We start from the raw sequence: 44,385 nt of genomic DNA on the forward strand, positions 1-44,385 counted from the left end.
GCTCATATTGATTGTTACTAGCGAATTGACTTCGCAAATGTTTGTTTTGGATTCAACCTAAGTTGAATCGCCCTGCACATTTGATTCGTCGAAACTTTATTCAGTTTTCAAAGGTCTACTTTGCTTTACTCACTCTCGCAAGCAACTTAATTAGTTTAGCATAACGACTTAGAAGCTGTCAAGCATTTATTTATAAAAATGAATTTTTATTCATCGTACTGGACGTCCCGTCGTCTTACTAAACAACGCTATTAAGCTTACCAAGTTAATTAATCTATGTCAACAGTTATTTTATAAAAAATGGCTGAATATTCATGATACTCAAATTGGCAACGAGTATTATAATATCAGCCATCTATGTTTACGTCAACACTATTTTATTGATTCTTCAAATTTCGTAGCGCTTCTTTACGCCACCCTTCTCGACGCTCCGCTATAGGCTGGAACCCGAGGTGCAAAGTATGGTTAGTCCAATAGACTTTACGGTGGTTCTTTTTAACTGGTTTAGCATTCGTCTCCGTTTCACGTAACGAAAGTGAAACCTTGCCGGTGTATTCATCAATGTCCAGGATAACCGCATCTACTTCTTGGTTCACTTTAAGATAATCGTGAATATCCTTCACGTATCCTTCATGACACTCCGAAATATGGATGAGTCCTTGCTTATGAGGTGTGATTTCGACAAAAGCCCCATACGGTTGGATTCCTGTCACTCGACCATGAACCTGCATTCCAATTTTTAAATCCATTCGATTCACCTCTTGTTCTATAGAACAGTAGCGGTCTCGATGACAACTTCTTTCAATGGCTTGTCCATCTCGTCAGTCTTGCTCATCGCAATCTTGTCAACAACGTCCATCCCCTCAACAACTTGTCCAAACACAGTATGTCTGAAATCAAGCCATGGGGTGCCACCCTCTTTATACTTAGCGACGATTTCCTCAGGGAATCCCGCATCGGTCATTTGTTCAAGCATCGTATCTGTCATTGCTTTTGATTGTACAATGAAGAATTGACTGCCATTAGTATTAGGACCGGCATTCGCCATAGAAAGGGCACCACGAATGTTATAGAGCTCTTTTGAAAACTCATCTTCGAATGGTTCCTTCCAAATGCTTTCGCCGCCCATACCCGTACCGGTAGGATCGCCACCTTGGAGCATAAAGTCACTAATGACACGATGGAAAATTGTGCCATCGTAATAGCCTGACTTTGCTAACGTCGTAAAACTCTCAACTGTCTTGGGTGCTTGTTCTGGAAAAAGTTGTAATACAATGTCGCCTGCTGTAGTTGCTAATTTAACTTTTGGTCCCTTTGCTTCATCTAAGCTTAATTGTGGGTACACTTTAAAAACTCCTCTTTACTAGATTAATCACCGTTCATTATTCCATACATTCCCCTGCAAATGCAACGCCTGTGACTTTTTATCGATAAAGAATTACTTAACTTACACTAAATAGTCCTCGGGAATTCTTAAAATCTGATACAATAGGTCATTGAAATTACGTTATTTGAAAGGAACTATTATGGGGACATTAATTGATTTTGTGCTTCACGTTGACGCACACCTCGTAAGTCTAGTAAACGCTTTTGGAGGATGGACTTACTTTATACTATTCGCCATTATCTTAGTCGAAACCGGAGCGGTTATCTTACCGTTTCTGCCTGGCGACTCATTACTATTTGCTGCAGCTGCTTTGTCAGCCAATCCGACTTACCACTTAAACATTACACTCTTCATTGTTCTATTCCTGGTAGCCGCTGCAGTGGGTGATTCGTTAAACTTCTTCCTGGGTTCGAAAGCTTCCATCATCCTACAGAAGTATCCCTGGTTTAAAAAATTCATCAAGGACGAGCAACTTCAACAAGCCGAACAATTCTTTGATAATCATGGCGTGATTGGTATTTTCCTTGCAAGGTTCATGCCAATCATTCGGACGTTTGCCCCATTCATCGCTGGGGGAACCGGTTATACTTACCGTCATTTCATCAAATTCAACTTATCGGCAGTGGTCATCTGGGTTGCCCTATTCTGTGGTGCCGGCTACTTCTTCGGTAATATCGATTTCGTGAAGGAGCATTTTTCCTTAGTCGTTCTCGCTATTATTGTCGTTTCCCTCTTACCTGCCGTTTATACCTTCCTCAAAAGTAAGTTTTCCAAATCAACTGCCGCATAGACCAAAGGCCCTCAAGCAATTAATGCTTAAGGGCCTTTTTTTGTTGCCGTTTGATCATTAGCCAAATCGCTAAAATCTGTAATTCAAATAGTACGAACGCCAACGCAAAACACGCATAAAAAAAATTCTCAGGTAAAACTAAAATAATAGGATCGGTCTGAGGGTCAAACAACCAGTCTTGGTTACGAAAAAACAGCTCATGAAAGCCAATAAAAAACTGATTGAAATTGACGGCCATCATAGCGCTCGCAACGAGTAGCACCATGGCCGTGATGTTAAGTGGTAAATCTAATAGCCAAAGTCGAAATTCACGATACAATTTTCGTAGATAAAGACCGGTTGGCATGATTGTCAGTATTAACACCGTATTATTGAACAAAATTAGCTTTTTAACATCTTCAAAGTGATGCATCCCGCTAAATGAGGTTGGAAAGTTAGTCATATCTAAGGACACCCATGGTAATTGCAAAAAGCTCAAGAGCTGTCCATAGTTTTTCATTAATTGATGAGTAGACAGTCCTAGTGTTTTGACAATTTCGCTATCTCCCACCATCAATCGGAATAGCCATGAACTGTTGACTGTTAGAAAAATAGCCAAACTCAGCATACATAGAATCACCAAGACGACACCGCCCCAGTGTTGCAGCCGTCGCATATTAATCATTGACCAAATTCCAATCATCCAAAGTATCAATCTCATAGGTTGGTTTGATTGGTACTTGTGCAATTTGCTCCCGAGTTGAGAGCCCAGAATATACGAGCAATGTATCCATCCCCACGTTAATACCGGCAGAAATATCCGTTAAATAGTTGTCTCCCACCATGATCACTTCTTCTGCAGACAAACCGATCCGCTCCAATGCGTTTTTCATAATGATGGGCTCCGGCTTACCAATATAGGTCGCTTTTTGCTGAGTCGTGTACTCCACTAGTTTGACGAGTGATCCAGCGCCAGGAAGCATTCCTCTCTCGTTGGGGATATTAGAATCTGAATTAGTTCCAATAAATTTAGCACCGTTACGAATCGCCAATGTTGCCACTTCAAATTTATGGTATGTGACGTCGGAATCAAGTCCCACTACCACGTAGTCCGGGTTTTGGTTCTCAAAATGAAATCCTTTGCTTAGCAATGCCTGATTGAGCCCAATTTCACCCACAACATAAATAGCTCGTTCTTCAGGACCCGCTAACTGATCTAAATAATCAGCCGTGGCTAAGCCTGCCGTATAAACGTTATCTTCTGTAACAAAAATATCGTGGTTATCTGCTAGATTCTTCACTACATCTCTTGGTAGTTTCGTGGTGTTGTTAGTCACAAATAAAAACGGAATCTGCGCCGCCTGCAACCGTTCAATGAACCGCTTGGCAGCTGGCATCCGCTTTTTCCCAGCGTAAATGGTGCCATCTAAATCAATAAAATATCCCTTATACTGTTTGCCCAATTATTTCACTCCATCATTCTTTGCTTTCTTTTCTCGAATCACAAAATGGCGGTGACTACTCTTACCAGAAGATTGCACCTTGGTTTCCCGCTCTTGAATAGCTGGTCCCACTTTTGAAACGCGTTCACGAACGTAAGGTTTTTTACGTTTAGCTTTACTACGTGAGCGATTGTTAGTCGATTGATTGCTATTTTTGGTGTTTGAATTCTTTGAACTCGGTGTTTTGGCACTGGGTTTGTTGGTTTGACGTCCTCGACGCTGCGACGAATTATTCCGTCTTTTACTTCGACTCGGCACCTTAGCATCCTTATTGTAAATCACAAAGTAGCCAGCACCATAATTGCCATATTCAAACAAGTAATCCTGTAATCCTGAAATTTGATCGGCTGCTGGTACGTTCTTATCATCAGCAAAAAATCCCTTTAGCCTCAATTGTCCAAAGCCCCAATCACCAACAATATAATCATACTTGCTAAATACCGTCGAAAATCGATCGATAAACTCATGTTCATCAAAACTATTTGCTGGGTCAGAAACTAATTCATAGGTGTGATTGTTAATCAAAAAATGAGTTTCATCTACTCGGCTAATGTTTGCCAAGGGTTCCCGTTTTTCCCGTTGCTCATTGACCAGTTCTTCCATTGTTTTACGGTCCATACTGCTGTCCTCCCTTAAAGGGGATAATGTTTGGCCAGGTAAGTGGCAAACACGTCCCGAATCACTGTATTCACATCAATTTCATTTTGGCCCATAATTTCGATTGTTGGAAAATATGGAACGTACTCATAATGATCAAGCATCCCGATTTGATAAGTTTGAAGTGGCGATAAATCCAGGTTACGAAACTGAACCCGACCACTTTCACGGTCATAGCTGATTCCAGAATAGTCGATAGTCCCAAAAATTTTGCCACGAAAGCCCATCCCCTTAACAGGATAGTGTAGGAGAAAGGCGCGATTTTTCTCCATTTCTTGAATCAGACGCCATAAATCATATCCAGATAAGCTAACTTTCATTGGGTGCATCGAATGTGGCAGCAATTTATGAATATCGTTCCGGGTCACAATCCCGGCATTCAAATTAATCATAAACAAACCACCATTCAAAATAGCAGCATTAGTGCCCATCGCTTCTTCAAGGGCTGCCAACCCTTCACTAGCAACACGCGAATACCCAGTCCAATTCATTTCCATTGGTGCTGCTAACCTGGCAACTGGTTGAGCAGTAAGCATTTGCTCGCCCAGTTCCTTATAATGGTCTGATTCAATTTTATCCTCAGCTTTAGTCACCAGCCCGGCTACCGAAACGACTGTAGCCTCATCCTTGATGAGTTGATGTTCATCATTAAATGACAAAGAAATCTGACCGACATACTGACCATATTTTCCGGCTGCCGCAATGAGAGATTGGCCAATTCGCTGACCATCTAGCAATAAATGGTGCGTATGAGCACCAATAATGAGTCCCACTTGTGGAAACTGTTTGGCAATCATTTGGTCCACATTCAGCCCTAGATGTGACAACAAGACGATAAAATCTGCTTGACCTTCAAATCGTTTCAAGAGTTTCGGTAACATCGTCTGCACCGCAATTGATTGCCAACCAATTCTCTGGTAAGTATCCGCATAAGGTGCGGTGAGTCCTAGTACTAAAACCTTAGTACCACCGTTTGTCGTTAAAATCTTGCCATTTTTTGCCCACTCAGGCTGAGTGCTACTTTCAGCTACCAGTAAATTTCCCAAAACGACATCGAAATTTGCCTCATCATATAGGTGGTTGAGTTGGTCAAATGTATTCCCAATTCCCTCATTATTCCCAATGGTGACGGCATCATAAGCCATTTCGTTCATAATTTTAATGTTGTCTTTGCCGTCCGTGGCCTCCGTCAATGGATGTACGCGATCCATCGCGTCACCAATATCGAACGTAAAGACCGAATCACCAGCCGCACGAAATTGAGCGCGTTGCGCGTTAATATACCGGCGGATCTTAGGCCAATTTTCTAAGTGCGAATGCAAATCATTAGTATGGAAAATTTTTAAATTATCACTCATCTCAGTGCCTCTTATTGTAGTCATCAAATTTACGTTCAACCATGAGTTCAATGTCGGCAGTTGATAATGGTGTCCCAAATGGCACTTTTTCACTCAGATAATCCGTTTCCGGAGAATCAACACCGACGTTGATGTTTTCGCGAACGGGTACGGCATAGTGATGAATATGACCATGTAAATTGATAATTTGTTTAACAATTCCTAGCATCATTGGGTAATGCGTCAAATAGTACTGACGATGGTTAAATTTTACAATCACGCCCACATCATGGAAGGAAAACTTAGGCTTGCCCTCAATCATCTCATTGTGTTTGTCCAGGTACTTAAACAAGTCCCGACTATCATGGTTCCCCTTGATAAAGACAATGTGACCGTTTAAGCGACGTAAAACCGCCAAAACGGCCTCATTCGACAACTTAGCAGGATGCGTAAAATAAAGCGCAATATCGCCCAGATGGTAAACGGTGTCAGTTGGCTTCACTCGATTATTCCAGTTTCGAATAATCTCCTCGTTCATGTCTTCAACTGTCAAAAACGGTCTAGGCGCAAACTCGCTAATTCCTAGTAACTGTTCATGGAAAAAATGTGTATCTGCTGTAAAGAAAATCATCTATTTCATCTCACTGTCAATATATCCAAGTTTAACCTAAATTCTATCATGAGTACCACTGAAAATAGCGAAAAAACTAAAAAAGACCTCTACTTATAGAGATCTTCCAAAATTAAGCTTTTGTCGCCCGTTTATTCAGGAGTTTATCAAATGCCCAAAGCGCAATCAGCCAAACAATCGACCCAATCAAAGCAATCATGGTTTCAAGCTTCATCAGTAGGATTAACCCTACCCCTGCCAGGAACGCTAAGACTAAATAATCAGTAAATGGCGCAAATGGTAATTTGAATTTAGCCGATTTCGCAGCTTTGGTTTTCCGATACTTTAAATGAGCCAGGATAATCGAGCCCCAAATAAAGAGGAAACAGGTTGTTGCAATACTAGAAATGAAAGTGAACACGTGCCCTGGCATAAATAGATTCAAAAACAGTGAGGCAGCAATAATGATGGCAGAAAATCGTAACGCATTTCCCGGCACCTGCGTCCGAGAAAGCTTACTTAACTTGCCACTCAGCTTTGACTTGCCACCGTACGTGAGTGAAAACAGCATTCGTCCTGTGGTAAACAATGAACTATTACATGCCGAAACGGCTGCCGTCAAGACGACGAAATTGATAATCGTTGCTGCCGAGCGGATTCCAATCGCCGAGAACACTTGAACGAACGGACTTTGATTTGGTGAAATATTTTGCCATGGATAGATACACATTAAGGCAAGTAGTGAGCCTAAGTAGAAAATAATAATTCTAAACGGAATGTCATCAATTGCTTTAGGAATAATTTTAGTTGGATTTGCCGTTTCAGAAGCCGTCATCCCCACCATTTCGATTCCCACAAAACTGAACAGAACCATTTGGAAAGAGAGTAAAAATCCGTTGCTACCATTAGCAAACAGCCCTCCCTTAAACAAGTTACCTACCTCTGCGTAACCAACCGGTGTCTTGTAATGAACCGCCACCATATAAATACCAATGGCGATCAGACCCAAAATGGCCACTATTTTGATAATCGCAAACCAAAACTCGGTTTCACCGAAAGCGCGGACCGTCACAGAATTAATCAATAACAAGATGAGCAGGATAGCAATTCCCGTTACCCATTCTGGGAGATTAGGGAACCAGTAGCGTAGGTATAGACCCGACGCAGTTAATTCGGCCATCGCAATGGTGAGCCAGCAAATCCAATAGGTCCAGCCGGCGACAAAGCCCCAGGTTTTTCCGAGATATTTCGAAATAAACGCAATGAATGAGTGCGCATCTAAATCGGAAAGGAGCAACTCTCCCAACGCACGCATCAAAAGAAAACACACAATTCCAGTAATTAAGTATGCAAAGATAATGGATGGACCCGCCAAGTGAATCGATTGTCCTGCCCCTAGGAATAATCCAGTTCCGATAGTGCCTCCAAGTGCAATCAACTGCACGTGACGACCTTGTAATCCTCTTGAAAGCTCTTGGTTGTTTTCTTGATTATTAGTATTAGAACTCAATGTTATTCCCCTTTCTGTTTTGATTATTATAGTCAATCTAAGGACAGTGCCACAAGGCTTGGCTGAATTGCCTCATGACATCGAATGGCGGAACGCCTTTAACATCAATTGATTTCACGTTTAATTTTTTTACTTGAATTCTTTTCAACTTAAAATGAAAACAAAAAGGTATCGCCTTAGCGACACCCTTCTAAATCGTTATTTCTTCAATCTTTCAATATCACGAACAATCATTAATTCTTCGTTAGTTGGAATTAACAAAGTCTTCACAGTCGCATCATCTGCACTTAAATCACGTTGAACGCCACGAATATGGTTCTTTTCAGGGTCCACCTTGATACCGAAGAAGCCCAATTTATCAGCAACTTCCTGACGGATTGTAAAGTCATTTTCACCGACACCAGCGGTAAAGACAATTGCGTCTACGCCATCTAGTTCGGCAATGTATTGACCCACGTAACGAACAATGCGTTCGATGTACATGTCACGTGCAAGTTTAGCACGATCATTCTTGTCTTGAACACCCTCAACATCCCGCATATCAGCAGACACGCCTGATACACCAATCAAACCAGACTTGTGGTTCAAAATATCAATCATTTCATCCATACCAATGTTTAACTTCTCCATGAGATACTTCACAAGAGAAACATCGATATCACCAGTTCTAGTGGCCATCATGACACCAGTTAATGGTGTAAAGCCCATTGAAGTATCGTATGACTTACCATTTTGGATAGCCGTGATTGAAGCACCAGCACCAATATGCAATGTCACCAACTTCAAGTCTTCAAGCGGACGACCTAGCATTTCTGCAGCTTTATGTGCAACATAACGGTGACTTGTTCCATGAGCACCATACTTACGGGCACCAAATTTTTCGTAGTATTCGTAAGGTAGTGGGTACATGTAGTTAACTGCTGGCATACTCGTGTGGAATGACGTATCAAATACCGCAACACTAGGGATATCTGGTAGTAACTTCTTAAATGCACGGATACCCATTGCTTCAGCTGGGTTGTGAAGTGGTGCATATTCAGCTAATGACTCGATTTGTTCGATAACCTTGTCGTCAATCAATGCTGAGTCACTGAACAATTCTCCACCAGCAACAACACGGTGACCCACACCAGTAATTTCGTTGTAGTCTTTGATAATCTTTAAATCGAGTAATTGATCAAGCATAATTTGAATTGCTTGTTCGTGAGACTCAATATCAAGCGTTTCTTCAAACTTTTGACCATCGCCATATTTAATTAAAACTAGTGAATCCTTTAAACCGATTCGTTCAACAACACCACTTGAAATTTCAGTTTCCTCTGGCATTTGGAATAACTTAAATTTAAGTGTTGAGCTACCTGCGTTAACCGCCATTGATTTTCCCATTTTATAAAAATCTCCTTTTTAGCTACTTAATGTGTAGATCTGAATGTTCCCATTCGATAATTTCAGCCATAAAATGCTTGAAATCAGCTTGTTGCTTAAAAGATGGAAATTCTCCCAGCATTACTTTACCAGCCTGCTTAGCATCCTGACCCTGATTTTGTAGAATCAAAATGGATTTGCGAGCATTCTTATTTTGAAAGAGCTCTTGAGGCAAGTTAAGAAAGCCTTGAAAGTAGACCTTTTCTTGAATCCATTTTAGGAATAGCTTAGATTGGTCACTCTCAAATAAGTTTGCTGGAACCAAGAAAATCCCAAAACCGCCAGCTTTAACATGAGCCATCGCTTGTTCAATCAATAAGTGATGCACATAGCTATGCCCTTCGCTAACATCCGTTTGGAAGTCCTTAGCGTTTTCATCAACTGGGTAATAGCCAACTGGTAAATCGCCAATCGCAACATCACTCAATGAAATGTTCAAGTTACTTAGTGCATCTTGATGCACTAAATTCACCTCGAGTGATTGTAAGGCTGCGTTAATCTGTGCAACGGCCAACATTGTGTCATCGTTATCGACTGCATCAGCGCTAACCGCCTTAGACACATCATTTTTGATGTCATTCATCACCGTTGTCAGTAAATTGCCAGTTCCAACACTTAAATCAAGTAATTTCAACTTCTTTTGATTAGTTGTCAGGCTAGACACCAGATAGCCAACAATCATCCCAATCGTATCCGGAGTTAATTGATGATTAGGTTGAATCTTGTCTTGTTGAACGGCCTTCAACATCGCAAATTGAACAGCTCTGCGGATCGATTCGGCATCTAATTGAGCTAAATCAATTGAGTCGTACAATGCCTTGAGCTGCGCAACCGATTCAGAATCTGGCTTACCATCTTCAACCTGGATTTCCCCTTCTAAAAGGTTATCACCAGTTTCGATAAAGGCATCCATATAAGACGTAGATAATTCTCGCTGCAAGATCTCAATGCTTTGATCTATCACTTTAAATAAAGTTTCACTCTCATTCTCAGACAGTACCTTCAGCATCCCTTCATCTTTAGTTTTAACTATTCCTTCAGTAATATATCTTACAGAGATTTAAGGGGATATTCAAGCTAAGTTTGTGAAAGTCTCAGTCGTTGACACAGCTTTTACTTAATCTTATCGATTCGCCCTTCATAGTTTCGCTGAACAAAGTGATAACTAAGTTGTCTTTGATGATAAGCATAGATTTGAAGAAGCAGGATTGTCATGACAACCGTCATAAAGCAAACCGCCATTAGCACCATCGATCCATTCCGTTTATTTTTCATGGTTAGCAACCTCGTTTGATAAAACTGCCGTAAAGGTTCGTCCCCGTTGTACCACGAGTCTCAATTCAACAAATCGCGCTGTGACCTCAGAAAATGAAACATCTGCCACGTGGTCCATTAAGGGAACATAGCCTCCTTCAGGCGTTGATAGAATGAGGGACTGTTTATTTTGCAGGAGCAAATACGGTTTAGTACCTTTACGCCCCTCAAGTTTTAGCCGATTACGCCTTACTTGAGTAATTTTAAACGCTTCATTATTTTGTTCAATTTCCGCTAATGCATAGTGCCAGGCTAAGTCATCTGACTGCTGATGATTTAGTAAGGGCATCACGATTTGAATCGTTAGTAGCATGAGGCCCATCACAACTAAGGCCACCACCACTTCCACAATCGTGAAGCCCTTCCTATTTCTTTTCGCGAATTTTTTGCTCATATACTCGCCTCGTTCGATTCACTTTACTGACATTTTGAATTTCTGTTTGCTGCATGATAGTGTGAATGCTTAAATATGTCATCGCCGTTCCAGCAACTAAAATAAGGCTAAATAAGGCTTCCACTAATAAATAGCCTGATCTAATCTTGCACTTTTCGATCCACACGATAGATCCCCCATCCCATTTGAACAGTCTGCCTGTATTCAGCGGGTCCAACATCTGAGTACCAGATAATTGTCATCGGTCTAACATTACCCTTAGTCGTCATTTTTAGTTCATAATTGCGGGCTAAAGCCAAGGTTGTCGGAACCTTGATTCTTTGATGCCAATCACGGCACTGAAATAGTACAGATTGCTCTTTCCCCATTTTAATCAGGAGCGGTTCATTAGCCTGCCTGGCCTTAAACTGCGCAACTTGCCAGTTTTCTTTCAACTCAGAAAAAAATGCTGCCTCAATCTTCGTCGTCCGTTGGGCAATATGACGAGCACCAAAAGTACCAATACCGAGCAGCAAACAGGTAAGACCCAAAACAACGACCATTTCAATCAACGTAAATCCTGCTCTGTCATTGAAGTGCTTCCTTGCCATGAATTGAAATCCCCTCCCGCTTTGCCTCGTCAACTTGTTTTCGGGTTAAATAGCCCTTCTTTTCTAAAACCGGATAGGTCACCGTATCAGCATCCGTTTCATCAACATACATATCAATCTGTGTTTGAATCACCGTTTTCATAGCATGTGAATGGATTTTCTGGGCATGATCACGTTGTGAGCCAATATTTGGAATGACGATAAGTATCAATAACGAAATAATAAACAAGACAATCGCCATTTCGATTAATGTAAAACCTTCACGTTTTTTCAATAGTTCATTCCTCCTACAGTTTGATACATCGGAATTAATAAGCTTAAGTAAGTCAGTACAATAAAGAAACCAATTACCGCAAACATTATCGGTTGGATGAGCTGAATAAGCTGTTCGATTCTTTCTACTAGTTCTCGATAAATCATCTTCGAAAACACCAGTAAATCTTCATTTAACTTAGCGCCAGTTTCTCCTTTTTGGATGAACACACCCAACTCGTTTGGTACTAAAGGTTCTTGTTGAATAATAGTGAGCAGCGTCTCCCCCGCTTCCAACTGTGAGGTAATCTGTGTACCAAGTTCAAATAAAAAGGACTTTGAGGCGTATTGCTTTGAACTTGCCAACACCTCCTGTAAACGCAAACCACTTTTGAGCATAATAACAACATTAACCAGTAGTTGATACTGATAGTAACGTTCCACAACGTGACCGATTAAGGGAATTCGACAAAGTAAGCGTAATTTTGCCAGATAATCTAGGCGTTTTAGCAATTCAAACATCACCCAAACTAAAACGATAACTGGAACAAGACCAAAAAGCACCCAAACTGTGGGCACACTTTGATTGGATTTGGCAGCACCGTTTGGTGTCAAACCCGCAATTGCCGGAAACACCCAGATTTTTAGCGCCACAAACAATATCAGCAATAGTCCCAATAGCGCCATCGGATATCGCAGTAATGCTTTAATTTTCTTTAATTGTTGCATTTGTAGCCTTAGTAGTTGACTCATCTCCGTTAGCGCTAGTTTCAACTCACCATGAACTTCTGCAACTTTAATCTGACTGGCAATCTGTGTTGAAAAGTAGCCGTGGGTACTTTGCTCAAATGAGGTTCCGTCTGCCAATTTTTGATGAATTACCGAAATGTCTTCGGCCTGTTGAGGCATAATTACCTCACAAAATTTCACCGCTTGTTTGAGTGAGAAGCCGGAATCCATCAGTTGTGCCAGTAATTTGATGAATCTTGCCTGGACAGGAATCTTCCAACTATCCCGCTTTAAATTGTGCTGCTGTCTCTGCACTGATTTCATGGCGCTTCACCCCCATTTCTAAATAGGTCTCCCACTGCTTCGACATTCCCGAAGGCAGATCAGATAAACCATCTTTCGGGCTCCAAAAATCATATAGCGCCTTAACAGTTCCCGATTGACTGGGAATCAATCGTTGGTAGGCCACCCCAGTCAATGCCTGCTCAATAAGATTCGAATCAAGCTTCAGCTGTTTCAAGCGTTGGAAGACACCATAGGCGGTTTGCGCATGAACGGTGCTTAAGACTAAGTGACCACTTAACGCTGCTTGGATAGCAGCCTGAGCCGTTTCTTGATCGCGTATTTCACCAATAATAAAAATATCAGGTCGATGCCTTAACGCGACTTTAATCAGCGCTTGATAGGACATATTGGCTTCTTCATTCACTTGAAGTTGTAAAAAGTTCGGCTCATTAACCTCGACCGGATCTTCAATCGTCAAAACTAATTTTCCTTCTGCCACTTTTCGTACTAAGTGATAAATCGAAGTTGTTTTACCAGAACCCGTTGGACCCGCAAATAAAATTAACCCCCGCTGCTGTTGCCAAGTCATCAACTGATTGATTTGTTCTTCAAACAAAAATTCTTGCTTAATCAATGCAATTGGATAAATGAGCCGAATAACCAAAGATTCCTCATTTAAATAATTACCAACCGTAGATAATCGTAGGTTAAGCGTGGCTTTTTGAAATTGATAATTCATCGCCCCTAACTGCGGCCGACGTTGCTCTGTAATAGCCATATTGGCATGAAACTTAAAATAAGAAATTAGCCGCTGCCCTTCTGAAAATGGTAAATGGCCAATAGTTTCCAATCGTGTTCCCCGTTGCTCCTGAATGACGTAGCGTCCCTTCTGGGGCAAAATAAAGATATCCGAGCTTCGATGAGTAATCGCCAGGTTTAAATAATGATTCGCTTGCCGATAAATTTCCAAATAATTCACGTCCTTTCCGTTCAAACCTAAATACGGAATTGGACACAAAAAAACACGACCTGATTTAACAAGTCGTGTTTAGGTCTAAATTATTCAGCTGTTTCAGGTAACGTAGCTGCTTCGTAAACATCAGCAACATCATCGTTATCTTCAAGTTCATCAATTAAACCTTGGTATTGTGAAACTTTGTCAGCTGGTACTTCAGTCGTGTTCTCAGGGAACAATCTAACCTCGGCAGTATCAAGATCATACTTATCTTGTAAACTGTCTCGTACCGCAGCCATATCAGATGATGCAGTGAAAATTTCAAAGCTATCATCCGTTGTGTTCATATCTTCAGCGCCAGCATCCAGTGCATCCATTAACATTGTATCTTCATCAACGTCTAAGCCGTCACGTAAAATAACAATGTAGCCCTTACGGTTAAACATGTAAGCAACTGAACCATCAGTTCCTAATGCGCCACCGTGATGAGTGAATGCAGAACGAATAGCGGCCGCCGTTCTGTTTTTGTTATCAGTCAATGCAGAAACCATTACTGCGGTTCCGCCTGGTCCATAACCCTCATAGGTAATTTCTTCGAACTTAGCGCCACCAACACCAGAAGCCTTATCAATCGCACGTTGTACGTTATCTTTAGGCATGTTAGCTGCGCGTGCCTTTTCCATTACCAATCTAAGCTGAGGATTGTTCGCTGGATCAGGATCACCTGCTTTTGCAGCTTGGTACAAGTCACGTGAGATTTTTTGGAAGATTTTTCCACGTTTAGCATCTTGGGCGTTTTTACGTCCTTGTATGTTATGCCATTTTGAATGTCCTGACATCTGAACTCCTCTTTTCTTATAATTAGTAATCTATATAAAACAGACATCTAGTAGTTTAGCACGCTCAATCAGTTTTTTCAATAACTGAACCCGCTTTATGTGCTGAACTTAACTTAGTTTTTGCTAAAGACTCTATGTCCCATCGTAATCATGAATCCCAAAAGCAGCATCATTAGTCCGATAAAGCCCGCCATCACAACTGTACTTTGGCCAACTGTGTTAGCTAATTGAACTTGAATGGTGGATAGACCTGATACTAGGTCAGAATATTGGAGCATAATGCCACCAGCCGCGCCAGCAGTTAGAAGACCAGCAATAAGTAAACCAGGTCCAAACGAGCGCCAGAAGTGATGCCTAAAAATCGAAATAACGAACATCAAGATCATTAAAATACCACTCGCAACAATGGCATAAAAATTGTATTGGTTAGCAGCATACAATTCCGATTGAACGGGTGCTACTTTAGAATGAATTTTTTGTTGAAACTGGCTAGTTAATTCTGCAGAAATTGCTTTCAATAGCGTACTTGAAATCTGCGATGAGACACCAGTTACTTCTGCACGTTGGCTAATCAGTGAGCTGATTCTCGCCTGGATTTGTTGTGATAATTGTGCTGACGCCACGTTACCATTAAGTAACAGACGATACTCCGTTTCAAACACAGCGCCCATCATTTTATTCGTCACAATATTTTGCGTAACCCCTGCCGTATTCAAATCAGTATTAACACTGGTTACTAGCTCCTGCGCCGCATCAGTTTGCTCCGCCTTATTTGCCACGTAGGAAGGTGAAAAGATGGTAACTTTCATGACAGCGGTTAAGATTAAGACTGTCATAATCAGTCCCCATAAAATATTAAAAAACGATCGCCGTGGTCGCAGTTTTGCAGCGCTGGGGTTTTGCCTTCTGGAAAGTCTACTATCAAGTTCATCGATATTGATCACCTCAAGGTTTCAAATTAAAAGCTAATATTTCATTTCAACCATTATATAACAAAAAAGAACGCATCTGCGTTCTTTCTTTACTTTGTTGATTGTCGTTTCATCAAGCCGTATGGCAATACCACATTGTTGTCTTCTACGTCTTCATTTTCCATAAGTTTGGTGAGCAAACGCATTGCCACCGCACCAATATCATAGAGTGGTTGTGTGATAGACGATAATTTTGGTCGCACAAGTTCGGTTAACTTGGTATCGTTACTTGTGACAATTTCAAATTGGCCTGGTACGTCAATACCAGCATCCGTTAACCCGTTTAAAACACCAGAAGCTAACTCATCATCTCCAACAAAGGCTGCATCGGCTCCAGCAGCTGTTAACGCTGGTTCAAGCGCTTGCCCTGCTTGATATGAGTAGTCAGTTTCGAAGACAAATCGTTCATCGTAATCGATACCTGCAGCCGCAAGTGCCTGCTTGTATCCCTTAAGACGATAGTCGCTGTTAATTGCCTGGTCCATTGGTCCCGAAACAAACGCAACTTTCTTACTGCCATGATCAATTAAGTTCTTAACAGCTTCTTGAACAGCAGCTACGTAATCGATATTAACGCTTGGGGTTTCACCAGTTTCATCAACAGAACCCGCCAAGACAACTGGTGCCTTTGAACGTTCGAATTCTTTACGCAAGTCATCCGTAATTTCATTACCCATGAAAATAATGCCATCGACTTGCTTGGCCATTAAGGTATTTAAAACTTGAACTTCTTTACGGCCGTTTTCATCTGAATTAGCCAAAATAATGTTGTACTTGTACATCATCGCGATATCATCGATTCCTCGTGCTAATGACGAGAAATAAATATTTGTCACGTCAGGGATAATAACCCCCACCGTTGTCGTTTTTTTACTTGCTAGACCTCGTGCAACAGCATTGGGCCGATAATCTAGTCGATCAATGACTTCCAAAACCTTTTTCCGTGTGGCTGGTTTTACGTTTGGATTCCCATTGACTACACGAGAAACTGTTGCCATTGATACAGCAGCTTCTCGGGCCACGTCATAAATAGTTACAGTTTGTTTGTCCATCGTGATAGCCCTTTCTTAACTTATATCATACGTTTTCATTAATTTTTTCATCAACCAGAATAATATAGCAAACTATGAAAGTAAATGCAAATTGAAAACGCTTTCATGAGAATAATAACCCTTTCGTTGTAAATTTTCAAGCAAACCGACATATCTCACGTGCTATAATGTAAACAATTCTATAGAGGTGATTAGATGTCAAAGTTAGAACAGATTCAAACGTGGGCCGATAGCCAAAAGGCCGACCTCGTTTATGTCAGCGATCCAAAAACGATTCAATATTTAACTGGATTCTACAGTGATCCAATTGAACGGGTTTTAGCCCTGCTTGTGTTCCCAGACCAAGATCCATTTATGTTTGCCCCCGCTCTTGAAGTGGAAGCAATCAAGGATACCGGATTCAAGTACCCTGTTTACGGTTACTTAGATCACGAAAATCCATGGGAAAAAATTGGTGCTCAAGTTAATAAGCGTAACGCCAACGTTAAATCAATTGCATTAGAAAAAACGCAATTATCCGTTGAGCGACTTGAAGCATTGAAAACGACATTTACGAGTGCAACATTTGATCTCAACATTTCGCCATTCTTCGAAAAAATGCGTTTAATTAAGACCCCAGACGAAATTGAAAAATTGAATATCGCTGGTAAGTGGGCCGATTTTGCCTTTGAGCAAGGTTTTGTCGCAGTTAAAGCTGGTCGTAGTGAACAACAGGTGGCCGCAGACCTTGAATATGCCTTAAAACAAAAAGGAATTATGGAAATGAGTTTCGATACGTTGGTTCAAGCTGGTGCACACGCAGCCGAACCACATGGTGCTACTAATGGTACAAAATTTGAAAACAACGAACTCATTTTGTTTGATCTTGGGACGGTTTGGGAAGGTTATATTAGTGATGCTTCTCGAACTGTCGCTTTGGGTAAACCAACCGAGAAACAACTCGATATTTATAATGTCTGTCTAGAAGCACAGTTAACCGCCCAAGACTACGCTAAACCAGGTATTACAGCTGCTTCTCTTGATAAGGTTGCTCGTGATGTCATCACCAAGGCAGGCTACGGCGAATACTTCATTCACCGTTTAGGCCATGGAATGGGAATGAGTGAACACGAATACCCTTCAATTATGGAAGGAAACGATTTACTTCTTGAACCAGGCATGTGCTTCTCGATTGAACCTGGGATTTACATTCCAGGTGTCGCTGGAGTTCGAATTGAAGATTGTGTTCATATTACAGAAACTGGTAATGAACCCTTTACGCATACATCAAAAGATCTTACTTATGTAGGATAAATAAAAAATCAGCCCTCAATGATGGGCTGATTTTTTGATTACTTATCTGAATCTGGTGTAAAGGTTACCGTTGAATTTTCATAATCCGAGTCTTCTGGGGTTTCATTTTGAACGAGATCATCACTGCTCAAAATAATATCATCATCCTCACTGGCATTTTCGTAGCCATCGAAATCTGTATCATCCTGAAGCTTATGGTCATTCCAAGCGTCCTTCAAATCGTCCAATAAATCATTCGCATAAAATGCATAATCCACTGCACGGTCTTTAGCTGCGTCTACCTTGTCCAAAACAACTTCGCGAACTTCACGTTGTTCATCTTCATCCAATGAACGATACTTAGCGTAAGCAACACCTGCGCCTGCTGCAAGTAGTCCGAATACAAGTCCTTTTTTTCCCATTTAGCTCATTCCAATCATTTATTTGATTTGTCGTGCCGATTTAAATAGATTCCCATTGCAGTTGCAACGATTTTTGTTAATGCCGAATTCCCTTTATGATGCTTTCGTGAACTTGTCACGCGACTCGTTAGATTTCTAGTTGCCTCGTTCAAGTCCGAAACACTCTGGCCAAGATCACCGGCTGCCTGGAATACTGGGTCAATTTTGGCAGACTTTTTGTTAACGTCAGTCAAAAGTTGATCTGCGTTGGCCATAAGATTTTCAGCCTGTCGTGAAAGCACATCCGCATCATCAGTCAATGTCTTAACACTGCGATTAACCTCACCCAACGTTTTCGTCATCTTCATTAAGAAAATCCCGATAAATATAACCAAAATCAAAAATGCACTTGCTGCGATTAAGCCAGCAATTTGTCCACCCGTCATTATGACGCCTCCTTTGGTAACTCTTAGTCTATCATTAGCATAGCATTTACCTCTAGGCTTCGCAATAAAAACGAGGTTGCATTTCCAAGTGACTAAAATTTTGCTACACTAGTTTTAATATTCTATAGATTGGAAGTTAAACCATGTATCCCAAAATTATCTTTGCGTCATTTTCTACCTTTTGGTCGCATTTCATCAATCGTTATGATTGGGATAAAATATTCGACTTAATTACCGGTCGCTTGTTTCAATTTTTGCTCCTCAGTCTCCTATTTCTCGTCATTCGTTGGATTGGTCGGCTTATCATTCGCAAAAGCTTTAAAAAATACCAAAGTTCACGTCTTTTAAACGCTAACTCCAATCGAATCGATACGATTAATTCGCTGGTACTCAACAGCTTCTCCTACATTATCCTTTTCTTTTGGCTATATGCACTGCTAACCATGATGGGCGTCCCAGTGGGAACGCTCATTGCCGGTGCCGGAATTTTCAGTTTGGCATTAGGACTTGGTGCGCAAGGATTCGTCTCAGATATTGTGACTGGATTCTTCATTATCCTGGAACAACAACTAGACGTTGGTGATGCCGTGAAGTTAGATGGTATTGAAGGAACGGTAACTGCCATCGGTTTGCGTACTACCCAAGTCACCAGTTACGATGGCACCCTTAATTTCATTCCAAATCGCAATATCCAGATTGTCAGCAACCTATCCCGAAATGAAATGCGAGCATTAATTGAAATCAATATTTACCCAAATGCCCCACTTGAGAAAATTCACAGCATCATTGCTGAAGTTAACGATCAATTAACACCTAAGTATCCTCAAATTACAAAAGGGCCAACGTATCTCGGTACTGCCACAACTACAGCTGGTCATCTTTCTATTCAGGTCAGCGCCTACACGACTCCTGGTGACCAATTGCTTGTCCAGCGAGCATTCTTATCCGCCTACCTTCGAGCAATTCGTGAAGCAGGCATTGATTTACCAACCAGTTATATTAACTAATAAAAGCGTATTTGAGAAAATTTCTCAAATACGCTTTTATTTGGTCTGTACATCAAAATATTCATCTAAATTATGAGCCAGGAAGTTAACCCGTTTCAAAATCTCGCGGCGAGTGATAATGCCAGTGAACGTACCCATTTGGTCAACAACTGGCAGAAACGGTTCATCCACTAGTCGGTTAAGAATCTGTTCTAAATCATCAGGATGGTCAATAACCGCAACATCTTTTTCCATCACATCCCCAACTTGAATATCGCGAAGTCGGTCAGGATTTATTTTTACACTCTCCATCATTTGAGCCGTTATCAAGGCTAATGAAACAAATCCGCGAAACTGACCTCGATTATTGAGAACTGGAATTTTAGAGTAACCCGTTTGGGAAAGCACCAATAAAGCATGATAGCAATCATTGGTCTCAGTGACGTTGGCGACAACATCTGCCGGAATTAAATACCCATCACCTGACATCCGTAATAGTTCCTCTATGGCGCGGTCTAACATTTTCCCACCTCTTTCTAGCGTTTAATGACAGTACTCAAACTTGAAATAAGCTGACTGTTTCGATCAAAATAATCAACCTCATACATCGTCTTGGTTGCGGTAACAATTGCAAAGGTACCACCAATGCTAGCATACTCACCACGTGGCAGTGAAATACTACCCGGGTTAACAAATAAGCAATCATCTTGCCATTCAACGCCCAACTTATGGGTATGACCAAAGAAAACCATATTGGCACGTAACTCTTTGGCTCTTAGTGCTAACCGTGTCAAATCCATATTGACGCCGTAATGATCGCCATGCGTCATATAAATGTTTTGATCTTCAATGGTCTCCAAAACTTCTTCTGGGAATCCATCGTTGAAGTCATTGTTTCCCCGAACAAAATAGGTATCTTCAAAAAATGGATCCGTTACCTGTCCCTCCGAGTCACCACAGTGAAAAATGGCATCTACGTCAGGATTCTTTGCTTTTACCTCATTTAAAATGGCTTGATCGCCATGATTGTCGCTAATCACTAAAATTCTCATTATTCGCCCACCACTCATCAAATTTAGTCATCATCTGCTTCGTTGCCCGACCACGGTGGCTAATGGCGTTTTTTTCAGTCGCACTTAATTCAGCCATCGTTCGATTTAATTCCGGTACATAAAATAGCGGATCATACCCGAACCCGTTCTCTCCACGACCAGCCGTTAGAATTTTACCACGAACCTCGCCCTCACTCACCAATTGATGGCCATTCGGACTCACTAGTACTAGCGTGGTATGAAATTTGGCGGTACGCTCTTCATCTGGTACTTGAGCCAAGTTAGCTAACAATTTAGCATTATTGGCCACATCATCATGATCGCCAGCATACCTTGCTGAGTGAACACCAGGTTCTCCATTCAATGCATCAACCATTAGACCTGAATCATCGGCTAGAACGGACAAATTAGTCAGCTTGGCAATGGTCTCCGCTTTTATTCGTGCATTTTCTAGAAACGTTTGACCATTTTCCTCGATTTCTGGAAGATTGCCAAAATCAGCTAAGGTCAGTAACTTGATCCCCTTTGGCTTTAGAATAGTCCGAAATTCGGCCGCCTTGCCAGCATTTTTAGTGGCAATAACGAGTTTGTCTTTAGTCATGCTTCAATTCCTCATTTCGTTTCGAGATCCGTGATTGGGACATGAATCGCTTGAATATCGTTTTGCGGTAACCAATCATTGGCAATTGCTTCAAATCGCTTTGAATCGCCACTCGTAAAGTATTGATCAGCTAATTCTTTTTTAGACGTAGCATTCGTCAATTCGAAGTAATCCAACATAGTCGTAACCATATTAGCGGTTTCTACAGCAGGATCTACCAGTGTCACATCAGGCCCGACTGCTTCTTGAATGAATGGCTTGAGGAGTGGAAAATGCGTGCACCCTAAGATTAAGGTGTCGATTCCTGTACCGTCAAAATCTTTCAATGACGCTTTAACGATTTCTCTGGCTTTCTCGGTCGTGTACTCATTATCCTCAACTAACGTTACGAAGCTTTGACAGGCTACGCTGAATACTTCGTTACGCCCATCTTTAGCTAGAATCGACTTTTCGTAAGCCTGACTCTTAATGGTGCCATCCGTTGCAATCAAACCAATTTTGTGATTACGGGTTACTTTAGTCGCAGCCCGCGCACCTGGTGAGATAACGCCAATTACTGGAATTGGCAGCATGGCACGTAAGTCATCTAATGCCGCATACGTTGCTGTATTGCAAGCAATCACAAACATTTTAATGTCTTTATCCAATAAATATTGACCAATTTGCCCGGCAAATTGAGAAACTTCTGTCGCTGAGCGAGGGCCATACGGGAGTCGTCCCTGGTCACCAAAAAAATAGACCGTTTCGTAAGGTAGCTGCTTGAGCGTTTCCTTTACAACCGTTAACCCGCCGACTCCTGAGTCCATGTAACCAATAGCTTGTGCCATTTTTGTACCCCTCTTTTTCCGATTTACTCTGAAACTCAATTATCGCTTTTTTCGAACTGAGTTTCAAGTGTTCAAAATTTCATAAATGACTTGATTTTAATGATTCAGAAAGAGTACGCTATTTGTATTATTAATAAAAAGGATGACATCATGCAAAACTCAATTTATTCGCAATACTTAAGTAACGACCGACTTTCAGACTTATTCGGTTTAGCCCTTCTTCGCGACGTTGTGCTTCCCGATCTTATGGGTGATGACGTGAATAATATTTTATACTTCGAAGGAAAAAAGCTTGCTCGTCGATTCCCGTTAGCAAATCAAAGCGATGAGATAACCTTCTTCGAACAAGCTAAATTTGGCCACCTTGAGCAAGTTAAAACAACAACAAAACAAGTGGTTTGGCTGTTATCCGGAATCGAAGTGGAACCCCGCTTGAAGCAACCTGAATCATTCATGCTTGAAGCTGGTTTTTTAGCACAACAGGTCGAACAACAACTTGGCTTCATCGCTGAAGCCGAAGTCAAAAAGGAAAAGCATGGCATCGAAATTACCGTTCACGTTGATCCAAAGGACTTACTAGAGGCTGAAGAAGTCGACCCACAAACGCTCACCATTATTAATCCATCAGAGAACTAAAAAAGATTTCAGCCCTTCGGCTGAAATCTTTTTTTCTTAAACGTATTGTGTCAAAACCTTTTCGAGTTGTTCCTTTGAATGGTAACCAACGATTGAATCAACCACTTGGCCATCCTTCTTAACTAAAAGTGTTGGAATACTCATGATGCCAAACTTTTGTGCAGTTTCTGGGTTTGCATCAACGTCCATCTTATTGAATGTGACTTGATCACCCATTTCTTCGGAAAGCTTCTCCACTACTGGGGATTGCATACGACAAGGTCCACACCATGTTGCCCAAAAATCAGTCAACGTGACACCTTGAGCCGTATCATTTTCAAACGTCTTATCAGTCGTTTCTACTACGCTCATTCTAGTCACTCCTTCTCTTAATTACATTAAGTAAGTATATCAAACTCTGAACTTTTTACAAATCATCTGCTCAATTAAAATTTGACGATGGTCGAACCATCTCCACCCGCATTAGCAGGTGAGAAGCCAAACTCTTTTACCCGTTTATTGCTCTTTAGGTACTCTGTAACCCCTTTTCGAAGGGCACCGGTCCCTTTACCATGGATAATTGTAATCGACGGGTAACCGGCTAGGAGTGCCGAATCAATATAACGATCCACCTCAGCCATCGCTTCTTCGTATCGTTTACCACGTAAATCCAAGGTCGGGCTCATGCCACTAGAACCAGACCGTCGGATTGTTGCCCGGGGTGCTTTCACCTTTGTTGCCTCAGGCTTTATCTTATCAAGATTAACCTCGTCAATCTTCATCTTGATGATTCCCATTTGTACTTCCCACTCAGTATCGGACAACTTCTTCATTAAAGTACCCATTTGTCCGTATGACTTCACAAAGACTTCGTCGCCCTTTTTGAAATCGTGACGCCGTTTTTCGCGCTGAAGAACTTTATTCTTCTTTAATGAAGGATCTTGTTGTAGGGCGTTAATGGCGCCCTTAGCTGCGATTAATTCGTTTTCCTTAACCGATTGATTAGCTGCAATTTGTTTCTTGTGTAAGTCACTAATAATCTCATTTGCCCGGCTCCGAGTGTCATTAACAATCTTGTTAGCCTGATCTTTAGCATCTTCAATTAAGCGATCTTTTTGCGTTTCCAATTTGTTGAACCGTGTTTTCAGTTCATCGTGAATTGCGGTTGCCTCGGCCAATTCAATTTCTAACTGGCTAGCTTCCTCTTCGGCAGCCTTCTTTTGGGCTGTTAAGTCAGCAATCATGTTGTTAATATCCTGATTATCTTGATTGGTTAATTCACGTGCCTCAGCAATAATAGATGGTTTAATTCCTAATCTCGCTGCAATTTCAAACGCGTTACTCCGACCCGGAATCCCAATCAATAGCCGATACGTTGGTTTCAACGTTTCCGTATCAAATTCCATGCTGGCATTAATGGTATCCGCACGATTGTAACCAAATGCCTTCAATTCAGGGTAGTGGGTTGTCGCCACAACATAACTACCGATACTACCGATATCATCTAAAATGGCCATTGCAAGAGCCGCCCCTTCTTGAGGGTCAGTTCCCGCACCAACTTCATCAAGTAGAATTAAACTCCTTTGGTCCGCTTGATTTAAAATCGTCCCAATATTATCCATATGTGACGAGAAAGTACTCAAGTTTTGTTCAATTGATTGTTCATCACCAATATCAGCAAAAACAGCACTGAAAATGCCAATTTGACTATTTTCATTAGCAGAGATAAACAAACCAGACTGACCCATTAATTGAGCGAGCCCTAAAGTTTTCAGTGTGATTGTTTTCCCACCAGTGTTGGGACCAGTGACGATAATCGCCTTATAATCTTCTCCAATCGCAATATCATTCGCTACCACCCGTTTTGGATCAATTAAGGGGTGGCGAGCACCTCTTAATTTAACAATGTTAGCTTCAGAAATAGCGGGCTCCGTAGCCTTTAACTGGTGAGCGTATCTGGCCTTTGCATTGATAAAGTCTAAATGTCCCAGAATCACAGCATTATGTTCAATTTCTGGTTGATAAGGCCGCAGCAAGTCTGACAGATCGGTTAACACCCGACGCTCTTCTTGTTGCTCTGCCATCTGATGTTGTCGTAATTGGTTGTTCAATTCAACGACAGCGCCTGGCTCAATAAACAAAGTTTGCCCAGTAGCGCTTTGGTCATGCACAATGCCACCAAAATGCGATTTATTTTCCGCCTTTACTGGAATGACGAACCGGCCATCTCGAATGGTTACAATCCCCTCACTCAGGTACTTAGCGTCGTTACCACGTGTGTAACCCTCCATTTTACTGCGAATAGTGGCCTCAGTGCGTGAAATTTGATGTCGAATTTGAGCAAGTTCAACAGAAGCCGTATCGAGAATTCGACCATCGTCCTCAACTGACCGTTTCAACCGTTCAACAATTTCTGGCAAAGCACTGATTTGACCAACAAAAGCATAAAGGCGACGAAGCTCAACTTCTTTTTCCTGAAGCCGATCAAAAAAAGTCGTCATTGCTTCAGTCGTTTTCAGCACCCGGGATACGTGGGCTAACTCCGTACCACTCAGCGTTCCTTGAATTTCCAGACGTTTCATTTGTGGCGCAATATCCTCTAGCTTAGGCAGTGAAATCCCGCCTTCTAGCCGGAGAACGTCTGCACCATCCTTTGTTTCATCCAACCATTCTCTGATCTTTTCCCCATCAGCAATTGGCTCTAATGACGCTAATTCTGCACGACCAGCATCAGAGACAAGGTACTGATAAATGGCTTGTTTAATTTCATCGTAAGCCAAGGTTGATAAAATTTTTTTATTCATTTGATATCCTTTGACTCCTTTTTTAGATCAAAATACACTTCAATCGTTTCTCGATTCATTTTAACGCAGAACGGCTGGTTACCAAAGACTTGTACTCGTCCGCGTTAATTCCCTCTTATTAAAAAAGTTGTGACATCAATCTGAGTCACAACTTCAACGTGTCTATCTTGCCAACCACCAGTCATAAATTGAGCCTGTCAAGCCTGGCGTTTTCTCAACAATCCACTGAGCAATTTCCGAAGCTTGATATTGATCCGTTAACCAATCAATTGAAAACAACATCAGAAGTTGAAGTGCCAAAAAGATGACAACATACCAGATCAAGACACCTAATATGCTTCCGGCCAAGGCATTGGCTAAGTGAATCACGGGCAACCGTGTAAAGAATCGACTGGCTCGTTTGATTGCTCTGACGACAATCCAAAATAGTGTCACCGCAATAAAGAACCCTAATCCGTTGAAGAACAGTGTACTGGTGACCGATTCTCCTAGCAAATTATGTCCAGAAAATTCTGGGCTGGGAAGCAGCTGACTTAGAAAGTTGCCCACCGGTTTGGCCAGTAAATTGGCAAAAACAGTCGCCGCTAATAGCGCTACAACATCTAAAATTGTCAGAACAAAGCCGCGACGATAACCGCGGCGAAAACCATGAATCAGTAAGACTAAAATGATGATGGAAAGAACCATAAGCTTCCTATCCTCTTTTTGTTATTGATTTTCGTTATTTGATTTTAATTCATTCAGTTTTTGCGTTGCAATCAGTTGATCTGAAATTGCATTAAATGCCAATAAAATAGCGGCATCCTCTTTTGACATCCGGGGGGCGAGTTCATTTAATTGTGAGAGCTCTCGATTCATTTGTTCAGTAACCGCCTGCATATGCGCCTCTGAACGCGATCCTACGATGGTATAGGTCTTACCCCCGATGACAGCTTTAAATCGGCGTTTATCATCTGCCATAATTTTTATCCACCCTCCTAAAATTAACAAATTCAATTCTATCACGAATTGAGGGTTCAAGGTAGACTCAGCCTTAATTCTTTATTGTTCCAAAAAAAATGGAATCGCATAAATTCGCGATTCCACATTCTTTACTTTTCAGGGTCTCCCCAGTCTTGATCAAATGCATCCGTACCGCCACCATTTAAGAAGGTGTTCAGCATTGATTCGACCATATCCCATTCTTCATCGGATTCGATTGGTAATAAATCGCCTCCTGATGGGTTAGCAGGATCATCTTTGTCTGGAAGTTGGTAAGCTTGAATATCAACTTCCTCATCGTCTGCTTTACCTGCTGGGTACATCAAAATGTATGACTTCCCGTAATCAGGTGATTTAAATGTGAATAAAACTTCGTATAATTCTTCGTTGCCGTCTTCGTCAACCAAAGTAATTTGTTGGTTTTCTTCGCTCATGTGTGGTCCCTCGCTTTTATTGTAATAATTTACCATGTCGATCAAGGTAATTCTGTAGAATCAACCCTGCCGCTAACTTATCGATTACTTGCTTCCGTTTGCGTCTGGAAGTGTCAGCTTGCTCAACTAACATACGCTCCGCTTCAACGGTTGTCAATCGCTCGTCTTCAAAATCAATGGGGAGTCCAAACTTTTCAGTTAAAAGCTCACCATAATAACGCGCAGCTTCTGCCCTAGGTCCTTGAGAGTTATTCATGTTCTTTGGTAACCCCAATACAAAACCACCGACTTCGTACTGCGTGACGAGTTCCGCCACTCGATCTAATCCAAATTGAGATTCATCCTCATTAATTCTAATGATTTCGATTCCCTGGGCTGTCCAGCCCAGCGCATCACTGACTGCTACCCCAACTGTTCGTGAACCAACATCTAATCCCATCAAACGCTTCATTTGTCACTGTCCTTCGTATCGTTTAAATAAACTCGAACGAGTTCTTCAATGATTTCGTCGCGTTCATGTTTGCGAATTAAATTACGTGCGTCGTTCAAACGAGGAATATAGGCTGGGTCACCAGAAAGCAAGTACCCCACAATTTGGTTAATTGGATTATAACCTTTTTCCTCGAGAGCTTGATAGACTGTCTCCAGCGTATCATGAACATCCTTTGGCTTCTTCTCACCAAAATTAAAATACATCGTCTTGTCTAATGCACTCAACCTGATACACCTCCACACTCCTGTTTGTAACAATTCTACAAGATAATCATGCAAACTACAATGAAAGGCGTTCAATGTAATTGATTCGTAATAATGCTAATTAAAGTGCTGAAACCCACTCTGAGGCAGCTTTGATAGCATCTTCTAATCCCTCAGGTTTCTTTCCACCGGCTTGGGCGAGGTTTGGACGACCACCGCCACCACCATTGATTTTAGGCGAGATAGCCTTGATTAAGTCACCGGCTTTGATGCCCTGCTTCGTAACTTCATCTGCAACAGCCACAATTAAGTTTGCCTTATCATCAACCTGAGCACCAAGAACCAAAATATCAGAATAGTTCTTTTGACGCCAAGTATCTGCTAACTGACGAAGTTGATCCATACCAGAAACTTGTACTGTACCGGCAATCAACTTTTTCCCGTTAATCTCTTGGATTTCTTCAAAAATCTTATCAGCTTGCTGACCAGCTAATTTAGCATGCAATGACTTCGTTTCACTTTGCAAGCTCTTGACTTGATCATTCAATTGTTCAATTTTGTGAGGTACATCCTTTAATTGAGGTGCCTTAAGGTCTTGAGCAATCGTTTTAAGCATATCACTTTGGCCATTCAAAAATTCAAACGCTTCTTTTGACGTTACCGCTTCAATTCGACGAGTTCCCGCACCAATCCCTGACTCACTCTTAATCTTGAAGAGACCGATTTCACTTGTGTTTGAAACATGGTCTCCACCACAGAATTCAATTGAGAAATCTCCGATTGAAACTACTCGAACCGTCTTACCATACTTCTCACTAAACAGGGCAATCGCACCCATCTTTTTACCCGTTTCTGGGTCAGTTTCAACCGTCGTAACTGGTAATTCAGCAAAAATTTGTTCGTTAACAATTTGTTCAACCTTCATCAAGTCTTCATCCGTTACTTGACCGAAGTGCGTAAAGTCAAATCGTAAGTAGTCAGGCTCAACAAGTGAACCGGCTTGTTGTGTGTGTTCACCAAAGACATTTCGCAATGCTTGATCCAGTAGGTGGGTTGCACTGTGATTCTTTTCTACCTTGCTGTGGAACATAGGGTCTACGACGAGCTTGAAGTGATCATCAATCGCCATCGGACGTTTGACATCAATGGTGTGCAAGTTTTGACCATTTGGTGCGTGCTGAACATCAATAACCTCTGCCACCAAATTACCGTCTAAATCATAGATATTTCCTTGATCAGCAACCTGACCACCCATTTCCGCGTAGAATGGCGTCTCAGCAAAGATTACTTGTGCATGTCCAGTCGCAGTCTTTTGAACCAGGCGGTTATCCACAATAATTGTCTTAACTTGCGTATCATCAACAGTTAATTGGTTATAGCCGACATATTGACTTGGCACTTTGACATCGACTAACAGATCGTTTTGAAGGCCCATCGCTTTCTTGTTGCCACGAGCTTTTCGAGCACGATCACGTTGTTTCTCCATTTCAACCTTAAAGCCATCTTCATCAACTTTGATGCCTTCATCTTCTGTATATTCTTTGGTCAATTCAACTGGGAATCCGTAAGTATCATAGAGCTTAAATGCATCTTCCCCATTAATTAGGTAGGTTTTATCTTGCTTGGTTTCATCAATTAAATTATTCAGTAATCTAAGACCATCGACCAACGTTTCGTTAAAACGGTCTTCTTCCGACTTCACAATTTTGGCGATATAGTCACTTTGTTCAAGAACTTCAGGGTAGTAAGCCTGCATAACTTTGCCAACAACGGCAACTAGTTTGTATAGGAATGGACCTTGGATGCCTAGTTTTTGTCCATTTACAACCGCACGACGAATCAAGCGACGGATGATGTAGCCTCGGCCTTCATTTGAAGGTAAGGCGCCATCCCCAATAGCAAATGTAATTGCCCGTGAGTGATCCGCAATCACTTTAAATGAGACGTCTAGTTTCGGATCTTGTCCATATTTAACTGTGCCACTTAAGGACTCAGTTTCCTCAATCATTGGCATGAACAAATCTGTTTCGAAGTTAGTTTTTGCATTTTGGAAAACGGAAACGACTCGTTCGAGCCCCATCCCCGTATCAATGTTCTTCCGAGGCAATGGCTTATAGCTACCATCTGGTTCGTGGTTAAACTGTGAAAAGACGATATTCCAAACTTCAAGATAGCGTTGGTTCTCACCACCAGGATAGTTTTCTGGATCATCTTCTGCTAAATCATTGAATGCTTCACCACGATCGTAGAAAATTTCAGAATCGGGTCCTGAGGGGCCTTCACCAATATCCCAGAAGTTGTCTTCAGCTTCGATAATGTGGTCAGGTGCAACCCCAACCTTTTCCCAAGCCTTTTTAGCATCTTGATCCTCTGGATAAACAGTCATGTAAAGCTTTTCTGGGTCCCAGCCAAACCATTCTTCAGACGTGAGTAATTCCCAAGCCCAAGTGATGGCCTCATCCTTAAAGTAATCGCCCACAGAGAAGTTTCCCAGCATTTCAAATAATGTATGGTGTCGAGCGGTTTTACCAACGTTTTCAATATCGTTCGTTCGAATACTCTTTTGGGAACTTGTTAGCCTTGGATTGTCAGGCACAACACTGCCATCAAAGTACTTTTTCATTGTGGCAACACCAGAGTTAATCCATAACAAAGATGGATCGTCCACTGGAATTAGTGATGCACTAGGTTCAATGGTATGACCTTTTGACTTGAAAAAATCTAAATACATTTGTCGAATTTCACTACTGCTTAAGTTTTTCATTTTGACATTCCTTTCCAAAATAAAAGCACCGTTGCTAGTAAAGACGCCTTGGCGCGGTACCACTTTACTTGCAACGATGCTAATCGTATACCTCTTGATGCTCGTTCATGCTGAGCTGCGATTTAATTGTTCATCGCGGGAGCACAAGTCATCCCGTCATCACTTTTCTCACCAACCAAAGTGTCTCTTCAAATGACGGTAATGCTTACATATCCACGACTTATTTCTTTTAAAAGTATAGTGAGTTTCCTCACACTTGTCAATTATTGATAGCGGTTTGAAGATTCCTTTTTCTGCTTCCGTTCGTTACGTCCACGTTGTCGTTGCTCTAAACGACGCTTCTTCAGTTGCTCACGGCTGATTTCTTTTTGGATCTTCTTCTTATAACCCGGCTTAACTTTTTTCTTAGTTTTGTTAATTGAAGCAATCAAAGCACCATCTAACTTTTCATGACCATGGCTCCGAGTTTTACGGCGATTACGATCATAGGAATCAACGATTTCCCCATTTTGAATGGCTTTAGGTTTGAATTCAATGCCCAAAGCCTCAATTTCAGAAATCTTATCTTCCTCATCAGGTGAGTACAAAGTAATTGCAATCCCCTTCATTCCCTTACGACCAGTACGGCCAACTCGGTGAATAAAGAAGTCTAAATCATCAGGAATCCCATCATTGATAACATGTGAAACCCCTTCGATATCAATTCCTCGTGAAGCTAAATCGGTGGCAACCACAAATTGATAATCAAGGTTTTGCACATCCCGCATGACCCGTTTCCGTTCCCGTGGTGGTAAATCTCCTTCAATCATGGCAACTTTTAAGCCGTTTTGCTTCAAGAAACTTGTGATTTCTTTGACTCGATTTTTGGTATTGGCGAATACGAGTGCCAAATAAGGCTCACCCATCGTCAATAAATTATAGATCAAATCATTTTTATTCTTACCCTTAGTCGAAATCAACCAGTTATCAATCGTTGGACTAATCACTGATGTCACTGGAATCTCTTCCATAACGGGATTAGACATGTATTTCCGCAAGAATGGTTGTAGCTTTTGAGGAATGGTTGCAGAGAACACCATCATTTGCAACTTTTCTGGCAAACGACTGGCAATCTGATCAACCTCACTTAAGAAGCCCATATCTAGCGTCATATCCGCTTCATCCACAACAAATGATCTGGCAGTATGAATATCCAACTCACCCGTTTTAACCAAGTCAAGCAGACGTCCAGGCGTCCCAATAATCACTTGTGGTTGCTCATGCTTCAGTTTTGAAATTTGGCGGGCCTTATCCGTGCCACCCACATAGTTCACAACCCGAATTGGTGTATCACTATGACTAGCCAATTGCTTAGCGGCTTCGTAGATTTGATAAGCAAGCTCACGACTTGGCGTTGTAATGACTGACTGGACTTCATCCAATTCTGGATTGATTGCATTAAAAATCGGCAGTAAGAATGTATGTGTTTTACCACTACCAGTTTGAGACTTTCCAATCACACTTTTACCGCTCTTAATTACCGGAATTAAGCGTTGTTGAACTGGTGTTGGTTCCGTAAAACCAAGCTCGTCCAATGCCGCTAATAAAAACGGCTTCAAATTAAATTCTTTAAAACTCATTCATTGTCTCCTTTATTGTTGACGACTAATTCGTTCAATTCATGAATGATTTGTTTGATTTCATCGTCATCCTTGGCAATCGCGCCGCTAGCAAGTTGATGACCGCCGCCACCATGCTGCATTGCGAGTTGATTAATTTCCGGTCCCTTTGACCGAAGTCTAACTCGGAATGTATGATCTTTCGATTCCACAAAAATTGCCCATGCTACTACGCCGACAATTTTACCTGGCAACGGTACAACAGCTGATGTGCTTTCCTTAACCAAGTTAAATGGTTCCAGAATTTCATCCGTCAGTTTGATGTATGCAGCGCCACTCTCGAGAATCGTAAGATTGTCATAGACATAAGCAGATAATTTAGCAAGTGGAACCGTAATTTCGTCTTCCTTTTGGTTAACGGCACTTGCTGAGAAGTTAAGTCGCATTAACTTCGCCGCAACTTCCATTGTGTGTGGTGCCGTGGCTGGGTACATAAAACGCCCAGTATCACCCACAATACCAGCATATAGCAAACGGCCAGCTTCATCAGGAATCATTAACTTTGGTGAAACAGCCTCCGCTAAATCAACAATTAATTCAGATGTACTTGAAGCATCTGGATGTACCCACATGACATCCCCAAATGGATCTTCATTTGGATGGTGATCAATCTTAATGAGCATCTTTCCCTTATCATAACGCTCATCATCCACCCGAGGTTGATTAGCCGTGTCTACGACAATAACCAGTGCCTCTTTATAGTCATCATCAGCGATTTCATCCGTCTTGCCTAACCAATCAAATCCAGGATAAGATTTTCCCGCATTTAGAATGCGCTTTTCAGGAAAGTTAGCTTTCAAGATTTCAGCAAGCCCCAATTGGGACCCAATGGCATCTGGATCAGGTCGTTGATGACGATGAATAATGATGGTTTGGTATTTTTGGATGGCTTCAAGTATTGATTGTTCGGTAGTCATGTTTGATTGTCCTTTCAGTTACGTGGGTTATCCCATAACCGTATAATTATAGTCTTTTCTGCGTGAACATCATAGGTCTTTCCCCTTTATTTCGAATAAAGGTAAGGAAATATTATCAAAATCTAATGGGGCCAACCCGGTAATCGTAATTCCCAGCAAGCGGACACCCCGTTCGATATCAGGCATTTCTTCAAGCAATTGATTGGCATACTGGGCAAATACTTTCGGGTCATTTGGTAAAAAGTCTTTTGAGGTGTACCGCTTGGTAAGTGTCGTGAAATCTTGATAACGAATTTTTAACACTAAAGTCCGACCGTGCTTTTGCTGCTTTTGAACCGTATCTGAAACTAGATCACTCAAAAAATTAATTTGATTAGCAACTGACGTTTCATCGGCTAAAGATTGACCATAAGTCCGTTCTTTTCCAATTGACTTGCGTTCCCGTAAGTACTCGACGGGCCGATCATCAATTCCTCTGACACGACGGTACAACATATAACCAAACTTTCCAAAATCGTGCATCAACTGATTTTCAGAGAGCTGATAGAGGTCTGCACCAGTGAAAACCTTGAGCTCATGCATCTTTGGAACCGTTTTTTTACCAACGCCCCGATATTTTTCTATGGGTAGCTTCATTAAAAAGTCATGGGCATCTTCCTCTTTGATGATTGTCATGCCAACCGGTTTTCGATAATCCGAGGCTTCCTTAGCCAAAAATTTATTATACGAAATGCCGATGGAACTGGTCAAACGGGTCTCTTGCCAAATTTTTTGTTGCAAGAAGAGACCAACTTCGATGGGATTATCAAGGTCTAACTTGTTTTCAGTAATATCTAGGTACGCCTCATCAAGCGCAACCGATTCAATCTTATCCGTTACTTCGTGAAAAATATCGTGAATCTGCTGGGAGACGGCTCGGTATTTTGTGAAATCTGGTTGCTTGAAAACGGCTTCCTTACAACGCTCTAAGGCTTCCTGTGCACTCATTGCAGAATGGATACCAGCAGCTCGAGCCAAATAATTTGCCGTCGCGACAACCCCCCGTCCCCCACTCGTTCTAGGATCCCTGGCAATGACTAAAGGTTGGTGTCGATATTCTGGGTGATCACGCATTTCAATGGAGGCATAAAAAGCATCCATATCCACGTGAATAATGTTTCGCTGCGATTCATCCAAATTAGCCACCTCCCGAGTAGAACTATTTAAACAAAAAAACCAGTCAAAATCAATTGACTGGTTGTAAATTACTTAGTTGTGTCGGCATCTGCTGCTTTATCAGCCTCTGCGTCCGTTGTTTTTTCGACGTCATCGTCAGAGCCTTCAACTGTTTCTTCAGTCTTAGCTTCTTCTGGCTTTTGAACGTCTTCAGCTACAGCTGCACTAGCTGACTTTTGTGTCACTTGCGCAATTGCACGTAAGTCAAACACGAGATAAACGCCATCTGCATCGATTGTAACAGTCTTATCTTCTTCGTTGATTTCATCAACGACACCGTGCAAACGACCGATTGTGATAACGTGATCACCCTTTTGTAACTTGCTTAAGGTGTCTTGGTGTTTTTGTTGTTGCTTTCGTTGCGGTCTAATCATCAAGAAGTACATCACAACGAACATGATGACGATTAGTAAAATACCTGAATATTGACCCATCTTGTTCACCCCTTATTCTGTCTAATTAATACTGTACCAAACTTATTTCTAATCGTCTACTAAATTAGAAATTCTTAGCGTTTGGTAAGTTATAGCCATAACTCTCAAAAACCTCTTCACGTAATTCTAATAATTGATCGTTCATGATGGCTTCACGAACCCGCTTCATCAAATTCAATAAGAAGTATAAGTTATGATAGCTTGCTAAACGCATACCAAAAATTTCGTCAGCTTTGAATAAATGACGTAAGTAAGCGCGTGTGTAGTTCCGACACGTGTAGCAGTTACAGTTATCATCAACTGGTGAAAAGTCGTGTGCATACGCTGCATTCTTCACGACAAGACGACCATGACTCGTCATCAAGGTGCCTTTACGGGCAATTCGAGTTGGTAAGACACAGTCAAACATGTCGACCCCACGAATAACACCGTCAATCAACGAATCTGCTGATCCGACACCCATGAGGTAACGTGGCTTATCTTCGGGCAACATTGGTGTTGTAAACTCGAGTACTCGATTCATTTCTTCCTTTGGCTCTCCAACAGATAACCCACCGATAGAATAACCTGGGAAGTCTAAACTGGTGAGATCTTGCACAGACTGTTTCCGAAGATCTTCGAAACCCGCACCCTGAACAATTCCAAAGAGTCCCTGAGTTTCGGGGTTTTGGTGGGCACGAAGCCCTCGTTCCGCCCATCTTGAGGTCCGTTCAACCGAATTTTTAATGTAGTCATACGTTTCAAAATATGGGGGACACTCATCCAAACTCATCATGATATCTGGACCAAGGTCATTTTCAATCTGAATGGCCTTTTCAGGTGATAAGAACATCTTGTCACCATTTGCTGGGTTTCGAAAATGGACTCCTTCTTCAGTTAACTTGCGATTTTCGGCAAGTGAGAAGACCTGGAATCCACCTGAATCAGTTAGAATCCCCTTATCCCAGTTCATGAATTTGTGAAGTCCACCCGCCTCTTTGACTAAAGATTCACCAGGCTGGAGCCACATATGGTAAGTATTAGCCAAAATGACACCGGCACCCATTTCATCAAGTTCTTCGGGTGCCATAGATTTTACCGTTGCATTTGTTCCGACCGGCATAAACATTGGCGTTGGAAAAGTACCATGAGGGGTAATGAGTTCCCCCAGACGCGCGCCGGTATGCTTATCTTTTTTAATTAGGCGATATTTAATCGCTGGTTCCATTTGCTGGATCCTCCTTTGAAATTAACTCGCTCTACTTTACCATTATCAACCAAAATTAAACAGGCAAAAAAATTAATACGCAGAAATTCGACTGTGTATCAATCCTGGTGTAGATAACTATTTAATGAACATGGCGTCACCAAAACTAAAGAAGCGGTAACGCTCTTCAATCGCGTGTTCGTAGGCATTTAAAATGGTTTCACGACCTGTAAATGCTGCAACAAGCATCACAAGAGTTGATTTAGGTAAATGGAAGTTTGTAATGAAGGCATCCACAACCTGCCATTGGTAACCCGGCTTAATGAAAATATCGGTCCATCCTGAATCAGCTTTAATTTCCCCATTAAACTTAGTTCCAATGGTTTCCAGCGTCCGAATAGAAGTCGTCCCAGTTGCAATAATGCGACCACCATTGGCCCGGACCTCTCGTAATGTTTGCGCTGCTTCTTCAGTGAGTTGATAGAATTCACTGTGCATCTTATGATCTTCAATATTATCCTCGTCCACTGGTCTAAAGGTTCCGAGACCGACATGAAGCGTCAGATAAACCAACTTCACACCCTTATCTTGGGCTTTTTTCAATAAGTCCTTCGTCCAGTGTAACCCCGCAGTCGGCGCGGCAGCTGACCCAACTTGCTTAGCATACACCGTTTGGTAACGCTCTGGATCATCTAATTTTTCTTTGATATATGGTGGTAAAGGCATTTCACCTAACGCTTCAAGAATTTCCATAAAAATCCCGTCATAATGAAATTCAATCATCTTACCACCGTGATCCAGGTCTTCGGTGACCGTTGCGGTTAACTGGCCATCCCCAAAGGTAATGGTTGTACCAACAGGCGCCTTTTTTGCCGGCTTAGCTAGCGTTTCCCACTTATCACCCTCAGTATTATGCAAAAGCAAGAGTTCAATGTGTCCACCCGTTTCAGGCTTGGTCCCATAAATTCGAGCTGGCATCACACGAGAGTCATTCATGACCACTGCGTCACCCGCATTCAATTCATCCAAGATATCGTAAAAATGCTTATCTTGCATTTCACCTGTTTCATGGTCCAAAACCAATAATCGCGAAGCATCTCGCTGTTCAATCGGTGTTTGGGCAATTAATTCATGTGGTAAATCATAATCAAAATCTTCTGTTGTTAATGTCATGTGTTCCACCTAATTTTGTTTTATTTGACAAACGGAATACCCAAATGAGCATATCCCGCTTCGGTGACCATTCTACCTCTAGCCGTTCGTTTGATAAAACCAATTTGTAGCAGATACGGTTCATACATTTCCGCAATCGTATCGGCTTCTTCACCAATATTTGCAGCTAACGTACTCAAGCCAACGGGACCACCATTATAATAATTAATCATCGTCTTTAAGAGCTTAGCATCTGTGCCATCCAAGCCTTTGTTATCCACTCCCAAAATCTCGAGGGAATGGTCGACAATCGGTTTGTCGATTGAATTGTGTTGCTCAGAAACCTGGGCAAAATCGCGCACCCGTTTCAGTAGTCGATTCGCAATTCTCGGTGTCCCCCGTGAACGACTGGCAATGGCATGAGCCCCTTCTTCTTCAATGGGAGTTCGAAAAATATCTGCTGTTCGAGACACAATTTTTTCCAATTCATCAATTCGGTAGTAGTTCATATGCTCCACTATCCCAAAACGATCCCGAAGCGGGGCCGACAACTGACCGGCACGGGTAGTCGCGCCTATCAAAGTAAATGGTGGCAATGGAAAGTGAATGGGATGAGCAGTTGGTCCCTGTCCTACCACAATGTCGACATAGAAATCTTCCATCGCAGAGTACAGCATTTCTTCCACAATTTTCGGTAATCGATGAATTTCATCAATAAATAGAATATCACCCGGCTTCAATTCATTCAGTAAAGCCACCAAATCTCCTGGCTTCTCGATAGCTGGCCCACTCGTCGTTCTGACGTTGACGGCCATCTCATTTCCGATCACCATAGCAAGTGTTGTTTTACCCAATCCAGGTGGACCATAAAGTAAGACGTGGTCTAATGACTCTTCACGTTGCTTGGCTGCTTCAATGTAAACGGAAAGTTCGTGCTTAATTTCCGATTGTCCAACATAGTCAGCTAAAGTCTGTGGTCTAAGTGAACCTTCCAGGGAAGCCTCGTCTTCCTCGATATCTTTTGAAACTAATCGGTTATCTTCATCCATGTCGGCTCCCCCTCCTTTTTATCATCATTTCATCAAGAATTTTAAACCTTCACTTAAGTACTGATCGGTTGTGACACTGCCTAATTTCTCTAGTTCAGGCTTAACCTTTGCCACATCTTTCCCCTTGTAACCTAAGGCAGTCAGGGCATCAAGTGCATCCTGCAATTCTGGTGACGCCGTCTTAGGCATCGAGACAGGTTCTGCAGTCATGCCAGCAAATTCACCAAGCTTTCCTTTTAGGTCCAGAATAATCTGCTGGGCTGTTTTTTTCCCAATACCAGGGAATTTCACTAAAAAGGTCACGTTCTCTTGGTTAATCGCATTCACAATCCCTTGATGATCCTCATTTGCCACAATAGCCAACGCACTTTTTGACCCAATTCCAGAAACGTTCAACAGCTTTTCAAAAAGTTGCTTTTCCTCTGATGAGGCAAAGCCGTATAAACTGTGTGCACTATCAGAGATTGTCTGATGAATATACACTTTATCCGTCTCACCTTCTTGGAAATAATAAGGATTAGCAGCATAGACAAGATAGCCTACGCCGTTGACGTCGACCACAATATGGTCAGGTTTAATGTCAGTAATTTTGCCTGTCAGGTATTCATACATGCTATTTTTCGTCCAATCTAAACATACGTTTGCTTAAAATTGTATCACATTCGGATTCGAACTCGAACCCCTTAGGCAAAATCGGTTAACCCAGTCTGGTGCGCATCTTGAATTCGTTTGAACATTTTTTCCATGTCTTGATTGTCAAAATGGACTAACACTGGGCGTCCATGAGGACAGTTAAACGGATTTTCAGCCGTTTTGAGCTTTTCAATTAATGCCTTTGCCTGTTGGTCATCAAGATGGTGATTAGCCTTAATCGCACGCTTACAGCTCATCATGATGGCTGTTTTTTCACGAAAATCAGCCACTGAAATACGACCGTCCGCAATCACCCAGTCAATCATTTCTTTGATAGTATCTTCCTCTTGTCCGGCTTTAAACCAGGTTGGATGGTGGCGAACAATAAAACTATTTTGACCAAACGCCTCTAATTCAATTCCGGCACTGGCTAATTTCTCTAAATTAGACTGAATTCTTAACACATCGGCCGTTGGATAATCGAGCATAATTGGAACTAACAGATTTTGTTGATCGTCCGAAACCTCACCAATGGCTTTGCGATAATACTCATAGTTCACCCGTTCCTGTGCCGCGTGTTGGTCCAGAATGTATAATCCAGATTCATCCTCGGCCAGTAAATAGGTGCCATGCATTTGACCAATATAGCGCAAATCAGGGAATCGTTCCTCTTTTGATACCGGTTGGCGTAGCATGTCATCACTAAGTGTCGCCTCAGATTCAGCCGTTTGAACAGTTGGCTCAGACGTAGTCTCTGCATATTTAGCTTCAAATTGCTTCATACGATCACTATTAAGATCCGCCTTGGTTTTAATCACTAGTGGCTCGTAAGGCGCATCGCTGGTAATGGCATCAAACAGGGCTCCCTTAGTTTGGGGTTCGCTAGTCTCTTTGGTCACCTCTGGCGTTGGAACGTCCGCTTGAAAATCATATTTTTCTGAAACTTCATTCAAATTAATTGAGAGTTGATCCGTGTTGACCTTCTCATTAACCCGTTTATTCAAATTCTCCGCTGCATCCGGAATCAAATTCTCACTAGCCAAACGATTAAAAATAGTTTGTGAAATCAGCTCGGTCAATTCGTCTTCCTTAGTAATTCTAACTTCTTGTTTAGTTGGGTGGACGTTCACATCCACTAGCAAGGCATCCATTTGAATGTTAATTACTGCTAACGGAAATCGGCCAACCATTAGCTTCGAGCCGTATCCAGAAACAATGGCCTTAGTTAACTGAAAATTATGGATGTATCGTCCATTCAATAACAACGTGATATATGAGCGACTTGATCTTGTTAATTTAGGTAGCGAAACATAGCCACTAACCGTGAAATCATCGGTATGATTTTCAATCTTAACCATTTCCCGAGCGTTCGAAATGCCATAAATGCCGGAAATAACTTGAAGTTGATCACCACGACCTGCGCTTCTCATCAGTTCTCGGCCATTGTGCGTTAACGAAAAAGAAATAGCTGGATAACTCAACGCTAAGCGGTTCACAATATCGGTAATTTTCGACAACTCAGTATTTACCGATTTTACATACTTTAGCCTAGCTGGCACGTTATAGAAGAGGTCTTTAACCGTAATGGTCGTCCCTTTACGAGCAACCGCTGGCTTTTCTTCAATAACTTGGCCACCAGAAATATGGATTTCAGTGCCCTCACCACCCGTAGAAGTGCTTAGAGTCACATCGGCAACTGAGGCGATGCTAGGTAGAGCCTCACCTCTAAAGCCCAATGAGTGCACCTTAAATAAGTCCTGACGATCGATAATTTTACTTGTCGCATGGCGCTTAAAAGCCATCGCAACATCATCAGACGCAATGCCATCCCCATCATCGATTACCGAAATGAGTTTCAAGCCTGCCTCTTCAATTTTAATGTCAATTTCGGAGCTGTTCGCATCAATTGCGTTTTCAACCAATTCTTTCACAACTGAAGCTGGTCGTTCTATAACTTCTCCAGCTGCAATTTGATCAGCCAAGACTGCTGATAACTCATGAATTTTGGCCAATAGAATTCCTCCTTAACTTACTTGCTCAATTTCTGCTGCCACTTGTTCACTAAATTCATAACGTCCATCGGTGTCACAGACATCAAATTCAATTTTTTCAACGAATCAACGACTGCCGTAACTTTCGGGTCAAGTTGACTCTCGCTGAAGAGCGAGAGTTGTTCATCTTCATTAATGGTGTCGACCTCTGCAACATCCGGCTCACTTACCTTCGCCATTGGTTTGCTTTCAACTGTTGAAATATTGTTCGTCTTATTTTCAGACTCCAACTCTGACAGGATTTTGGCTGCACGACTCAAAAGATCATTAGGCATCCCCGCTAATTTAGCCACATGAATACCGTATGACTTGTCTGCTGGGCCAGATTCAACCTGGTGCAAGAAAACGAGCTCGCCATCTTTTTCAACCGCCCCAACATGGACATTCCTCAAATCGGATAAACTATCTTCTAAAGCAGTCAATTCATGGTAGTGGGTCGAGAAAAGCGTTTTGGCGTGAACATTGTTGTGGACATACTCAATAATTGACTGGGCTAAAGCCATCCCGTCATAAGTGGCCGTACCCCGGCCAATTTCGTCAAATAAAATCAAGGAATTAGGTGTCGCGTGCAAGATAGCCTGGTTCGCTTCTTGCATTTCAACCATGAACGTACTTTGACCCGAAATTAGGTCATCTGCAGCACCAATTCGAGTGAAAATTTGATCAAAAATTGGTAACTTAGCAGACTCAGCAGGTACAAAGCACCCCATCTGAGCCATGATGACTGTTAACGCCAATTGACGCATGTAAGTACTTTTACCAGACATGTTAGGCCCCGTGATTAACAAGATACTTGTCTTAGGGTCCATATGAATGTCATTTGGAACGTAACTTTGACGTCCCATCACCTTTTCAACAACTGGATGACGTCCTTGAACAATCTCCAAATCGTGACTGTCCTCGCTCATTTTAGGCTGAACTAATCGATAATCTTCACTTACTACCGCAAAGCTCTGAAGAATATCCAAAGTTGCAACCACTTTGGCCAATTTTTGGAGACGTTGAATAGCATCCTTCACAATATCGCGAACTCCAGTAAAAAGTGAATACTCTAACGCTGATGATTTTTCTTGCGCTTCTAGTATGAGCTGTTCCCGTTCTTTTAATTCAGGCGTCGAAAAACGCTCTGCATTAGTCAGTGTTTGCGTTCTTTTATAGCGTCCTTCGGGTAACTTATTGAGATTAGCCTTTGTCACCTCGATATAGTAACCGAAAACGCGATTATAAGCGACTTTCAAGGTACTAATACCCGTTGCCTCACGCTCTGATTCCTGTAATTCAGCAATCCATTGCTTACCATTTCGCATAGCATCCCGGTACTCGTCAAGCTTAGCATTATAGCCATCCTTGATAACGTTCCCCTCGGTAACTGACAATGGTGGATCGTCAACAATCGCATTTTCGATGGCTGTCGCCACATCTTCAACCGGATCCAACGATTTCAAAATGTTATCCAATTCTGGTGCATCTAGGGTCTCCAAGACGTGGATGATTTTAGGCATTTGCTGTAAGGACGTCTTTAACTGAATAAGGTCCCGACCATTGACACTACCAAAGGCCACTCGTCCGGCTAAACGTTCCAAATCATACACAGAAACCAGTTCATCCTGAAGATTGCTTCTTTCAAAGTAATGATCAAGTAGCACTCTAACCTTATTTTGGCGATCCTCAATTGCGGTTTTAGAAAGCAATGGGCGATCAAGCCATTGTTTTAATAAACGTGCGCCCATTGCGGTTTTAGTCTCATCTAATAGCCACAGCAAGGTGCCTGATTTTTTCTTAGTTCTAATATTGTGAGTTAACTCAAGGTTATATTGTGAGTAATGGTCCATCTTTAAATAACGTGATGGCTCGTAGCTTTCAGCACGCTGAAGATGCGCCAAACTCCGCTTTTGTGTGACGTTGATGTACATCAAAAGCAGAGATAAAGCTTGTTGCTGATTATCATCATCAATATCTTGAGACAGATAACTCGACTCAGCCTGTATCACAATTTCTTCTTGATGAGAAACTAGTATGCCTAATTTGGTAATTTGATCAATCAGTGTGCTTGGAACCGTTGAATTCACAACGATTTCCTTTGTTCTCAGACTGACTACTTCATTCAGCAACTCATTCACATCAATCAAGGTTGCCACTTTCAATTCCCCAGTAGCAATATCTGCGTAGGCAAATCCCATTTCATGCGAATCGGTGTTGGCTACCAGTGCCGTGAGGTAATTATTTGATTTAGCGCTTTCTGATCCAACCTCCGTATTGGTTCCTGGCGTCACCAATTGGATCACTTCACGTTTAACCATTCCTTTGGCCAGCTTAGGATCTTCCATCTGCTCACAAATGGCCACTTTATAGCCTTTATCCACTAAAATATCGATGTAATTCTGCACTGCATGATGGGGTACACCACACATTGGAATTGGGTTGTCCGACTTATGATTCCGAGTCGTCAATGTTAATTCCAATAATTGTGCGCCTTTGATTGCATCATCATTAAACATTTCGTAGAAATCTCCAAGACGATAAAACAAAAAAGCATCAGGATATTGGTCTTTAATTTTTTGATATTGCACCATCATTGGTGTTTGATTGGCTACTTTAGCTGTCTTTGCCACTCCAAAAAATCCTCTCTATTACCTAACCCATATAAGGATGTTCTTTACTAATTAAAATAGGCTTGATTGCCTTGGCCAAACCAGTATTGTCGTCTAAATCGATTACACAACCGGAAAGAATTCCCGGACCATTGTCTTCAACTTCGAATCGGCCAGGACGTTGAGTTAAAAATCGTTCAATAACTGCACCTGATTTCATTCCCAAGATGCTATTCGCTGGACCAGTCATTCCGACTTCAGTCAGAAATGCTGTTCCGTCGTTCAAAATCTGTGCATCACTTGTTTGAACATGAGTATGCGTGCCTACTACCGCTGATACCCTACCATCTAAATACGTTGCTAACGCACGTTTTTCACTAGTTGTTTCGGCATGAAAATCAATAAAAATAAAATTATTTTGCTTCTCAACTTCTGAAATTATTTCCTCAGCCTTTTGAAATGGATCATCTAAGGTATTCATGAAAACCCGGCCCTGAAGATTAATCACAGCTAGAGATGCACTATTGATTCGAATACTCGTTACACCCTTGCCAGGAACATGGTCGCCTGGAAAATTGGCAGGACGAATTAATTTATCTGTGCTATTGATGAAATCATAAATTTCACGATTATCCCAAGCGTGATTTCCAAGTGTGACCACATCAGCACCAGCTTGCAAGATTTTTTTATAAATTGCTTGGCTGATCCCACGGCCAACTGCAGTTGAGTTTTCCCCGTTTACAATGGTTGCTTGAGGTTTTAGATCCCGCTTTAATTGAGGCAGGTAGGTTTGAACCATCTCTTGTCCTTTATTTCCAACGACGTCACCAACAAAAAGTATTCGCATTCTTTTCCTCTTATCTAACTAGTTTTTTTATAACTAACTCCCGACTATTTTACCATGCTTTTTGAAAAAAAATGGCTCTATACTAAATCCTGTTGATGGATATCTTAAGTGATATTCTATTAACAGGGTTTTTTGCATAAAAAAAGGCCCATGGCCTCATATACTTAAAATCCACCCACCACAAGCATCATTAGA

At 41.7% G+C, this 44,385-nt stretch carries 48 protein-coding genes; 4 read left to right on the forward strand and 44 right to left on the reverse strand.

Annotated features, from left to right (window positions below; translation table 11 throughout):
- Window positions 1–377: 377 nt before the first annotated feature.
- Both LOSG293_RS05465 and LOSG293_RS05470 read right to left on the reverse strand, forming a co-directional pair.
- Window positions 378–749, reverse strand: a complete 372-nt coding sequence (locus LOSG293_RS05465) for a CvfD/Ygs/GSP13 family RNA-binding post-transcriptional regulator (protein ID WP_034527978.1) — start codon at window positions 747–749, stop codon at window positions 378–380.
- Between the two features lie 17 nt (window positions 750–766).
- Window positions 767–1,345, reverse strand: coding sequence for a peptidylprolyl isomerase (locus LOSG293_RS05470; RefSeq protein WP_034527980.1), 579 nt, complete (start codon window positions 1,343–1,345; stop codon window positions 767–769).
- Between the two features lie 181 nt (window positions 1,346–1,526).
- Between LOSG293_RS05470 and LOSG293_RS05475 the strand changes: the two genes are divergently transcribed.
- On the forward strand, window positions 1,527–2,177 hold the full coding sequence (locus LOSG293_RS05475; protein WP_034527982.1) for a VTT domain-containing protein: 651 nt from the start codon (window positions 1,527–1,529) through the stop codon (window positions 2,175–2,177).
- 19 nt (window positions 2,178–2,196) lie between these two features.
- On the opposite strand, the gene LOSG293_RS05480 is transcribed toward LOSG293_RS05475, so the two are convergent.
- The 17 genes from LOSG293_RS05480 to ccpA form a co-directional block, all read right to left on the reverse strand.
- Window positions 2,197–2,841, reverse strand: a complete 645-nt coding sequence (locus LOSG293_RS05480; protein WP_034528084.1) for a TIGR01906 family membrane protein — start codon at window positions 2,839–2,841, stop codon at window positions 2,197–2,199.
- Window positions 2,834–3,619 carry a TIGR01457 family HAD-type hydrolase gene (locus LOSG293_RS05485; RefSeq protein ID WP_034527984.1) on the reverse strand — a complete coding sequence of 262 codons (786 nt, stop codon included), beginning with the start codon at window positions 3,617–3,619 and terminating at the stop codon, window positions 2,834–2,836. The genes LOSG293_RS05480 and LOSG293_RS05485 overlap by 8 nt, the downstream gene beginning before the upstream one ends.
- On the reverse strand, window positions 3,620–4,276 hold the full coding sequence (locus LOSG293_RS05490) for a YutD family protein (protein WP_034527986.1): 657 nt from the start codon (window positions 4,274–4,276) through the stop codon (window positions 3,620–3,622).
- Between the two features lie 14 nt (window positions 4,277–4,290).
- Window positions 4,291–5,673: a bifunctional metallophosphatase/5'-nucleotidase gene (locus LOSG293_RS05495; protein WP_034527988.1), complete on the reverse strand. Its 1,383-nt coding sequence runs from the start codon at window positions 5,671–5,673 to the stop codon at window positions 4,291–4,293.
- A gap of 1 nt (window position 5,674) precedes the next feature.
- Window positions 5,675–6,283 (reverse strand): metallophosphoesterase family protein, encoded by a 609-nt coding sequence (locus tag LOSG293_RS05500; protein ID WP_034527990.1) that lies wholly within the window; start codon window positions 6,281–6,283, stop codon window positions 5,675–5,677.
- Between the two features lie 112 nt (window positions 6,284–6,395).
- On the reverse strand, window positions 6,396–7,772 hold the full coding sequence (locus LOSG293_RS05505) for an amino acid permease (RefSeq protein WP_034527992.1): 1,377 nt from the start codon (window positions 7,770–7,772) through the stop codon (window positions 6,396–6,398).
- A 198-nt stretch (window positions 7,773–7,970) separates the two neighbouring features.
- Complete coding sequence (locus tag LOSG293_RS05510; RefSeq protein WP_034527995.1) at window positions 7,971–9,158, reverse strand: acetate/propionate family kinase; 1,188 nt, start codon at window positions 9,156–9,158, stop codon at window positions 7,971–7,973.
- A 22-nt stretch (window positions 9,159–9,180) separates the two neighbouring features.
- Window positions 9,181–10,206 carry a class I SAM-dependent methyltransferase gene (locus LOSG293_RS05515; protein ID WP_034527997.1) on the reverse strand — a complete coding sequence of 342 codons (1,026 nt, stop codon included), beginning with the start codon at window positions 10,204–10,206 and terminating at the stop codon, window positions 9,181–9,183.
- 104 nt (window positions 10,207–10,310) lie between these two features.
- Complete coding sequence (locus tag LOSG293_RS09970) at window positions 10,311–10,472, reverse strand: hypothetical protein (RefSeq protein WP_160171708.1); 162 nt, start codon at window positions 10,470–10,472, stop codon at window positions 10,311–10,313.
- On the reverse strand, window positions 10,462–10,905 hold the full coding sequence (locus LOSG293_RS05520; protein WP_034528000.1) for a competence type IV pilus minor pilin ComGF: 444 nt from the start codon (window positions 10,903–10,905) through the stop codon (window positions 10,462–10,464). The genes LOSG293_RS09970 and LOSG293_RS05520 overlap by 11 nt, the downstream gene beginning before the upstream one ends.
- Window positions 10,906–11,045: 140 nt before the next feature.
- Window positions 11,046–11,495, reverse strand: a complete 450-nt coding sequence (locus LOSG293_RS05525; RefSeq protein ID WP_034528003.1) for a prepilin-type N-terminal cleavage/methylation domain-containing protein — start codon at window positions 11,493–11,495, stop codon at window positions 11,046–11,048.
- Window positions 11,473–11,769 carry a competence type IV pilus major pilin ComGC gene (gene comGC / locus LOSG293_RS05530; RefSeq protein WP_034528006.1) on the reverse strand — a complete coding sequence of 99 codons (297 nt, stop codon included), beginning with the start codon at window positions 11,767–11,769 and terminating at the stop codon, window positions 11,473–11,475. Before comGC ends, LOSG293_RS05525 begins: the two co-directional genes overlap by 23 nt.
- Window positions 11,766–12,800, reverse strand: coding sequence for a competence type IV pilus assembly protein ComGB (comGB, locus tag LOSG293_RS05535; RefSeq protein WP_034528009.1), 1,035 nt, complete (start codon window positions 12,798–12,800; stop codon window positions 11,766–11,768). The genes comGC and comGB overlap by 4 nt, the downstream gene beginning before the upstream one ends.
- Entirely contained in the window at window positions 12,757–13,731 is a 975-nt protein-coding gene (gene comGA / locus LOSG293_RS05540) for a competence type IV pilus ATPase ComGA (RefSeq protein ID WP_081919907.1), read from the reverse strand. Before comGA ends, comGB begins: the two co-directional genes overlap by 44 nt.
- 89 nt (window positions 13,732–13,820) lie before the next feature.
- A complete protein-coding gene (locus LOSG293_RS05545) occupies window positions 13,821–14,555 on the reverse strand; it encodes a YebC/PmpR family DNA-binding transcriptional regulator (protein WP_034528011.1) in 735 nt (244 codons plus the stop codon).
- A gap of 113 nt (window positions 14,556–14,668) precedes the next feature.
- A complete protein-coding gene (locus LOSG293_RS05550; RefSeq protein ID WP_034528013.1) occupies window positions 14,669–15,391 on the reverse strand; it encodes a hypothetical protein in 723 nt (240 codons plus the stop codon).
- A gap of 185 nt (window positions 15,392–15,576) precedes the next feature.
- The gene (gene ccpA, locus LOSG293_RS05555) at window positions 15,577–16,578 is read right to left on the reverse strand and encodes a catabolite control protein A (protein ID WP_034528016.1); all 1,002 of its coding nucleotides are present in this window, start codon (window positions 16,576–16,578) and stop codon (window positions 15,577–15,579) included.
- A gap of 195 nt (window positions 16,579–16,773) precedes the next feature.
- Between ccpA and LOSG293_RS05560 the strand changes: the two genes are divergently transcribed.
- The gene (locus tag LOSG293_RS05560) at window positions 16,774–17,871 is read left to right on the forward strand and encodes a M24 family metallopeptidase (RefSeq protein ID WP_034528018.1); all 1,098 of its coding nucleotides are present in this window, start codon (window positions 16,774–16,776) and stop codon (window positions 17,869–17,871) included.
- 38 nt (window positions 17,872–17,909) lie between these two features.
- Here the strand turns inward: LOSG293_RS05560 and LOSG293_RS05565 are convergent, their stop codons facing one another.
- A complete protein-coding gene (locus LOSG293_RS05565; RefSeq protein ID WP_051907231.1) occupies window positions 17,910–18,272 on the reverse strand; it encodes a YtxH domain-containing protein in 363 nt (120 codons plus the stop codon).
- A gap of 14 nt (window positions 18,273–18,286) precedes the next feature.
- A complete protein-coding gene (locus LOSG293_RS05570; protein WP_034528021.1) occupies window positions 18,287–18,697 on the reverse strand; it encodes a DUF948 domain-containing protein in 411 nt (136 codons plus the stop codon).
- Window positions 18,698–18,840: 143 nt separating this feature from the next.
- On the opposite strand from LOSG293_RS05570, the gene LOSG293_RS05575 reads away from it, so the two are divergent.
- Window positions 18,841–19,704, forward strand: a complete 864-nt coding sequence (locus LOSG293_RS05575; protein ID WP_034528024.1) for a mechanosensitive ion channel family protein — start codon at window positions 18,841–18,843, stop codon at window positions 19,702–19,704.
- A gap of 36 nt (window positions 19,705–19,740) precedes the next feature.
- Here the strand turns inward: LOSG293_RS05575 and cbpB are convergent, their stop codons facing one another.
- The 4 genes from cbpB to racE are packed head-to-tail and all read right to left on the reverse strand — an operon-like array spanning window position 19,741 to window position 22,163.
- Entirely contained in the window at window positions 19,741–20,205 is a 465-nt protein-coding gene (gene cbpB / locus LOSG293_RS05580) for a cyclic-di-AMP-binding protein CbpB (RefSeq protein ID WP_034528027.1), read from the reverse strand.
- A 14-nt stretch (window positions 20,206–20,219) separates the two neighbouring features.
- Complete coding sequence (locus LOSG293_RS05585) at window positions 20,220–20,735, reverse strand: metallophosphoesterase (RefSeq protein WP_034528030.1); 516 nt, start codon at window positions 20,733–20,735, stop codon at window positions 20,220–20,222.
- On the reverse strand, window positions 20,716–21,336 hold the full coding sequence (locus LOSG293_RS05590; RefSeq protein WP_034528033.1) for an XTP/dITP diphosphatase: 621 nt from the start codon (window positions 21,334–21,336) through the stop codon (window positions 20,716–20,718). The genes LOSG293_RS05585 and LOSG293_RS05590 overlap by 20 nt, the downstream gene beginning before the upstream one ends.
- A gap of 11 nt (window positions 21,337–21,347) precedes the next feature.
- On the reverse strand, window positions 21,348–22,163 hold the full coding sequence (racE, locus tag LOSG293_RS05595) for a glutamate racemase (protein WP_034528035.1): 816 nt from the start codon (window positions 22,161–22,163) through the stop codon (window positions 21,348–21,350).
- Window positions 22,164–22,262: 99 nt separating this feature from the next.
- Between racE and LOSG293_RS05600 the strand changes: the two genes are divergently transcribed.
- Window positions 22,263–22,799: a YslB family protein gene (locus LOSG293_RS05600; protein WP_081919908.1), complete on the forward strand. Its 537-nt coding sequence runs from the start codon at window positions 22,263–22,265 to the stop codon at window positions 22,797–22,799.
- Window positions 22,800–22,835: 36 nt separating this feature from the next.
- Here the strand turns inward: LOSG293_RS05600 and trxA are convergent, their stop codons facing one another.
- From trxA to LOSG293_RS05695, 19 genes are all read right to left on the reverse strand, one after another.
- A complete protein-coding gene (gene trxA / locus LOSG293_RS05605) occupies window positions 22,836–23,150 on the reverse strand; it encodes a thioredoxin (protein WP_034528039.1) in 315 nt (104 codons plus the stop codon).
- A 74-nt stretch (window positions 23,151–23,224) separates the two neighbouring features.
- Window positions 23,225–25,582 (reverse strand): endonuclease MutS2, encoded by a 2,358-nt coding sequence (locus tag LOSG293_RS05610; RefSeq protein ID WP_034528041.1) that lies wholly within the window; start codon window positions 25,580–25,582, stop codon window positions 23,225–23,227.
- A gap of 162 nt (window positions 25,583–25,744) precedes the next feature.
- Window positions 25,745–26,269 (reverse strand): CvpA family protein, encoded by a 525-nt coding sequence (locus tag LOSG293_RS05615; RefSeq protein ID WP_034528043.1) that lies wholly within the window; start codon window positions 26,267–26,269, stop codon window positions 25,745–25,747.
- Between the two features lie 21 nt (window positions 26,270–26,290).
- On the reverse strand, window positions 26,291–26,542 hold the full coding sequence (locus tag LOSG293_RS05620) for a cell division protein ZapA (protein ID WP_034528046.1): 252 nt from the start codon (window positions 26,540–26,542) through the stop codon (window positions 26,291–26,293).
- Window positions 26,543–26,673: 131 nt separating this feature from the next.
- Entirely contained in the window at window positions 26,674–26,997 is a 324-nt protein-coding gene (locus LOSG293_RS05625) for a DUF1292 domain-containing protein (RefSeq protein WP_081919909.1), read from the reverse strand.
- A 16-nt stretch (window positions 26,998–27,013) separates the two neighbouring features.
- On the reverse strand, window positions 27,014–27,448 hold the full coding sequence (gene ruvX / locus LOSG293_RS05630; RefSeq protein WP_034528048.1) for a Holliday junction resolvase RuvX: 435 nt from the start codon (window positions 27,446–27,448) through the stop codon (window positions 27,014–27,016).
- Complete coding sequence (locus LOSG293_RS05635; protein ID WP_034528051.1) at window positions 27,445–27,714, reverse strand: IreB family regulatory phosphoprotein; 270 nt, start codon at window positions 27,712–27,714, stop codon at window positions 27,445–27,447. Before LOSG293_RS05635 ends, ruvX begins: the two co-directional genes overlap by 4 nt.
- A gap of 100 nt (window positions 27,715–27,814) precedes the next feature.
- Window positions 27,815–30,457, reverse strand: a complete 2,643-nt coding sequence (alaS, locus tag LOSG293_RS05640; protein ID WP_034528054.1) for an alanine--tRNA ligase — start codon at window positions 30,455–30,457, stop codon at window positions 27,815–27,817.
- A 263-nt stretch (window positions 30,458–30,720) separates the two neighbouring features.
- The gene (locus LOSG293_RS05645; RefSeq protein ID WP_034528056.1) at window positions 30,721–32,076 is read right to left on the reverse strand and encodes a DEAD/DEAH box helicase; all 1,356 of its coding nucleotides are present in this window, start codon (window positions 32,074–32,076) and stop codon (window positions 30,721–30,723) included.
- A complete protein-coding gene (locus LOSG293_RS05650; RefSeq protein ID WP_034528058.1) occupies window positions 32,073–33,032 on the reverse strand; it encodes a DHH family phosphoesterase in 960 nt (319 codons plus the stop codon). The genes LOSG293_RS05645 and LOSG293_RS05650 overlap by 4 nt, the downstream gene beginning before the upstream one ends.
- 69 nt (window positions 33,033–33,101) lie before the next feature.
- Window positions 33,102–34,217 (reverse strand): DNA polymerase IV, encoded by a 1,116-nt coding sequence (gene dinB / locus LOSG293_RS05655; RefSeq protein WP_034528061.1) that lies wholly within the window; start codon window positions 34,215–34,217, stop codon window positions 33,102–33,104.
- A 59-nt stretch (window positions 34,218–34,276) separates the two neighbouring features.
- Window positions 34,277–34,681, reverse strand: coding sequence for a preprotein translocase subunit YajC (yajC, locus tag LOSG293_RS05660; protein ID WP_034528064.1), 405 nt, complete (start codon window positions 34,679–34,681; stop codon window positions 34,277–34,279).
- Window positions 34,682–34,745: 64 nt separating this feature from the next.
- A complete protein-coding gene (tgt, locus tag LOSG293_RS05665; protein ID WP_034528067.1) occupies window positions 34,746–35,888 on the reverse strand; it encodes a tRNA guanosine(34) transglycosylase Tgt in 1,143 nt (380 codons plus the stop codon).
- 117 nt (window positions 35,889–36,005) lie between these two features.
- Complete coding sequence (gene queA / locus LOSG293_RS05670) at window positions 36,006–37,040, reverse strand: tRNA preQ1(34) S-adenosylmethionine ribosyltransferase-isomerase QueA (RefSeq protein WP_034528070.1); 1,035 nt, start codon at window positions 37,038–37,040, stop codon at window positions 36,006–36,008.
- Between the two features lie 20 nt (window positions 37,041–37,060).
- Window positions 37,061–38,068, reverse strand: a complete 1,008-nt coding sequence (gene ruvB / locus LOSG293_RS05675) for a Holliday junction branch migration DNA helicase RuvB (protein WP_034528072.1) — start codon at window positions 38,066–38,068, stop codon at window positions 37,061–37,063.
- 24 nt (window positions 38,069–38,092) lie between these two features.
- The gene (gene ruvA / locus LOSG293_RS05680) at window positions 38,093–38,680 is read right to left on the reverse strand and encodes a Holliday junction branch migration protein RuvA (protein ID WP_034528074.1); all 588 of its coding nucleotides are present in this window, start codon (window positions 38,678–38,680) and stop codon (window positions 38,093–38,095) included.
- Window positions 38,681–38,751: 71 nt separating this feature from the next.
- Complete coding sequence (gene mutL / locus LOSG293_RS05685) at window positions 38,752–40,713, reverse strand: DNA mismatch repair endonuclease MutL (protein WP_034528078.1); 1,962 nt, start codon at window positions 40,711–40,713, stop codon at window positions 38,752–38,754.
- 17 nt (window positions 40,714–40,730) lie between these two features.
- Entirely contained in the window at window positions 40,731–43,328 is a 2,598-nt protein-coding gene (mutS, locus tag LOSG293_RS05690) for a DNA mismatch repair protein MutS (protein ID WP_034528093.1), read from the reverse strand.
- A 58-nt stretch (window positions 43,329–43,386) separates the two neighbouring features.
- Entirely contained in the window at window positions 43,387–44,190 is an 804-nt protein-coding gene (locus LOSG293_RS05695; protein WP_034528081.1) for a TIGR00282 family metallophosphoesterase, read from the reverse strand.
- Between the last annotated feature and the right edge of the window lie 195 nt (window positions 44,191–44,385).

Source organism: Secundilactobacillus oryzae JCM 18671, assembly GCF_000740055.1.
Lineage (GTDB): Bacteria > Bacillota > Bacilli > Lactobacillales > Lactobacillaceae > Secundilactobacillus > Secundilactobacillus oryzae.

What these genes read in the sequence shown, in the direction of transcription:
- trxA (WP_034528039.1), bottom strand. Translation starts at nt 23,150, where the DNA reads ATGAGCGTAGTAGAAACGACTGATAAGACGTTTGAAAATGATACGGCT.
- queA (WP_034528070.1), bottom strand. Translation starts at nt 37,040, where the DNA reads ATGACATTAACAACAGAAGATTTTGATTATGATTTACCACATGAATTA.
- LOSG293_RS05490 (WP_034527986.1), bottom strand. Translation starts at nt 4,276, where the DNA reads ATGGACCGTAAAACAATGGAAGAACTGGTCAATGAGCAACGGGAAAAA.
- LOSG293_RS05695 (WP_034528081.1), bottom strand. Translation starts at nt 44,190, where the DNA reads ATGCGAATACTTTTTGTTGGTGACGTCGTTGGAAATAAAGGACAAGAG.
- LOSG293_RS05565 (WP_051907231.1), bottom strand. Translation starts at nt 18,272, where the DNA reads ATGGGAAAAAAAGGACTTGTATTCGGACTACTTGCAGCAGGCGCAGGT.
- LOSG293_RS05570 (WP_034528021.1), bottom strand. Translation starts at nt 18,697, where the DNA reads ATGACGGGTGGACAAATTGCTGGCTTAATCGCAGCAAGTGCATTTTTG.
- LOSG293_RS05560 (WP_034528018.1), top strand. Translation starts at nt 16,774, where the DNA reads ATGTCAAAGTTAGAACAGATTCAAACGTGGGCCGATAGCCAAAAGGCC.
- mutS (WP_034528093.1), bottom strand. Translation starts at nt 43,328, where the DNA reads ATGATGGTGCAATATCAAAAAATTAAAGACCAATATCCTGATGCTTTT.
- LOSG293_RS05600 (WP_081919908.1), top strand. Translation starts at nt 22,263, where the DNA reads ATGATTCAGAAAGAGTACGCTATTTGTATTATTAATAAAAAGGATGAC.
- LOSG293_RS05645 (WP_034528056.1), bottom strand. Translation starts at nt 32,076, where the DNA reads ATGAGTTTTAAAGAATTTAATTTGAAGCCGTTTTTATTAGCGGCATTG.
- ruvX (WP_034528048.1), bottom strand. Translation starts at nt 27,448, where the DNA reads ATGAAGCGTTTGATGGGATTAGATGTTGGTTCACGAACAGTTGGGGTA.
- ccpA (WP_034528016.1), bottom strand. Translation starts at nt 16,578, where the DNA reads ATGGACAAACAAACTGTAACTATTTATGACGTGGCCCGAGAAGCTGCT.
- LOSG293_RS05545 (WP_034528011.1), bottom strand. Translation starts at nt 14,555, where the DNA reads ATGTCAGGACATTCAAAATGGCATAACATACAAGGACGTAAAAACGCC.
- LOSG293_RS05585 (WP_034528030.1), bottom strand. Translation starts at nt 20,735, where the DNA reads ATGAGAATTTTAGTGATTAGCGACAATCATGGCGATCAAGCCATTTTA.
- tgt (WP_034528067.1), bottom strand. Translation starts at nt 35,888, where the DNA reads ATGGAACCAGCGATTAAATATCGCCTAATTAAAAAAGATAAGCATACC.
- ruvB (WP_034528072.1), bottom strand. Translation starts at nt 38,068, where the DNA reads ATGGATGAAGATAACCGATTAGTTTCAAAAGATATCGAGGAAGACGAG.
- LOSG293_RS05575 (WP_034528024.1), top strand. Translation starts at nt 18,841, where the DNA reads ATGTATCCCAAAATTATCTTTGCGTCATTTTCTACCTTTTGGTCGCAT.
- LOSG293_RS05525 (WP_034528003.1), bottom strand. Translation starts at nt 11,495, where the DNA reads ATGGCAAGGAAGCACTTCAATGACAGAGCAGGATTTACGTTGATTGAA.
- racE (WP_034528035.1), bottom strand. Translation starts at nt 22,163, where the DNA reads ATGGCACAAGCTATTGGTTACATGGACTCAGGAGTCGGCGGGTTAACG.
- cbpB (WP_034528027.1), bottom strand. Translation starts at nt 20,205, where the DNA reads ATGTTAGACCGCGCCATAGAGGAACTATTACGGATGTCAGGTGATGGG.
- comGB (WP_034528009.1), bottom strand. Translation starts at nt 12,800, where the DNA reads ATGAAATCAGTGCAGAGACAGCAGCACAATTTAAAGCGGGATAGTTGG.
- LOSG293_RS05495 (WP_034527988.1), bottom strand. Translation starts at nt 5,673, where the DNA reads ATGAGTGATAATTTAAAAATTTTCCATACTAATGATTTGCATTCGCAC.
- LOSG293_RS05615 (WP_034528043.1), bottom strand. Translation starts at nt 26,269, where the DNA reads ATGGTTCTTTCCATCATCATTTTAGTCTTACTGATTCATGGTTTTCGC.
- LOSG293_RS05515 (WP_034527997.1), bottom strand. Translation starts at nt 10,206, where the DNA reads ATGCTGAAGGTACTGTCTGAGAATGAGAGTGAAACTTTATTTAAAGTG.
- alaS (WP_034528054.1), bottom strand. Translation starts at nt 30,457, where the DNA reads ATGAAAAACTTAAGCAGTAGTGAAATTCGACAAATGTATTTAGATTTT.
- LOSG293_RS09970 (WP_160171708.1), bottom strand. Translation starts at nt 10,472, where the DNA reads ATGAAAAATAAACGGAATGGATCGATGGTGCTAATGGCGGTTTGCTTT.
- LOSG293_RS05610 (WP_034528041.1), bottom strand. Translation starts at nt 25,582, where the DNA reads ATGAATAAAAAAATTTTATCAACCTTGGCTTACGATGAAATTAAACAA.
- LOSG293_RS05620 (WP_034528046.1), bottom strand. Translation starts at nt 26,542, where the DNA reads ATGGCAGATGATAAACGCCGATTTAAAGCTGTCATCGGGGGTAAGACC.
- LOSG293_RS05520 (WP_034528000.1), bottom strand. Translation starts at nt 10,905, where the DNA reads ATGAGCAAAAAATTCGCGAAAAGAAATAGGAAGGGCTTCACGATTGTG.
- LOSG293_RS05480 (WP_034528084.1), bottom strand. Translation starts at nt 2,841, where the DNA reads ATGATTAATATGCGACGGCTGCAACACTGGGGCGGTGTCGTCTTGGTG.
- LOSG293_RS05550 (WP_034528013.1), bottom strand. Translation starts at nt 15,391, where the DNA reads ATGACAGTCTTAATCTTAACCGCTGTCATGAAAGTTACCATCTTTTCA.
- LOSG293_RS05475 (WP_034527982.1), top strand. Translation starts at nt 1,527, where the DNA reads ATGGGGACATTAATTGATTTTGTGCTTCACGTTGACGCACACCTCGTA.
- LOSG293_RS05465 (WP_034527978.1), bottom strand. Translation starts at nt 749, where the DNA reads ATGGATTTAAAAATTGGAATGCAGGTTCATGGTCGAGTGACAGGAATC.
- yajC (WP_034528064.1), bottom strand. Translation starts at nt 34,681, where the DNA reads ATGGGTCAATATTCAGGTATTTTACTAATCGTCATCATGTTCGTTGTG.
- LOSG293_RS05510 (WP_034527995.1), bottom strand. Translation starts at nt 9,158, where the DNA reads ATGGGAAAATCAATGGCGGTTAACGCAGGTAGCTCAACACTTAAATTT.
- LOSG293_RS05625 (WP_081919909.1), bottom strand. Translation starts at nt 26,997, where the DNA reads ATGAGCGAAGAAAACCAACAAATTACTTTGGTTGACGAAGACGGCAAC.
- LOSG293_RS05650 (WP_034528058.1), bottom strand. Translation starts at nt 33,032, where the DNA reads ATGACTACCGAACAATCAATACTTGAAGCCATCCAAAAATACCAAACC.
- LOSG293_RS05500 (WP_034527990.1), bottom strand. Translation starts at nt 6,283, where the DNA reads ATGATTTTCTTTACAGCAGATACACATTTTTTCCATGAACAGTTACTA.
- ruvA (WP_034528074.1), bottom strand. Translation starts at nt 38,680, where the DNA reads ATGTATGAATACCTGACAGGCAAAATTACTGACATTAAACCTGACCAT.
- LOSG293_RS05590 (WP_034528033.1), bottom strand. Translation starts at nt 21,336, where the DNA reads ATGACTAAAGACAAACTCGTTATTGCCACTAAAAATGCTGGCAAGGCG.